This is a genomic window from Hahella sp. HN01 (assembly GCF_018986435.1).
In the GTDB taxonomy this organism is placed as follows: Bacteria; Pseudomonadota; Gammaproteobacteria; order Pseudomonadales; family Oleiphilaceae; genus Hahella.
This window is the reverse complement of sequence record NZ_JAHMIN010000042.1, coordinates 1-51,335: the sequence shown is the minus strand read 5'-3', so window position 1 is coordinate 51,335 and position 51,335 is coordinate 1. Positions and strand designations below refer to the sequence as shown.

Genomic DNA, 51,335 nt, shown 5'->3' with positions numbered 1-51,335 from the left:
GCCGGCACGAAAGAAAGGGGATCTCAAAAAGAAAGTTCGATCCCATATGTGTATGTTGCAAAAGAAGCCTTCGAGGGTGAAAAAATACTTTAACCACCCAAGCATCAAATATGCGGCATAGAATGCCTATATCGATGCCGGATTAATATCGCCGATGGAAGTCCGCTTAAGTCGCGCCGTCGTCACCCACAACGACCTGCTGAGCCAGCCTGTCGATAAGCCAGGCGGCGGCAGGTCCTGGCGGGTTTTCCGTCAAGTAGATGACATCAAACGGATAAGTGACGGAGGCTGCGTCCGGCATATCCAAACGCACTAACCGCCCATTCGCCAGGTCTTCCTTCACCATCGGTTCCGGCATGTTTCCCCAACCAATCCCTTCTTTCAGCAGCATATGCTTCGACCCCAGATCCGCCAGCCTCCAGGTATGGGCGCTGATCACCGCAAATTCCTGATTGCGGGTCAGGGAAGAGCGATCAGACAGGACCAACTGAGTATGCTCTCTGCCCGCGCCAGGGGCATTGCGCCCCGCCGTCGCCAGAGGATGTGAAGGCGCGGCGACGGGAATAAGAGCGACAGATCCCACGCTGATTCTTTCCACCCTGTCCAACACCGGATTGAGAGGTCCACTGACGCCTATGGAAGCTTCGCCATTTAGCACCAGCTGTGTAACGCCGCCCAGAGCTTCTACCCGCAGATTCAGAGATACGGTAGGAAACTGCTCGCGGAACGCCTTCAGCGCATCCACCACTCTGCTGGAGGGCAACATCACGTCCACCGCCAGACGCACCTCCGCCTCCAGGCCTTGCAGTAACCCTTTCACCTTGGCGCGCAAGCTGTTGACGCCGTTATGCACCAGCCGCGCTTCCGACAGGACCAGGCGTCCTGCGTCAGTCAACTGAGGTTTTCGCGTGGCATGACGATCAAATAACTGCACGCCCAGCTGGGATTCCAGATTGGCGATGGAGTAGCTGACCACTGAGGTCGCTCGATGCAGTTTACGCGCAGCGCCAGCGAAACTGCCCACTTCCACCACGGCCAAAAACACTTTCAGTTGATCCAGGGTCGGTGCGCCAGGGTTTGATAACATGCCTAATTTTTCGAATAAAATGACTGAAATTATCCCAGTTTTGCGAAAAGAGTAGTCGCAATATAGTGGTTCCATCAAGCAACGACACTCATTACTGGAGCAAGCCAACATGACTCAACTGACCCACAACGCGAATTCAGCTCATTCCATTAACGGCGCTTTCGATATCGCCTCCGTCTCCGCCCTCGTTGGCAGAGTGCTTATAAGCATCATCTTTGTTCTTTCAGGCATCGCCAAGATCAGCGCGCCGGCGGGAACCATCGCTTATATCGAGTCCGCCGGTTTGCCATTCGCCAGCCTGGGCTTCGCCGCCGCAGTGTTGGTGGAGCTGGCTGGAGGAATAGCCTTGATCGCCGGTTACCGCACCCGCGCTACTGCGCTCATACTGGCGGGTTTCACTGTCGCAGCCGCCCTGGCTTTTCATAATCAGCTTGGCGATCAGAACCAGTTCATTCATTTCTTCAAGAACATCGCCATGGCCGGAGGATTATTGCAAATCGCGGCATTTGGGGCCGGGCGCTTCAGTCTGGATGGAAGAAACCGCTAATCGCTTTCGCTACCGACGGGCCGTCGCAGCAACAGGACGGCCTCAGCGGCTTCAAAGATCCATCCTCAAGACCCCGTGTTATAGACCTCCTGTCGGCGACTTGTTTCATCCGGCGTTAAGGCATTGAGGTTGTGGGAAATGTTCTTTAAGGTGTAATAAGGCTGCGTCAGGGACAGTACCGAGCCTCTCAGCGCCATGCCGAACGTCGTCAGTGACGTTCAAGCGGATGGGCAGGAAGGAGAGAGGCGCGGAGACGCGAACGTAACGCTTCCGCACAAGGAGGGATTCATGGACCGGCTGTCGGGCGTACTGCGCGTCCTCGTTTGCTGCCTCTTACTCATTACATTAACTTCGCCCAGCGTGGCGCAGACTCCCGCCAATGTTTTAGTGGTCGGCCAGATCGCCGAGCCCAAATCTCTGGATCCTCACGCCGTCACGGCTCTCAATGACTTTCGCATACTGATCAATCTCTATGACGGGCTGGTGCGCTTCAAGGATGGAACCTTGGAGGTGGAGCCGGCGTTGGCGGAGTCCTGGACGATCAGCGACGATGGCAAGACTTACACCTTCAGTCTGCGCAAAGGCGTGCAATTTCATGACGGCTCGCCTCTCACCGCAGAGGCGATAAAGTTCAATTTCGAGCGCATGCTTGACGAAAAACATCCTTATCATGACACCGGCCCTTTTCCATTGGCGTTTTTCTTCAGTCCGATAGAGAAGGTGGAAGCGATTGACGACCTCCACGTTCGATTTGAATTAAAAGAACCTTACGCCCCGTTTCTTTCCAACCTAGCCTATCCAACCGGTCTGATAATCTCACCCGAATCAGTGAAAAAGTACGGTAAGGATTATGGTCGTCATCCGGCGGGAACCGGCCCGTTCCACTTTGCCGAGTGGGTCAGCAACGCCAAGGTCGTTATTGTCCGCAACGACAAATACTGGGGCGGCGCACCGCCTCTGGAAGCAGTGGTGTTCCGACCCATCACCGACGCCAACACGCGTATGGCGGAAATGCTCTCAGGCGGCGTAGACCTCATGGTGGAAACCCCGCCGGATAATCTGACCGTATTCGAGAAAGATTCTGGATTCCAGGTTTATCAGCAGGCGGGACCGCACTTATGGTTTCTCATTCTCAACAACAAAAAAGGTCCCTTGGCGGATCGCCGTATGCGTCAGGCGATCAACTACGCGATTGATAAGAAAGCGCTGGTGGAAAACGTGTTGCAAGGCACCGCAGAAGTCGCCAAAGGACCCATCCCGCCCGCTTTCGCCTGGGCGTATAACCCAAATCTGGACGCTTACGCATATGACCCCAACAAGGCGCGCGAACTAATCAAAGCGGCGGGACACGAAGGCGCGCAGCTTACTTTTTACGTGACGGAAGGGGGTTCAGGGATGCTGGAGCCCGTCGCCATGGGCGCGGCGATTCAGGCGGACCTCGCCAAAGTGGGTCTTCATATAAAGATAGAGACTTATGAGTGGAATACCTTTCTCAGCAAAGTGAATCCCGGATTACCGGAAGGCGTCGATATGGCGGAAATGGCCTGGATGACCAACGACCCCGATACCTTGCCTTATCTCGCATTACGCAGCGACGCCTGGCCGGATAAGGGCGGTTTCAACTCCGGTTACTACGCCAACCCCAAAGTGGATGATCTGCTTGAACGAGCGCGTCGCGCTACAGACCAAAACCAGAGAGCCGCACTCTACAAAGAAATGCAGGTCATCGTACAAGAAGACGCCCCCTGGGCTTTTATCGCCAACTGGAAACAAAACGCCGTCAGTCAGTCACGCGTTAAAAACTTCAGGTTACAGCCTTCATTTTTTCTGGATTTAAGAGAGGTGAAAAAGCTATGAGATTTATCAGGATTTTCTAACCGGCAGATCTTTAAAAATTCATATTGGTCACATCTTCAAAGAAAAAATTGCATTTCTGTGATGACGATTCGTCATCGTTACGTTTTAGAGAAATAAACGAAATAAAAACATTAAGTTATAAACTTAATTTTAAATTATTAAAAATTCAGCCAGTTATCTTTTAAGTTATTTTCATAGCGGAAATATTTAACGCCAAGTTAAATCGGCAAAATTTTTCCCTTGAGGAAAATTTCAGTTATTAACTCCATAAAACATGTTCAAAAAACGAGCGAAAAAACACTTTTTGCCATTATAGAAATGAAGAAATAACGACCTGAAACCAAGTTATCTCACCTCAAATCAGGACTTCAAAAGGACCCTTTCAATGAGCAATGGAAAAGAGGCCTCTCCAAACCCCATTTTTGACCAAAATTCCCCTTCAAACTCTCCGAGCACTCACAAGATTTCTTGTAAGGAAAAATGCAGGATGAAACGAGATTTTTTGTCACATTCCGTCTTCCATTTTCCCATCGTCAAAGAACAACTCTAACCCCCCATGTGGAGCTATATCGCCAAACGTCTCCTTTTCGTCATTCCTGTCCTGTTCGGAATGACCGCGATCGTCTTCTTGATCATGGCCATGATTCCGGGAGATCCCGCCACCGCAATTCTCGGCGCCTATGCAACGCCTGAAAATATCGCACGAATTAACCGTCAGTTAGGGTTAAATCATAGCCTATTTGAACAATATTTAATCTGGTTGGGACACATTCTGCAAGGAGATTTAGGCCGATCTTACAGCTTGAATCGCCCCGTTCTGGATGAGGTTTTAGAGCGCTTCAGCGCCACATTGACGCTCGCCGGCGCCTCCTTTCTGCTGTGCTCTCTGTTCGGACTATTGGCGGGAATCGTCTCTGCAGCGCGCCAGTTCAGCTGGACTGACAGAGTGATCACATTGCTGGTTTTGATTGGCATTTCAACGCCGTCATTCTGGCTGGGGCTGCTGCTGATACTGGTTTTCGCCGTCGAGTTGCAATGGCTGCCGGCCAGCGGTATGAACGCGATATACGGCGGTGGCGATATTCAGGACCTGCTCTCCCATCTCGCGTTACCGGCCATTACGCTGGCGGTCATCGCAACCGGCGTTATCGCCCGCCTAACCCGAGGCGCCATGTTGGAGGTACTGCGGCAGGATTACATTCGCACGGCTCGCGCCAAGGGACTGAATGAGCGCCGCGTGATCTATCGCCACGCTTTTAAGGCCGCGCTGGTCGCCATTATCCCTGTATTGGGCATTCAGGCTGGCTTCGTACTTGGCGGCGCAGTCTATATCGAAACCGTATTCCAATGGCCCGGAATAGGTCGCATGTTGGTGCAGGCGATCGCCACCCGGGACATTCTGCTCGCTCAAGGGGGAGTATTGGTGGTCGCCACCTCATACGTCCTTTTTAATCTGGCTGCGGATGTTGCGCAGCATCGACTCGATCCAAGACTGACCTCATGACTCGCTCATCTCGCCCCAGCGCCTGGAAACTATTACGGCATAACCACATTGCCTTTTTCGGGCTCTGCCTGTTTTTGCTAGTAACGGTCATCGCTCTAGTGGCGCCCATACTTCCGTTATCAGCGCCGAACGACACTGCCCCGGCGGAGCGTTTACTGCGTCCATTAAGCGAAGGCCGTTTATTGGGAACGGATCATCTGGGAAGAGATCTCCTCTCTCGTTTGATATGGGGAGCCCGCGTTAGCATCTCTGTGGGTTTATCCGCCACGCTGATCGCTTCCGTCATCGGCTCTGCATTGGGTTTGATCGCGGGTTTCGCAGGCGGACGAACGGATAATGTGTTGATGCGCGGCGTCGATATGCTGATGGCTTTCCCCTATATTTTACTGGCGCTGGCGATCGTCGCAGCATTAGGGCCGGGGTTATCAAACGCTCTCTACGCCATCGCCCTGGTGAATATTCCATTCTTCGCCCGCAATATCCGCGGCGTCACGTTGAGCCTGACAAGACGGGATTTTGTCGACGCCGCCAGGCTTTCCGGCAAAGGTCCTGTGCGCATTCTGCTTACGGAAATACTGCCTAATGTAGCTCCCATCATCGTCATCACCATGTCGACAACCCTGGGCTGGATGATATTGGAAACCGCAGGGCTCAGTTTTCTCGGTTTGGGCGCGCAACCGCCGCAAGCGGATCTGGGCGCCATGCTGGGGGAGGGACGCAAATTGCTGTTTACAGCGCCGCATGTGTCCGTGATTCCCGGGCTAATGATCTTTGCGCTGGTCATGAGCGTCAATTTGATTGGCGATGGCGTCAGAGATGTGCTTGATCCCAAATTAAAGTCAGGCTCTTTGACACGCCCCTCCGCCATGACGGAAGTACAGAGCGCTGATGCTAAAAGCTCACCAGCCCCAGACATCAGTGCGACGCAGGACGCCCTGGCGGTGCGAAATTTACAGACCGAGTTTCTTGTTGGGACGGACATTTACAAGGCGGTAGGCGGCGTCAGCTTCGAGCTGGGTAAGGGGGAATGCCTGGGTTTGGTAGGCGAATCCGGCTCCGGTAAATCCGTTACGGCGATGTCTCTGCTCAGATTGGCGCCTACGCCCCCAGGACGCATCGTAAGCGGCCAGATCTGGCGGAGTGGGGAAGATCTACTCTCTTTTCCACTGCATCGCATACAGGCGCTCAGAGGCGGGGAAATCGCCTACATATTCCAGGACCCTCTCTCCAGTCTTCACCCGCTTTTTAGTGTCGGCGCCCAAGTCGCAGAGGCGATTCAAGCGCACCAACCTTATTCTCATAGGGAGGCGTGGCGCGCCGCTGTGAGCCTGCTGGAACAAGTGCGCCTTCCCAACGCCGCGTCAATAGCGCACAGCTATCCCCATGAGCTTTCTGGAGGCATGCGACAGCGGGTTTGCATCGCCATGGCTCTCGCCAATCATCCACAGATCATCGTGGCGGACGAACCCACTACCGCTCTGGACGTCACGGTACAGGCTCAGGTGTTGAAATTGATGAACCAGCAGCGCAAACAAAATGAGGCGGCGGCGCTTTTGTTCATCACCCACGACTTTGGCGTCGTTTCCGAAATCTGTGACCGTGTGGCGGTCATGTACGCTGGACGCATAGTGGAGGTCGGCGCCGCAGGAGAAGTATTGAACAAGCCCGCCCATCCCTATACTCGCCTGCTCATCAATTGCGTCCCGATTCCTGGTCGAAACCAAGATCGCCTGCCCGCCATTCCCGGCTCTCCTCCCGCGGTTAATAACCTGCCCGCAGGATGCGCGTTCGCGGATAGGTGCCCTTTTGCGGAAGGTGACTGTCGGAACGGCGATATCCGCTTACGACCACTGGGCGAAAATCGTTTCGCCCGCTGTATCAAACCGCTATGGAAAACGGCCCCATGAGCATGAGCGCAACTCTTCTGACCGCCAGTAATCTCACTCGTCACTATGGCGGCGGGCGTGGTTGGCTCGGTCGACGCAAGCCGCTGATACAGGCAGTGCAGGGCGTGGACCTGTGTATTCAACCCGGCGCCACCCTGGGCATTGTAGGTGAGTCCGGTTGCGGCAAATCCACCCTCGCGCGCATGCTGGTAGGCCTTGATCAACCCAGCGCAGGCCATTTGCTGCTAGATGGGAAATCATGGCCTGATCAGAGCCGTAGCGAACGAAAGCGTCTGCATAGCCAGATCCAATATGTCTTCCAGGATTCTCTTAGCGCTCTCAACCCCCGTAAGACGATCAGAGCGATTTTAGAGGCGCCGATGGATCATCTTCTGGGGATGGAGAGAAACGCTCGCTACAGGCGTCTACAGGAGCTTATGGAGGCCGTTGGATTAAGGCCGGAGCTACTGGAGCGTTATCCACATGAATTGTCCGGTGGTCAGGCGCAACGCATCGGTATAGCAAGGGCGTTGGCGGCGCAACCACAGATCTTGGTTCTGGATGAACCGGTTTCCGCGCTGGATGTCTCCATACAGGCTCAGGTGCTGAATCTGCTGCAGGATCTCCAGCAACACTATCGCCTCGCTTACGTATTTATCAGCCATGACCTGGCCGTCGTGGAAGCAGTCAGCGACGTCGTCGCAGTCATGTATTTCGGGCGCATCGTAGAACAGGCGCCCGCCGGTGAACTGTTCAGGTCTCCGAAACACCCTTACACCCGTTTGCTGCTCGATTCTATCCCGCTTCCCGGTAAGAAAGGTTTGCGAGGCGAGAGCGAAACCATAGAGCTCCCCGATCCCGCCGCACCACCCCAGGGATGCCCATTCGCTCCCCGGTGCGTCAACGCGCGAGACAAGTGTCGCCATGAGCAACCCAGACTTCGTCCTATGGAAGGAGAGGAGCGCATAGCCGCGTGTCATTTTCCTTTGGTATTTTGATTACGAAAACGCTGTCGTCTATGGGGATATTTGATAATAAAGGCCCAGGGCTTTGGAGCGACGTCAGTAACGAACAAACGATCTATCAATGGAATATAGTTTTCGACAACCTCTCCGCCGGCCTTTTTCACGAGATCAGTTTCGATGCGAAAATGCTGAACAATCTTGTGGGACGCAACGGCGCTGTTTATGGCGGCCAGTTGTTCTTATCAAACTCTCAGTATGTGGAAGTAAGAGGCAACATTATTGAAGAGCATCCAGATAGAGAAGGCGAAAGCGTCGCATTGAGTTGGAATGACCGAGGGGTAGGAAAGCGATTCGATACACGCCTGGTCGACGAAAGAGGAGTGCTGCTACCTCATATATCGAAGCCCCTTGGGAAACATGCCAGAACCAAATCATCGATAATTTTTTTTAATTATGGCGAGAATTACCATGATCTGTTTAACCATATGGACGGCAAGAAGAACGAAGAGCGGGAGGCCATCATGAACAAGAAACGCTGATTGACCAGAATCAGTACTTTTCCAATAACCCTTCACCCTATGTATGGAAAATAAACCGCCATTCAAGCATTGCCTGCTCATTCCCACGCCTATCATTCACCGGACTACAGGAGCTGGGTTTCGAATCCCTGGGACAATTCCAGCAGACTCCGCGCGAAGCATTTTCCTGGAGCTGTCAGATGATGACCTCTCTTACCAAAGGCGAAGACCCTCACGATAGTTGGTAGCAAAACCCAGTTAATCCTCATATACAAAGCGGCTCGATGAAGCCGCTTTTTATTACCCAGCTTTGTGTCAAATAATGAGTAATTTCGGCATTAGATAAGCAAACTCGCTTCGACATCTATACGTCCAGTCAGAGAACTCTATAATGTCGCTCCCGCGTTGCTTCACCCCTGTTTAACCTTTTCTGAATATAAGGAGTGAAGATGAGAATTAACGTAATTGGGACCAGTGGCAGTGGGAAGTCCACCTTCAGTAAAAGGCTGTCAGAAAAGCTCGACATTCCTTATATAGAAATGGACGCCCTATATTGGGGACCAGACTGGCGAAACCATCCAGAAGAGATCTTCAGCGCCCGGGTTGCGCAGGCGCTGCAGCAGGAAGACTGGATATTGGACGGTAATTACAACAGCAGAACTCAGTTGAAATGGGATAGGGCTCAGATAGTCGTTTGGATAGACTACTCTTTCCCACGCACACTCTTTCAGGCAATCAGAAGAGCACTAACCCGCATCATCACAAAAAGGGAACTTTGGGCGGGTACAGGCAATAAAGAATCTCTACGCAAGCTGTTCAGCAAGGACTCCATCGTCCTCTGGACCATGACTACCTATAAGAAAAACCGCAAAAAGTACCTGTCGATAATGAGAGATCCGCGATACGCTCACATCCGCTTTATTCGGATTCGTTCTCCGAGAGAGATGGAGAGCTGCCTGCTTTCATGGGGCTCTTAACAAACGATGGAGAAAAAAAGGGCTGCGATTGCAGCCCTTTTTATTATTAGAGAGGGGGAGTAGTTACACGTCCAGGTTCATAACAGACAACGCGTTGGTCTGGATGAAATCACGACGAGGCTCAACATCATCGCCCATCAATGTATTAAAGATCTGATCCGCAGCGATCGCGTCCTCGATAGTAACTTTCATCATGCGACGTACGGCAGGGTCCATGGTGGTTTCCCACAGCTGCTCAGGGTTCATTTCGCCCAGTCCTTTATAGCGCTGAATGTTCAAACCACGTTGGGCTTCCTTCATCAACCAGACCAATGAGTCGTCAAAAGTCTCGATAGCCTGTGTCTTTTCACCCCGCTTCACATAAGCGCCGGCCTCAACCAGACCATCCAGTTTCTCCGACATATCGGCAATATTGGCGTAAGAGCTGGAGCCAAAGAAGTCCTGATTGAAGGTGTATTTATAGTCCACACCATGCTGAACCAACTCTACTTGAGGCAGGAACAGGCTTCTTTCCGCATCTTCCACAGCGCTGATAACGTAGTTATTGCCAGTGCTGTTGTCGTAGCCCAGCTTCTCGTTAAGCAATGCGACCCAGCCTTCAACGGCGGCTTTATCTTTGAGTTGCTCCTGCGTCAATCGAGGCACGTAAAGAAGCTGGTTCAGCACGCCTTTGGGGTAGGCTCTGGACATACGATCAATGACGCCTGTCGCCGTACGGTAGTCTGTGACCAGCGTCTCCAGCGCAGTCCCGATTATGGGCGGAGCCTCTGGATTTACAAACAACTGCGTGTTCTCAAGCGCGCTCTGTGTCAGGTACTGCTGGAGCGCTTTCTCATCTTTAACGTACTGTTCCTGCTTGCCTCTTTTCACCTTGTACAAAGGAGGCATCGCAATATAAACGTGGCCGTTCTCGATGATTTCGCGCATTTGTCTGAAGAAGAAGGTCAGCAGCAAGGTACGAATGTGCGAGCCGTCCACATCCGCATCCGTCATGATGATAATGCTGTGATAGCGCAGCTTGTTCACATCAAACTCTTCACGACCAATACCACAGCCCAGGGCTGTAATCAGGGTACCTACTTCAGCGGAAGACAGCATCTTGTCGAAGCGGGCCTTTTCCACGTTCAGGATCTTACCTTTCAACGGCAGAATAGCCTGGGTCTTACGATCACGCCCCTGCTTGGCGGAACCACCCGCCGAGTCACCCTCCACTATGTACAGTTCAGACAGAGCAGGATCTTTCTCTTGGCAGTCAGCCAGTTTACCTGGCAATCCGGCGATATCGAGCGCGCCTTTACGACGGGTCATTTCACGGGCTTTTCTGGCAGCTTCCCTGGCGCGAGCCGCGTCGATCATTTTGTTGACTACGTTCTTCGCATCCTGGGGATTTTCCGCCAGGAAGTCTGCGAAGTGAGTATTCATTTCCTGCTCAACCGCAGTCTTAACTTCAGAGGAAACCAGCTTATCTTTGGTCTGAGAAGAGAACTTGGGATCAGGCACTTTAACAGAAATAATCGCAGTCAAACCTTCACGCGCGTCGTCGCCGGAGGTAGCCACTTTGGTCTTTTTCAGCATGCTCTCTTTTTCAATGTAGCTGTTAAGAGAGCGGGTGAGGGCGGCTCTAAAACCAGCCAAGTGAGTGCCGCCGTCACGCTGAGGAATGTTGTTGGTAAAGCAGAAAATATTTTCCTGGAAGGAGTCATTCCACTGCAGCGACACTTCTACAGTGATGCCGTCTTCTCTTTCTTTCAGGAAGTGGAACACTTTGTTAATCGGGTTCTTGGTCTGGTTGAGATACTCAACGAAGGCCCTTAATCCACCTTCATATTCGAAGGTTTCTGTTTTCGCAGAGCGCTCATCGTGCAACGTGATCTTAACGCCAGAGTTCAAAAAGGCGAGTTCGCGCAGACGCTTGGCCAGAATATCGTAATGGAATTCGATATTGTTAAACGTTTCTGCGGAAGGGAAGAAGTGAACTTCCGTACCTGAACGGTCAGTTTCGCCAACTACAGATAAAGGCGCTTGTGGTACGCCGTGTTTATAAACTTGCTCATGCACTTTGTTGTCGCGGCGAATAGTCAGGCGCAGTTCTTTTGAAAGCGCGTTAACAACTGATACGCCCACACCGTGCAGACCGCCGGATACTTTATAGCTGTTGTCGTCGAATTTACCGCCAGCGTGCAGCATCGTCATGATAACTTCTGCGGCGGAAACGCCCATTTCTTCGTGGATATCGACAGGGATGCCACGACCATCATCGCTTACCGTGATTGATTCATCGGCGTGAATCGTGATCTTCACTTCTTTACAGTGTCCGGCCAAGGCTTCGTCGATAGAGTTATCAACGACCTCGAACACCATGTGGTGAAGACCTGTGCCATCGTCAGTGTCGCCAATGTACATACCTGGACGCTTTCTTACCGCATCCAGGCCTTTTAACACTTTGATGCTTGAGGAATCATAATTTCCCGATGAGGACATATATCTCTCCTAACCGTCACACGCTAATTGTGGACTTTGGTGACAGCACCCTGTTCCACGTGAAACATTTGCGTGTCGTATTCTTGATTAAAATGGCCGAACAAATATTCTGACTGCTGTTTATCCAGGACCGTCACAAACACCTGGGCCCCTTTCTCCAACATTCTCGTTAACAGTGTTACCTGATTTCCGGTATCCAGCTCCGCTCCAACATCATCAATCAGCACGATGGGCCTTTGATTTGTCCGCCGCCGTAATATTTCCAATTGTGATAAGTACAGGTGTGTTATCAAGGTCTTCTGCTGACCTCTTGATAACACTTCCTTCGCGTGAACCCCACCGACCTTTACCTTAATATCCGCCCGGTGTGGGCCTAAAGTTGTGAATCCCTTTTTTACGTCGCTTTCGACTGACGAAGCCAGTTGCTCCATGTGAATGACATCATTCTGATACCAGCCATTGCTAAGCGTAATCGTCAGCTTATCGCCAATATCCCTGGTTTGCTCACTGGACTCTTTCAGAGATTCGATGAGAATTTCCTTCAATTCAGCGAAGTAGGCGTCTCTATAACGGCTTATCTCGTCTGAATACGCTACGTATTGATTGTCCCATGCACTTAACTCAGAACGGCTAATATTACCACTTTTCAGCAATTTATTCCTTTGCAATAGCAATTTGCGCCAGTTCTGCCAGACCACTTTGAATTGGTGTTCCACGTGAAACACTCCCCAGTCGACAAAGCGCCTTCTTTCCCCTGGGCCTCCATTAATAAACCCAAAGGTATCAGGAGTAACAATCAAGATAGGGAGGGCCGCCGCCAGCTCAGACAAGGTTCTGGCGCTCTCGCCGTTGATTCTGACTCTGGTCAGTTTGCCTGTCTTTTGACGGCTGACGCCAATGCGGAATGATTTGCCGGCGTCTTCATTGACGGCTTCGCCAAAACAGACCATTTCATCAGATAGATGTGAAACAGCGTAATCCAGTTCCTTAGTACGAAATGACGCCCCCCGTCCCAGCAGGTAAACGCCTTCCAAAAGACTACTTTTTCCACTTCCGTTATTCCCGTGAAATAACAGTAATCTCGCAGAGGTATCCAACTTCAGGCTGGAAATATTACGCAAGTTGGTGAATGCAATACGACTAAGACCCATTCCAACAATCCAACGTCAGGATACGTGGGTCAATTTAGTCAATAGAGGCTGTAAGCCCATCAGGAACATCTCTACCGATACGGCAATCAACAGCATCCCCATAAGACGCTCTATGGCGATGATGCCTCGCTTGCGGAGTACCTTATATAAAAAGGTGGAGCTCATCAGCGTGACGGCGGTGACAGACCAGGCCAGCAATACCACGATAGACCAATCCATCATTCTTTCCGGTTCCCGGGTGGAAATCAGAATCAAGGTCGCCAAGGCTGAGGGACCCGCCACAAAGGGGATTGCCAACGGCACGATAAAAGGCTCGCCATCAGGGAGATCTTCAAGCCACTCGCGCTTGGCGGGGAAGATCATACGCAATGCAATGATAAATAATACGATAGCGCCAGCGATGCCTACGGACTCTTTGCTTAGGCTGAATATCTTGAGCAAGTACTGTCCACAGAACAAGAACACCAGCAGAATAGCCAAAGCGATCAGCAGTTCTCTGAACAATACTTTCTTTCTTCTCTTGACGTCCACCCGCTCAAGAATACTCAAGAACAAAGGAATATTTCCCAATGGGTCCATGACCACGATTAACAAGGTCAACGCGGATACGATATCCATCAACTTCCCCTTAAACAAAAAAACCTAACACAACAATGTGCTAGGTTCTTTAACTACGCAAGTGAACCGCCGTTATTGAATCAGGCTGAGCCTTTCATCCATAAACATATCCAGCTCTGGGGCCAGCACATGTACATAACGGTCGAAATACAAAAACTGTTTTAGCAGCAACGCAAACTCCCTGGGAAAGTGCAGACCGTGCTGCTCACCGATCTTCACCAGATCCATCAAAATATTGTTAACTTCATCATCGCCAGTCTGCTGATCGTAATATATCGGCGGCATATCTGGCGTCATCGCATCCATTTTTTTGTAAACGTCTGCGATATCCGCCGCGAGGTCATCCACGCTTAATTGAGTCTTGGTGATGCCGATTCTCGACATAGCGTCAGCCATACCGTGGAAATTACCCATCATTATCGCCGTGATGAAATCAGACACCGCCTGCCAGGTTCCAGAGCCAATACGCCCCACGATGCCAAAGTCGATAAAACCGATGCGGCCATCTTCCAATACCATCAGGTTTCCTGCGTGAACATCCGCGTGAAAGAAGTCGCACTGCGTCAAACTGGCGAACCAGGTATTCATTGCGGTGATCAGCGTCTTCTCTGGATCCGGGCAATATTTGCGAATCGTTTCCAGATCTGTCAGAGGCACGCCATAGAAACGCTCCATGGTTAACACCCGCATGGTGCTGGCCTGCTCGTATACAGTGGGTACAACCGCTTGCTCGTTGCCGCTATTCACCAGGAACTCTCTAAACTCTTTGAGATTGGCCGCCTCCTGATAGAAATCACACTCTTCCATCATGGTTCGCTGTATCTCTTCCACAATGCCAGATAGTGATGTCCAGGACAGCTTTGGCGCTAAATACTCGACTACACGCGCTGCTACATACAAAAAATTCAGATCAGTCAGCAGAACATTGCGAACGCCTGGCTTCTGAACCTTGATAACCACATCCTCGCCTGTCACCAAACGCGCCGCGTGAACCTGTGCGATGGATGCGGAAGCCAACGGCTTGGTGTCGATATGCGAATATATCGACTGCAATGGCCGCTTGAATTCTTCCTTCAGGATTCTCTCGATTTGCGAGTAGGGCAGAGGTTTGGTTTTATCCAAACACAGCTGAAACTCTTCAACATAATCTGCAGGGAAAAACGTTGGCGAACTGGCGATAAATTGCCCCAGCTTGATATAAGTGGCGCCCAGTTCTTCAAAAGTCTGTCGCAAAAGCTTCGGCGCAGGCGCGCGATTTCCCTTCAACCAGCCAAAGCCAACCTTGGATATGACTGCCGCCGTTTGACCAATCCTGGCGGCTCCCTTTACTGCGTTAACAATTTTTCCCATAAGCTTTTCCACTCTCGCTGAGATTCAAACTCTGTCTGCATTCAGGGGCGATACATCCTTGCCAAGCGTCATACCCGATCGGGCGACGCGCCGTAACCTTTCGAACTCGAACAGATTCACGGCGCTATCAGTTTAACTGACTATAGCCTCATAGGCATGACGACATACACGGCGTCTCTGGTATCGACGCCTTCCACCAAAGCGCTGCTATTCGCATTGGAAAGCGTTACTTTGACCTGTTCATCGTCCAGTGCATTAAGCACGTCAATCAGGTAACCCACGTTGAAGCCAATTTGCAATGCTTCATGCGGGTATTCGACTTCCAGGCTATCCTCCGCCTCTTCCTGATCTGGATTATTCGCAAATACTTTTAACAGTCCATCTTCAAACTGCAGGCGCACGCCACGGATGCTTTCATGTGACAAGATACTTGCGCGCGACAAAACGCCTTTCAACAGGACCCTGTCCGCGATCATCACCTTATCCCCGGATCTTGGAATAACTCTTTGATAATCAGGGAATTTTCCGTCAATTAACTTAGACGTAAAAGTAAAATGCCCTACGCTGGCCCGCACATGATTATCGCCGAACACCAGGGTACAGGACTCATCTGTATCGCTAAGAAGACGACCTAACTCCAAAATCCCCTTACGCGGTACGATAGGCTGGCGCTTTTCACTAACGCCGGTTTGAAGGGACACATTGGCGAGGGCGAGGCGATGGCCGTCTGTTGCGACAGCGCGCAGACCCTGCTCATCCAACTCCATCAACATGCCATTCAAATAATAACGAACATCCTGCTGGGCCATCGCAAAGGCCGTTGCATCAATCAAGCGCTTAAGTTCTCTTTGCGGCAACATAACTTTAACGCTTTCAGGTTCTTCCTCCACATTGGGGAAGTGTTCCGCAGGCAATGTAGACAATATGAAATGACTGCTGCCATAACGAACGTTCAAACGTCCGTCTTTCAGTTCAATACCGATAGCGGCTCCTTCAGGAAGGGCGCGACAGATATCTGTAAATTTCTTGGCAGGAACGGTGATTCTGGATTCATGCTCAATGTTTACGTCGCTAATTTCCGCAACCAGCTCCACTTCCATATTTGTGCCGGTGATAACCAGCTTTCCGTCTCTGGCGTCAAGCAATACGTTGGCGAGCACAGGCATGGTCTGGCGTTTTTCAACCACCCCAGAAATCATTTGCAATGACGTGACAAGCGCCTCTCTGGTTATAGTGAGCTTCATGTAATATCCCGTTTCTATAAACTCTTAAATCACTGAAAATGTTGCTATTTTAAACTAAATCTTTGGGTCGCCATCAAGCTGACGGCGCATATTTTCGCCTAACTAGCTGGTTAACATGCGCATAAAATTCTGATAATCGTCACGCAGAGTGGGATCGTTTTGCTGAAGTTCTATCATGACCTTACAGGCGTGCAATACCGTGGTGTGATCTCGTCCCCCAAAAGCCTCGCCGATTTCCGGCAGACTATGGTTAGTCAGCTCCTTAGCCAACGCCATTGCCATCTGCCTTGGACGGGTAATTGAGCGGGTGCGACGCTTTGACAAAATATCCGCAACGCGAATTTTGTAATATTCCGCCACCGTTCTCTGGATATTATCGATACTGACCTGCTTCTCGTGCAGCGCCAGCAAATCCTTCAAACATTCGCGAATAAACGCTGGCGTGATTTCCTGCCCAGTGAAGTGGGCATTTGCAATCACCAGCTTTAACGCGCCTTCCAGTTCTCGAACGTTAGAGCGGATTTTTTGCGCAATAAAGAAAGCGGACTCACTGCTTAAATGGACGTTGGCCTGCTCCGCCTTCTTCATCAAAATCGCTACACGGGTTTCCAATTCAGGCGGCTCAACCATCACCGTCAGTCCCCAACCGAAGCGGGATTTCAGGCGCTCTTCCATGTGATCAATCTCTTTTGGATAACGGTCACAAGTCAGAATCATCTGCTGACCGCCTTCCAACAAGGCATTAAAGGTATGGAAAAACTCTTCCTGAGATCTCTCTTTGCGTGCGAAGAACTGAATATCATCAATCAGCAGCGCATCGACGGATCGATAGAGGCGCTTGAACTCGTTGAAAGCATTCAGCTGCAACGCTTTCACCATATCTGCAACGAACCTTTCGGAGTGCAGATAAAGAATCTTCGCATTGGGGTTTTTCTTGAAAATGGCGTTACCTACCGCCTGCATCAAGTGCGTTTTCCCTAAACCTACCCCACCATATAAAAACAGGGGGTTATAGGCGCTACCCGGATTATCCGCCACTTGCATGGCGGCCGCCCGCGCTAATTGGTTCGATTTACCTTCAACAAAGGTTTCGAAGGTAAACGTAGGATTCAGGTAACTCTCGTGTTTGATAGCCCCTTCCACCGTGACGTTTCTTTCTCCGGACGGAGCGACATCGGCGATAACAGGCTTGGAGGGAGCCGTAACCCTTGCAGCGCCAGTTCCCATATCTCTACTTGCCGGCATCCCTTTGTTATTGCCGGCAATGCTGCCAATCTTCAAAGAAATACGCGGAGCCTTTTGAGACGTCAGTTCACTGAGAATTTCATTGATCCTGCCAATGTACTTCTCGTTAACCCAGTCCAGTACAAAACGGTTTGGCGCAAACAAAAGCAGTTCTTCCTCAGAACCTTTCGCCTGCAAAGGGCGTAACCAAGTGTTGAACTGTTGTGCTGGCAACTCGTCCTCTAAATAGCCCAGACATTGATGCCACAGCTCAGACGTCACTTCCAAACCTCCAGAATTTGTACATGCTCGCTCTTTTTTTTGCGCAAATTAAAGACGGCGGCTTTCTATATATGGAAAACCGAATTTTGATGTTTTTCAGAGAAAACAAAACCCTGTGGCCAAAACCCACATCAGGCGGCTAATAAAGACGCTTTTTCTTCGTCGCTCCCCACAATAAGCAACGAAATCAGACTGAACCTAAACAGGTAGGGGAAAATTCTAGCTGGAATGACTTTCCTTTACCACCTCGAAAATAAATCTTATTAGAACCCCTGTGGATTATTTTTACTTTAAATTTCATTTAGTTACTGAGTTACTAACAAGCTTGTTAACATTTTTAGCTGTAAAAAAATTTTTAGAACCTTTGCTCATATCCAAAACCCTTGTGATTCCCTGTGGATAACTTGTTGTGGACCTGGAGACAACTTTAGCCTGTGGAAAACTCTTCGTTTCCTCCCCAGGTTCTCATCAGTTTTTCAAAGGTTAATCCCTAGCTTGCCAAGCTCTTTTACATTCTATAAACAGATGATACATAAAACTTTTCCACACTTATCCACAGGAAAATGGCTGACTAATCATAAGTCTTCATAACCATCCTTTCTTAAAAACCTAAGATTTAATAACAGGTGAGTGAGCGCTTTTTGATTTCAAAAATCCATTCGCGCTGCTTGAACTTTGATCTAAAGCTTTTCCACATAAATTAACAGGCCCTACTCCAAGCAAAAAGTTACTCACACTGATCCACAGACTTTGTTTCAACTCTTGCTAAAAAGGCCGTGTTGAAAATTTCCGCAACTCCCATTTGCTATTTGCCTCCAAATTCCCTACAATTCCGCTCCCTGTTTTCTAGAACGAATTTCAACCAGTTATTTGCTAAAGAGTCGGATATGAAACGCACATTCCAACCTAGCGTCCTTAAGCGTAAACGCACTCACGGTTTCCGTGCCCGCATGGCTACCGCAAACGGCCGTAAAGTTCTGGCCAGCCGTCGCGCTAAAGGTCGTAAGCGTATTTCAGCTTAATTGTCGTCTGTTGTTTAAAAGCAACCTATAGATGGCTGGTTACGAATTCCCCCGATCACTTCGACTTTTGAAGCCGGGGGATTTCCGTAACGTATTTAATGATGCTCGCTTTAAAGCAGGCCATCCTGGTTTGCTGCTCCTTGCTATCCCTAACCAACTACCTCATCCTCGAGTAGGGCTTGTCATCGCCAAAAAAAATATCAAGTTGGCGACGGGAAGAAACAGAGTTAGAAGGCTCATCCGGGAAGTATTTCGTCTTCAGCAAGCAAATATTCCAAACGTCGATATTGTCGTTCTGGCCCGCAAAGCTGTTGCAGACATGAATAATGAAGAAATTTTTCAATGTCTAACCAAATTGTACTCACGAATTGGTCAGCAACATGCCAATGCCCTCGCTAAAGCGGACTCTTCCTCAGCTACCTAAATACTTACTTTTGGGTTTGGTAAAGGCGTACAAATACGCAATCAGTCCAATGTTAGGACAGCACTGCCGTTTTTATCCAAGTTGCTCAAGTTATGGATATGAAGCAATTTCCAAGTATGGATTCCTGCGAGGGAGTTATCTTACCGTCCGTCGTCTGCTAAGATGCCACCCTTGGTCAACAGGGGGTATTGATCCAGTGCCAGAAAGCCTGTCTCACAAACGCTGCCCTCATTCATCATCCGAATAAAAGTTTGAATAGTTTATGGACTTTTTAAGAACCTCTCTCATAGTCGGTTTATTGGTTGTTTCCTACCTATTGGTATTGGAATGGAATGAGGAGATGATCCCCCAGCAGCAACCTGTCTCACAAACCGCTTCTGTTTCAATAGATAGCAGCAATTCAGATTCAAGCGTTGCAAACAGCGCGAGCTCTGGTGAACTGGATACGCCAGAATCGGCTTCAACGCCTGTTGCGACTACCGACGACACTGGATCAGTTTCCGCTTCCTCAATAGGTAAGATCATCACCGTCACAACTGACGTTCTTCGTGTCAGAATTGACTTGAGCGGTGGAAATATTGTTGAAGCGTCACTACTTGAGTATCCCATTTCATTAAAGAATCCGACCCCTTTGGATCTAATGCAAAAAAACAACGGAGTCTACTACGTTGCAGAAAGCGGTCTAATTGGTTCCAATGGATTTGATGCATCAAAAAATGGCGCTAGCCCAGTTTATACGACGGACAAAGACGCTTATTTCCTGCAAGACGGACAAAACAAGTTAGGTATAGATCTAAAAACAGAACGTAATGGCGTTACTGTGATCAAACACTATGAGTTTGAAAAATCCAGTTATTCCATTAACGTCGCTTTTCAGATCAATAACCAGTCTGATGCGCCTTGGAAAGCTAACTTTTCAGCCAAATTACGTCGTGATAAGTCTGCAGACCCTTCCTCTTCTGGCGGATTCGGAGCTTCTTCATATTTAGGCGCTGTTGTCTCAACGCCAGAGAAACCTTATGAGAAGGTTACCTTCAAGGATATGGACGAGAGCGGCGCCGAAGGCGCTAAAGTAGACTCTCCCAATGGATGGATTGCGTTTATCCAGCATTATTTTGTTAGCGCATGGGTGCCTCTAACTAACGATACCCACACCTATCAGACTCGAGTGAATAACGGCTTATACCTGATGGGGTTCGTTGATCCTGCATTTACTGTCGAGCCAGGGCAAACACACACCGTTGCCGCCAAGCTGTATGCTGGACCCAAGATCATGGAAACACTTAAAGAAGTGGCTCCAAATCTGGATTTGACTGTCGATTTTGGCTGGTTATGGCTGATCGCCAAGCCACTGTATCTGGTGCTGGAGTTTATCCACGATTTTGTCGGTAACTGGGGTATTTCCATTATCCTGTTGACCGTACTGATTAAAGCTTTGTTCTTCCACTTGTCCGCCACCAGCTATCGTTCCATGGCGAACATGCGCAGAGTAACTCCCGAGATGCAGCGAATTCGGGAACAGCATGGCGATGATCGTCAGCGTATGTCTCAGGCGATGATGGAACTGTACAAGAAGGAAAAAATAAATCCTTTGGGCGGATGCTTACCCATGATTGTACAGATGCCCGTGTTTATATCTCTGTATTGGGTATTGTTGGAAAGCGTTCAGTTACGTCAGGCGCCGTTCTTCTTCTGGATTCAGGATTTGTCCATTAAAGACCCTTATTTCGTATTGCCTCTGTTGATGGGCGCTGCGATGTTCCTGCAGACATCTTTGAACCCAACGCCTCCAGATCCTATTCAAGCGCGTGTGATGAAGATGATGCCGATTATCTTTACGGTCTTTTTCCTCTGGTTCCCCGCAGGTCTGGTACTGTACTGGTTGGTCAACAATATTCTTTCTATCGCTCAACAGTGGTACATCACCAAGAAGATCGAAAACGAGGCGCTGGCTGCGAAAAAATAGCCTTCTGGATAGGTTTGTCAGTCAGTGGTAGCCTGAGCTACTTTTAAACAAAAGCCCGTTTTAACAACGGGCTTTTTTATGGTGAAGCGGGAATTTTCATGTACGCTGAGAATGACACGATAGTCGCAATCGCAACCCCCCCAGGGAAGGGCGGCGTTGGCGTTGTCAGAGTTTCTGGCCCTAAAGCAAAAGCGCTGGCGAGTCTGGTCCTTGGTTATGACCCTAAGCCCAGACACGCGCATTACAGTCCTTTTTTTACTGAAGAAGGGGAAATTCTCGATAGCGGTATTGCTCTACTTTTTACAGCCCCCAATAGCTTTACTGGTGAAGATGTCATTGAATTCCAAGGCCACGGCGGCCCAGTTGTTCTTGATTTGCTGGTGAAGCGTTTGGTTGCAGCTGGAGCCAGGCTGGCGCGTCCTGGTGAGTTCTCTGAAAGAGCATTCATGAACGATAAGCTTGATCTGGTGCAGGCGGAAGCTATTGCAGATTTGATCGAGGCAACATCAGAACAAGCCGCCCATAGTGCAATAAGGTCTCTGCAAGGCCAGTTTTCCAAAGAAATTGAAAAGCTGATCGAGAGTCTTATTCAACTACGTATCTATGTTGAAGCGGCGATTGATTTTCCCGAGGAAGAAATAGACTTTCTCTCTGACGGCAAGGTATTGAACGATCTGGATACTCTCCTGAGTCAGACGCAATCTGTCTTCGCCAGCGCCAAGCAAGGCGCTTTGATGCGTGAAGGGATGACTGTCGTGATTGCTGGTCGCCCCAATGCCGGTAAGTCCAGTTTGCTGAATGCGCTGGCGGGAAGAGAAAGCGCCATTGTGACAGAAATTGAGGGCACTACTCGGGACGTACTTAGAGAGCACATCCATATCGATGGCATGCCTCTGCATATTGTAGATACGGCAGGATTGCGAGATAGCGATGACGTCGTAGAAAAAATCGGCATCGAACGCGCCTGGAAAGAAATTGATCAGGCTGATCGTATTCTGTTTCTGGTGGATGCAACGCAGACCAAAGAAATGTCTCCCGAGCGGATTTGGCCAGAATTCTATGCACGTATAGAACACCACGACCATATCACAGTAGTTCGCAATAAAATCGATTTGAGCGAAGAGCAACAAGGCATTGACCTGTCGCTGTCCCACCCTGTCATTCGCCTGTCGGCCAAAGCCGGGCTTGGTATTGACCAGCTGCGCGAACATTTAAAAGCCTGCGTAGGTTTTGAAAGTCATGCGGAAGGAGGATTTATGGCGAGACGTCGTCATTTGGAAGCCCTTACCCATGCAGAAAAACACATTCAGCTCGCCAAGAGCCAGCTGCTGAGTGCGAACGCCGGGGAGTTAGTGGCGGAGGATCTGAGGGTTGCGCAGAATGCGTTATCGGAAATTACCGGAGCCTTTACTTCCGATGATTTACTGGGGCGTATCTTCTCGTCGTTTTGTATCGGGAAGTGAAGTTATAGACTTGAAAGAAAAAGAAGTCAAAAGACACCAAAAGAAAACAAACTAAAACATTGATTTTGAACACAAAAAAAATAAATCTAACGATGTTTTTTAGTTTTCTTTTTACTTCTCCTGTGTTCTTTTGGTCATATATTGCCCTGTGTGTTCCCCAGCCATATAATCGTGGGGAACACGGGGGAAAACCATCAATGAAAGTATCTATCGAAAAGCGACAGCCAGACCGCGAAGGAAAACGCTCTTTGCGCTTGGTATATTACTACGGTTCCAACGTTGAAGACGGGCAACGTAAACTGAAACGTTCACACGAGCCACTAGACATCTTCATCTATGACAAACCGCGCTCTCCAGCAGAGCGAGAGCACAATAAAGAAGCTTTAAGGATCGCTGAAGCTGTGCGATCTAAGAGACTTCTTGAGAGCGAGACATCAAAGCATAAGCTGGAGGATCGAACTAAACTCTCTGCCAGTTTCTTCGATTATTACGATTCAGTTACCGATAGCAAAGCTTCTGGCAGTAAATCCAATTATTCAATTTGGATCTCAGCCGGACATCATCTGAGACGCTACCATGGGCGAGCAGAACTCACATTCGAAGATATTGATAGAGCCTTTCTTGAGGGTTTTAAAACTTATCTTTTGAAAAGTGCAACGACGAAATCTGATCAACTGCTGTCAAGAAATACAGTAAGCAGTTACTTCAATAAAATAAGGGCGGCCCTGAATCAGGCATACCAAGAGGGGATTATCAGAGATAACCCTGTTCGGACGGTGAAAAGCGTTAAACCAGAAACAAACCAAAGGGTTTATCTGACTCTGGAAGAGATAAAAGCTATGGCAAAAGCTGAATGTCGCTATGACGTGCTTAAACGAGCCTTTCTGTTTAGCTGCACAACAGGACTGCGCTGGTCTGACATACAGAAGCTAGTTTGGTCAGAAGTGGAAGAATTTGAGCAAGGCCATTTTCGAATCATTTTTAAGCAGAAAAAAATCCAGAATAGAGGAACGGCACTTCAATACCTCGACTTACCAGATTCAGCGGTAAGGTTGATGGGAGAGCGCAAGGATAACGATGAACGCGTGTTTAAAGCATTGCGATACAGCAGCTATACCAACGTAGCGCTACTTCATTGGGCAATGCTTGCTGGAATAACCAAGCATGTAACTTTCCATGCCGGTCGCCACTCGTTTGCAGTTAACCAGCTTGCGCGGGGCTTAGATATTTATTCATTATCACGCTTGCTGGGCCACAGTGAACTGAAAACAACTGAGATTTATGCTGATATCTTAGATCAAAGAAGAAGGGACGCAATGCGGAGCTTTCCTGATATTTTTGCCGACAGTCTTTAAAACAGAACAATAGACATAGGGCCAAAAAAATTAATTTCTTTGGCCCCTGATTATTCTCGAACTCACTTCCTTTGAAATTTCTGTGTTTGTCTTGACCCGGTTGGACTGTAGCCAATCGATCACTTCTTCCCGCTTAAAATAAATCCGACAACCATTTGGTTTGTAAAACGGAATAACATTTTGACTGGTTAACTTGTATAAATGACCTTTTGACAACCCTGTCAGCTCAGCACAGTCATCAATGTTCAGCATTACCTTTTCCAAATTAACTTTGTCTGCTCCTGACGAGCTAGCGAGCATGTTTTTTATCTCAGCCAGTTCTTTCAAAACACTATTAAGCAACTCTGTCTCTTGCATAGTCATATCTACTGAAACCCATAAATAATCGACTGGTTTAGTCTACCAACACAGGTTTCAGATCCTCGGCTCTGGATCTGCCCTTTTAGGGCGCGAACAAAGTTATTAACACCTGAACATGGTTCAACTATAGGTATCTTTATAGGATTTTTTTAAAGGCAATACCTATAGGTTTAGGGGGGGGAAATTATGCGTGGCAAGGGGGGGTGATTATGCGCAGATCGTCAGTAGTCAGGGGGGGTAATTATGCGTGGCAAGGGGGGGCGATTATGCGTGGATAAAATCCAAAACCAACAGGGTTTTCCACAAATGGGCAAAGCAATAACGTAAAAAAACCGGCACATTGGCCGGTTATTAAGTCAATTACGGTATGGAATCGGTGGGGGGCTGGACATCATCAGAATTCCGCCTGTCACTTTCTTAACTTTTGCATCCGGATAAACAGTAAGAACTCTCTTTAGAGCAGGAAGGAATACCTTTTTAAAGTTCCTGTCAGCGTCGTCTCCGGTGTATTCTTGACCAAACTGCTCGCGCAAATTACGCCAGTACAATACGACAGGCCTACCGCTAATTCGATGTAAACGATCCGAAAGCATGGCATAAATATCCATCGCAAGAGCACTGCTATTAAGCTGATTTAGAGCCCTTAAATCAAGCGGTACAGCATGTTCGCTTAGCGTAGTAAAATACTCGTGTGAAAATGTAATAACACCAGGCCATAAAGCACCTTGATTGTCGCTGTTACCAATCCAAGCCTCAAATTTTTGGATGGGCTTACCATCGTAAGTGAACGCTTTATCAGCGGTACTAAAACCAAGGGTAATACTACAAGCAGATAACGCCAAAAGCTGTTTACGGAAGTTTGTATAGCTCCCATTTTTTCCTCCTGATGACTCCTTGCCCAGTTGTTTGAGGAAAGCACTGGCGCTATTGCCGACATCAATCTCGGGTGATTTTGAACGCAACGCTTGAGTATTCAGATATGCCATTACAAGCCTTGGCATGGGACCATACGGAACAGGCTGTTGGAGAAACTGCTTACCATCCCAAATTTTACCCGCTCGGATGTATAGACCAGCAGCACCACAACGCCTCTCAAACTCAGATCCATTTACTCTTGAACGAGGCAAACCGACTTGGCACATGATTGAGTGCATAAAAGTGAAATCATTGGGCGAGGGTGGATCTGATTTAATCCTTACTGAGGCATCTATTAATTCAGACTCAGCCCGACTCAAGCCTTGTGATTTATCACTATTTTCTACTTCAATATCCGCCTGATACTGAGCAAGTAGTTGGCTAAATGGCTTCATTACTTACCCTGCGGGAATCAAGCCATGCCTCCAACTGATCTAACCTGTATCTTAGTGTTTTATCGCCACTGATTTTATATGGTTTGGGAAATGAAGGGTCGTTTGTGCGGATTCGTTGAAGCGTTGGCACAGAGATTTTAAGTAGGGCAGTCACCTCATACACAGAGATCATCTGCAGGTGACTGTAATCTTTTTCATTTAAAGTTTGCTGCATAAATTTCTCCAGCATCATCATTGATTTACTGGAGAAATTTTGAGGGTGAACCCCCGTAAACATGGCCTCTGGAAGTGCCCTATTTGGGCACCTAGGCGATTTATTCCGACACAAAAACTTTCACATGTGAAAGTTTCTCATTGATAAACATCAACCACCATTGCCATCCAAGTCAGGAAAGATTTCACGCGCTTTGTCGTTTCTAATTTTGTCCACATTAATCCCTTCCAGCCGCTCCATAATACGTTCTGAGGCGTCTTGTCGAGTACCATCAATATTAAAATCACTTCCAGCTCCCGTTAAAGCATCCAAGTTTAACGATGCGGGATCAGGAAGTTTTCCATTTTGCTGAAGTATACCCAACCACTCGTCTAGGTTAACCTTACTCCAATCAATATCCGCTATTCGATCCAATGGAATTCCGCCGCATTGAGGTGTGCGCGCATCACCAAAGTTCAGGCCAAGTTGTGGCCGCACTTGCTCTTGGATGATTCGAGAGAGTGGCGAGTTGAAACAGCAATAGGACTCTCGCTCCTCGACACATGCTCCCAGTACTTTGGACTTGCAGTAAGATCCAACGTATGTGCAGCTATTTAGTGCTCTTTTAGCATTCATGGTGAACTCCCTTTCCTCGCACTTCCAAATCATTTGGATCATGACCATCGACACTACATAGACTGTGTAAACAGTCATAACGGTGCTTAGCATGGCGGCACCTTGTTGGCCGAGGATTTGTTCAGTCATTGATTCAGGAGCCCCAGCAGGTACGCCAGCGGCTCCCGTCGCAGAAGCATTTCCTAGAGCTTCAGAAGTCAGCTTGGTAATTTGCTCCTTTAATGCGCCAATAGTCTCCTGGGCAAACTGTTGAACAGGCTGGAGAAAACTATCAACCGCTCCACTAATATTTTCTATATAACTTGCAAAAGGCTGTGTTATTTCGGTCCAGCCAGACATTACGGGGTCTCTTAATACTTGGTATGCTCCTTTCACGGCACTGCCATCAGAGAGTCCCATAACGGCACCGTCTAGCTTAGGCACGGCCATAATCAAATTGAGATAATCAGCAAACGAAATATTCGTCGGCTTTTCACAACAATCTGAGACACCACCCACAGCAATCTTGCATTCCCCAGCCTCACCGGCAAAAGCTGAACACATCACATTTTCTTCACCAGTGGGGTTATCATCATAATTTTGACCAGTACAACTCATATCCTGAGTCATGAACTGAGCTGCATTCAACAATGCAGATGCACGAGCGAAATCAGTGCTTTGTGACTTTGTTATATCGAGACAATCATCTCCCATACACCTAATGGGTCCACCACATTGATACGTCGTTTCTTTCTCTAAAGTAGGTATTGATATGTCCGTTCCGCAGTCGTAGGTATCTTTAAACACATAACACTTACCCGAGGAACCCTCTGCTCCATCAATACATTCAGAACTAATAAATCCACACTGAGGATTATCCTCATACATCTGGCAACTGTTGAGATTTCCACCAGTATTTACAGGGCAGTGTGTTTCACCTTGAGGATCTGTCCAGCAGTCCATTTGCCCCTTATAAAAGTCATAGTCGGCTTTAACTCGAACCTTTTTGCACAGCTTTGGAATGCCAGGGAAAGGTGACGGTTTCAGTTGGGATTCGCAAACTTTGACCCCGTTGATGACTGTGCAGCCCGTAGCATCAGTCGGGTCATCTATACATGTTATCTCGCCTTCGGCAAAACCATCTACAACCCCTTTTGCTGAATCCATGCAGCTCTGTGGAGCCCACTCATCCTTGGTAATGGCTTTCGATGGGTCATAGCGGAGTTTTATGCGGCCAAAACCCTCACCTTCACCAGTTACTGAAACACGGATCTTGAATGTAACAACATCACCATCTTTCACGTTCTTAAAATAGGGAGTGACATCAACATTAGGGTTTCGCTCCCAACTCGTGGAGAGCTCACATCTACCGGCTGTTTCTGGAGGGAAGTTGCCATCTGGGCCAGACCACACTTTAGTTTCTTGGCCGGACTTACCGACCCACACTTGCATGTAATCATCCCACTTAACATATTCAAGTGTTGCGGAAACGATAGCATCCGGGTTACTAACCTGGACTCTTGTGTACTCTTCATAGATTTTACAGTTACCAGCCCAGTAATCGTCCCCAACCTTACCAATCCAGAGCTCCGTGCATCCGTCACCACAGGACTTTAGGTTGTATGGGCCATCATAGTGCTTCACCACAGAGGCATCGTAGTCATGGACAACCTCACAGTCCGCGCTTTGATCTACAACACGCTGACACCGTTCATACTCTGGAATGTGGGCGTTGATAGTATTCTGATTAATGGTTGTTTCGGCAGAACAATCCCCAAAGCCACCTGCGATGAGGTCCATATCCTCATAGGTCTTTTTGCTTAGATTCAATACCGGGTCATTACTGAAATCAGGGCGTGAGCGATTGGCCGCATCCATGAGAACTTGATATGCAGAACCTGATATTGAGGGATTGGAGCTGTTGGCGTCTTGGAATAAATTGGCTTTTGCCTCATTACCAAACTGATCCATAGCATCAGCATCACTAAATATCTGTTCTAGCTCCTCTGGAGATGCTGCATCAGGGAAATACTCTGCGGTATTTTGACCAGGTTGAACTCCAGGAAACAGTTCATTTATGTTTATGGATGTTGATTGACCATTACCGACTGGTAGAGAAATTTTACCATCTTGAACCTGAGCAGAGTTTTGCTTAACTCCGTTCGCAATAGATAAACCAAATTGTTTGGCATCACGACCAACAGCTCCGATGTTAGGTTCCTGATTACCCGCATAAGAATGTATCGGAAGAACTGAGATGGTTAAACATAGGAGCGAGGCAACAAACCTCGTCATGATGGGCGGCATAGTGGACATAGCATTTCTCCAGCTTTTTAGTTTGGATAATGCTATGTCGCTCTCTCATAAAAATTAGCATCGCTATTTGCCCTTTTGCGGCATACGCGGATGTATTCAGGCAGCTTTTGAGACCCGGCAGAATGGGCATTCAACACATGTTCGCTGATTAATTGACGTAAAAAAAGTGCATTGGCATTGCTCGCAATGCTCTATCATTGCTTCTCCATTGCGCATTTCAGAGGCAAGACACCAGGCATCTGTAATGTCGAAGGGCTCCCATTTTCCTCCTTTCATACCTGGTACTTCTTTACGGATAGCGTGATACATCCTAAACGCTTTATTCAGAGCGCTAATATCTACAGAACGCTTAACTTTTTCCCCTCCAAGATTTGAATAGAGCTGCATTAAAAGCGATGCTTGAATTTTAGATGTCTGACTGTGGATCAGCGTCGCTCCACCACGGAATGTCCTGGATTTCTTATCCTTCACATCATATCCGCAATATTCAAGCTCAGCGTACAGCCTGCGAACTTGCTTATAAGTCAAACCAGTCTCTAGGATAATTATCTTTGTGATATAACCCGCCAATGCCATGTGCCTTGCTTTTACCCAGCGAGATAACGAACCAGATGTAAAACATTCACTCATGATTATCTCCACACCAAAGATTGCTGAATCTTTTTTAATAAAATCGGCGTTGTATCGGCAAGAGCTGCTGATAAGAATTGATCGAGTACGCCAATATCAAATCTCAATGAAAATCTAATAACGACCCTATGCGATAACGACCTTAACTGGCTGTTTGAGGAGGCGGCGACTGAGGAAGCAAGACCAGAAGATACACCAAAAATTTGCATCGCCATGTCCAAGTTTCTACTAGCTAACTTATTAAGCAATAGCCAGTACGCTGCGTCAAAGTCGTCCACAACATTTTTAAGGCATGTGACAGAATCGTAGCTACCGGCAAGAGTATCGATCACTTCCATTTGATCTGTTTCAAGTTTAAAGCTCAGAAGAACTCCACTCGCTAATTGTGAAAGATAACTGTCAGGAGTTGACGCCAATTTATTAACAAGATCTTCTGGAAGAGAAAAATGATTGCTAACCTGGGATGGCGCATTGGCTGATAAAAGCTTCAGTAGTGTCCACAGAGTCAAATCGAACTCATAAATATCTTGGTCTGGCTTCTCTTCACTCAATTGAACGGCAAACCTGTCAAAGCTACCAATAACATCACGTTCTAACGGCTCTAAGGCATACATCAGTAGTCCTCCTTACCTTTTTTTCTGCGGCCCAGATTGATTGAAACTAACGCGCTCCCTGCAATCAACGCTAGTAAGGTAAATCCATATTGGTCATCTCTCCACGACGAGATAACCAAGTGAGCAAGAAAGCTTAGAATAAACAATGTTCCGATTGCCTTAACGACTGTGTTTAATCGCTTTTCAGTTTCACGATCTAAATGCTTCATATCTTTCTCCATAACACACCTGATTTATTCACTGATTAACTTTGTCATCAATCATAAATACCATGACTTTTTGATAATGCAACGCCAAATACTGTGTTTTTTTACAGTATCATTTTATGGTGCTATGAAGATTTGCATTTCTGAACGATAATCTATAATCGGTTACATATTAATCAGGAGGCGTAAATGAAAAAGGCGCTATTCTCTTTGTTTTTCATCGTAAGTTTGTTCTATTCGTACAAACTTCTTGGCCTATGGTCGCTCATATTTTTTGTAGTCGGAGTTTCTCTGCTGGCATCTTTAAAGATTGGTAGAAGAGCCTATCTAATCAGTAATTCCGGGAGTAAAACGAACACATTATCTGGGCGAGATCTGTTTGCAGACGTCACATACAACCCTGCCACAGGATCTCCAATGGTAAGTGACGTAGATGTATCCGGAAGCTTCTATGGATTGAATAAAAACAAAGGCTCCTGAGAGCCTTTGTTTTTATTAATTATAGACTTAACGTTAACTGCCTATCTTTATATCTTAATAACGGATACCGTTGAGGCGACGAAAAAAAACCTATCAAAATGTGTTTATTAAGTTCCGGATGCTCTCTGATTACATTGTTCAACACCGAACCATCGACGATAAATTTTTTATTTCCACAGGAGATTGGCTTTTCGTTTAGCCATCTCCCTTCCCCCAGTAATATCATCACTTTAAGCTCTTTAATTGCGCGTCTATATTCAGCTCGTCTGCTCATTAACGGCCTCCTTTGGCTACGGACAAATACCTTGATACAGGCGCTAAATATCCGCCCGCTTGGTCTTTACCTGCCCCCGCAGAACTTTCAATAATCGCAGCCATTTTATCTGCCAATACGTTATCACCAACCTCTTCTCTGAGATTTTCTCTTAGTTCTCCAGAGCGCGATGAATCGCCGCCCATCAACGATGCAGCAAACAATTCTGCTCCTGCCTGACTATTCAAACCATAATCATATCTTGCAGTATCCATTGCTATCTGCCTGAATTCGTCACCATATTGCTGAACAAACTCAGCCGCCTTTCCAGCTCCAGCCTCGCTTGCACTTGCTAATGCAGAAGCAAAAAACATCCCTCTTTCTCTAACAGACATTCCCTGTGCTGCCTCTGAAAGATCTGACTTACCGGTTAACCATTCTTTACCGGCTTCAAATCCACTGATCCCCACACCAATGATGTCCCTACCCAGATTTGCAGCACCTACAGCCAGGAAGCCTCCAAGACCATACTCTTGCTTGACGTAATCGTCCCCTTTCTTTGTGTCCTCAATAAACTGATCTCGTTGTTCCGGAGTCATCTGGGCTAACTTAGACATCGATTGCCCAAAACTCTCTGCGAACCCTTCTTTGGCGGCTCCTGCGCCACCCACAACTTGCTGTACAAAACGACCTGCGCCCTCAGCACCTGCAAACAAAGCACTGGATGTTGACGGGGCCAAATCGGATGCCATGATCTGTGCTCTTAACGCAGGCAAGCGGTCATTAAGATATTCATTTCTGCTTGTCCCATAACTCTGCTCAAGTTGTTGGATACCCTTTTCATGAGCGTCACGAACAGAATTTTCAGATCCAATACTGCCTGATTCAGCTAAAAGCTTTTGTTCATTGCTCATTCTTTCCGGTGCCGAAAGTGCGCTCGAATTTTCAACCGGCGAGACATAGCGCGGAGCATCCTTTACCAACATTGCACTTTGACCTGGTTGATTAAAGTCAATACCACTGTTGCCACCAGTGGCCTTTGCTATTGCACTGGCTGCAATTGCTTGTTCAGATGGAGAGTTGGAATTGAGCATAGCAAACAACTGCCCTCCAACTATTGCCCTCTGGGAATCAATACCTAAATCTTGGTAATGCTGGGCTTTTCTTTGCGCAAAATCTCTTGTCTCTGGCGATGACTGTCTAACACCATCTGACAATGACTTACCGGCTGACCAGTTGTTCAGAACTTTGTCAGCTAACGCGCTAATATTATTGTTGCTAGTAGTCCCGATAGTTTGCTGAGCCTGAGATAACTCTTGGTAGGTTTGTTGCGAAGACAAAAGATCAGAACTGGATTGCATGAGCTGCTTTCTCTGCTCTTCACCTAAGCTCTGGGTAAAACGTTGACCTTTATCAGTAGACACTTGCCGTGCCAAATCACTCGTTAATGCTGAACTGTCATCTTTTGTAAAACCGAGTCCGCGAGATAAAGAGTCAATATCAGAACTAAGTTGCTGTCTACTATCCTGACTCTGCGATTGCGCAGATACATCTAAACTACCGTTCATAGATACCGGATTAGCGGCATTTACAGCGGCACCAACCGGTCCTGTAAAAGCAGCAGCAAGTTTTCCGGCATCCACTCCAGCGCTAGCACGCATAGCAATAGCTCCTGCCACAGCATCCGTGTGAGAAGCATTTATCCCACGATCAGTAACGTAGTTCTGCGCCGCGGACAAAATACTTTTAGCCTGAGTTGAATCAGACGCTCTCAACGTTTGTCCTAATGATTGTAGTTGTGAATAAGTCTGTTCTGAACCATGTCCAGAAAACACACTATTACTTAATTGGCTAGCGAAGCCTTTCTGAGCCTGTGCAGTAGCAGCAGAACTACTGCTAAGGGCATTACTTACGGTACTTCCTAAGTTAATACTATCAACTAATGACTCACCTCCAGAGGTCATTGTTCCAGCAATTCTGGATTGATTAAATTGTGGTTGTTGACTCAAAACAGAACCACGGTCCACTAAGTCTGGAGACATTAGTTTTTCATTGACTGTATCACTCGCCCCCACTCGTTGCGCGATACTATTGAAGGCATATACCGAGCCAGTTACTAACATCAACGATAAGACTGGCGTTGCTGCGGCCATCATTCCACCTATCCCTATCCAACGCTCAATTTCGGCCCCAGCATATGCAACACCTTCAAATGAGGATAAGTTCCCTGTGGTATATTTTGCGAGCGCCTGCTGCCCCATTATGTAAATGAATAGATTGATTACCGACATAATTGGCAACCAAAGTTGTACCCATATAAGCATTTGAAGATACTTACCAACCAATAGCAAACCTTTAGAACCAAGCACCATCACAAATGCGGCTATGGGCGTAATCGCATAGGCAAACCCCTCTACCAAGGTCATAAGAGGTTGAATCGATTTTACAAACAAAGACTGTTCGGCTGCATATTGCGTATTTCGCTGAGACTCAGCTTGAGTGAGCATGATTTGTGCGTACGGATCATTCATATCACTGTAGTACTGAGCAAAGCCACGCTGTACGATAGGTTGCAGAAAATTGGCTTTTATAAAATCACCTGCGGCCACATTCGTAACCTGCAGGCGATACAAAGCGTCAGATGTAGCATTCAAAGCATCAGTGGTAGACAGCAAATAGCCAAGAGCTTGTTGCGAAAGGCCAGAATTGAACGCAGTTTCAAAGGATTGGCTCAACTGAATCCAGCCATCTGTACAACTGGGATCTGTCGGGCCAGATGGAGACAGGAACAATCGGGTCCCATATATTTGTGAATCAAATCTGAGAGCTGTACGCCAATTCTCTGTGTTGATTTGATCCTCATTTGACTCACCTAATGAAAATTTAATTGCTGTGCATTCCGATATGTAGTTAGTCAGGCTTTTCTTCATATCAACAGCACCGCCTCCTAGGGAATCATTCCAGGCAGTCCATAGTGCTGACTCCATTTCGTGATTTCTGAGCTTTGATAATAACTCTAAAGAATCCATGAACTTTGATTCAGTCACACTCGCGACAGGGCTATATGCAACCTCAAAGAGTTTTGTGAGACCAAATCCAACGCTTGAGATTATAGAACCAGCGGCGGCTGGACCAACAGGTACGTTATCCACTACTCGCACTTGTCCGTTGTACGCGTCCTCAATAGTTACCGTAACGCCGGCTCCAAAGGAAATTGCATACACGAGCCAACAAGCAAAAACTTGATGTAAATCCCAGGATTTAGCTCCCTGGAATAACGACTGAAATGAGATGATAAGAGCGCCAATTAAAAGGCCAATACTTACCATGCGTTCAAAATCACCGGTGCCTGTAGCCATCGCCACAGCAATCATTATTTGCTCTAGAAATGCGGCATCACCGACGGAATAAATACTAAAATCCATTAGTTACTCCTTTTTCCCTGATGCTTGTGCCGCAAGTAAAAGCCGCTGCTTCTTTGTGACATCAAGTAAGCTGTTGTAATACCCCATCAGATCACTTAGCTTCCCGTGTCTCACAATTAATTGGTCATACTCTTGTCTGACAACAGCCCGAGAAGCATCAAGTACATCAACAGCTTTTTGTTGATAGGCATTATCACTGTTAGCTAACGCAATAGTTGTTGCCCGGTATATCTCCTCAATAAACCTGTAGGTTATATCTAGCGCTATGATGGTCTGTGCTTGCTGAGCAAACTGCTCTGCTGTATCACTGGAAACAGCAGCAAGATTTCGGAAAAGTGAGCCAAAGCTACTGGGGAGATTTGATACAAAAGCTATCTCGGCAGAACTTAAAGCCCCAACATTGTTTGCATATTTATAAATCAATCCAGGTGAAGAATCAGAACCAAGAAGTAAATCTGACATTTGATTGCCAATCCCCCTGAGCTGAACACTCTTCAGCTCAGAACCAGCAGAAATACAGTTAACCGTATCACTGTCACATGAATAAACTTTAACAGAGCCACCTGAAATGAGATCTCCAAGGGTAATTCGATTCCCTGGTAAGGTGACGATGGGATTAGTACTGTTGTTTTCTCCAGCAAGATTTGGATCATTAATTAAATCACCAATGACAACGGCACCAGTTATAGACATCATGGCTTCAAGCAGGCTGTTATCCCCGTACTGGAACCATGAACTTACACTATTCTTTTTGAGTTGCTTCCAGACAATATTACCTATCATCTCTTGGTAGGCCTGTGGCGAGTTGTCTTTCAGCGTCTTGATTGCCGTTTGTCCATCCGTTTCCTGCGTTGCAGAAAACATGTCTTCAAATAAACCTTTGGTCGATGCTTTTGTACGAGTATCGTTCTTTAGTTTCGTGTCAAAAGCACTTAGTGAATCGTTAACAATACCCTGAGCTAACTGACAAGAATTGCCTAAATGCTGGTTCAAAGCCTGAACTTTCTTCTGAAAGTTTTCTATCCATTTTGCACCATCAGGAAAAACATTATCCAGAGCTAGTTGAAAAGCATAGCCCTTTGCATTTGCTGCCACAGCTCGCATCAGTTGAACAATCTGATCTGCATTCACAAACGATAAAGAACCACCGAATAGATCAACGCCACCACACCCAGCTTTCCAGGATGGAGGGACAAAGCTAACTAGGTTTTCATCAAAAATACGCGCTTTGGTGGTCACACGCCCACCCGCAATAACTCCACGGCGTTGTGTCTCATGAATACCCGGTCTGGTTGTATTACTCATTTCGTTGAATAGTCTATCCATCTCGGACTGAAGCCCTTCAGCCGAGGCATGAGTGGCGACGACAGAGAAGATGATTAAACAAGAGGCAGATAGTGTTCTAATGTAAGGGGGAGAGACTCTCATACTGTTGCTCCAATAGGTTTCGTGTCACCCGAAAGCCTACCGAGCAAATGAGTACAAACCGAACTCCCAAACTGTCCAATTTGGGCAGTCCAAATAAAACTTTCACATGTGAAAGTTAATCATTGAATAATGTCGGTAACTTTGTCACGTCCGTACAAACTTATGATTTTTAAAAAGTTTTACTTAACCCTTGTTGCATTTTCACAAACCAATGGCACTCTATTTCTAAAAGAGGAGCTTTAAATGAAAATGAATATGTCAACTTCCGTAAGTTCAGCTACAGCCTTGTTCGCCGCCATTATGCTCGCAGGCTGTGCTACAACCCCAAAATCCTATAATCCAGAGATGTCCAGAGCGCTAAACTTGGCAAGAGCTGGGGGTATTTATGACCAAGATCTGAAAGACTCAGAAGATGGGCGGAACTCATACAAACAGTCTCTATTGATGAAAGCGCTAAATGTCACAAGCCTGGCCTCATCGCTTGATGCTCCATTAAGAGGATTGAACGGTCAGCAAACTCTCATGTTTAACACTGCAAGCATTCTTACATCACCGGATAACCCATCCGCTAGGCCAAGTTTGATGGCATGGATGCCTGCATCAATGGCTAAATCCTCAGAAGATGCTTATAGCAACTACATAAACCTAATTGATAATGCCGTTGCGGTAGCCGCGAAATCTATGAACCTGGATTTGACTAAAATAGTGGAAAGTACAGCGCCTAAGATTGATGGAAATCCCTTAATTATGTGGGCAGTAACGGCTCCACAATTTGGCTGTGATGGCTCAAACTGCGTAATTGCATACAACGTTACAATGCCTAATCCTTGGAAAACACCAGCCTTTGTGGGCAGTGGTAATATTGATAGCTTTAATCTGGCCGCTAATAACACGACCAAATATTCTCGATTGATTTTCTCCCAGGTCAGCGACGTGAAATCATTTCCAATGGACGATTTTTACAAAAGTACGAGCCGAGCGCTGCCGGAGTGGGCAGTTATGTATTTCCCGCCCAATAGTGTGTTCCAGGATGGCAAAGCTTTACCATATCCAGTTATCTATGAAAAAGGTCAGCAATTGCTATTTAGGAAGGCACAATGAGTCTGTGGCATGAAGAACTGGAACTGGCTTTGCTAAATCTGGAGGATTCAAAAGCCGGTTGTGATGTGATGACTTACGTGATCAGCCACATTCTAGCCAAATCAGACATTCCACATCAGTGCAGAGTAGGGTTTGTTGAAACAGTGCATAGCAAGACTCAAATCAATCCGCATTGCTGGATAGAGCTAAAGAATGGATGGGGTATAGATCTGACTTTACGCCGGTGGTTGGGTGACGAGGACCGATGGCCGCATGGAGTATTTAGGCTTTCAGACTATCCACAGGTTCAATTCTGGGGAACGCCCCTGTTTGCCCCGAAGCTAGACGATGAGGAAATTAACGCTATGTCCGATCATCTAATTAAGAGAGTAAAAATACCAGTCATAATTAATGATCAGAGCGGTTTTGACGATGTTTGTTGTACAGATACAAACTCCCGAACGTCACAATGGTAAAAAAAGCGAGCAAACTGAGCATTGCAATAGTAAAGGCATCCACGGAGCTGAACCTCTCTTTTAAAACGTTATATACTCAAAGTCTAACCAAACTAGCGAGATTTACCAGTGTCAAGAACACTAGAGCAACTCCTGGAGCAGGAGAAACCCGAAGTTGTGGCCGAGGCCAAACGCAAGGCATCAGAGATGCTCCGCCTCTTGGATGAGCAAGCAACGGCCAAGCTGGATAATGAAACCGATTCAGTAGATTCCTATCCCTAGAAGTAGCAAAGGACCAGACAAGCTGGCCCTTTGATTATTCCGGTCGAACTAAAGAAACTATTACAACATGCGCTGCATCGTAATCTCTAGCACCCGTTTAACTTATGGCCTCAGGGGCACAAAGCCGTTTAATTATCTACACCTTTAAAAATAAAGGTGCCCTCATGTTCAAGCTGCTTCAGCTCAGTAGAAAATGCCTCCTCAAGGTTCAGTTCTGCCTGAGCGGTACGTTTCTTACCGTTAAAATAAGCCCAGAATGAGTTGATAAAAAACTCCTTCTGCAATTTAGAAATCAGAGACTTAACGCCGTCCTGATAAATAATTGTCGGCTTTTGGGTCATCCTGTCGTTCCACTCAACATCAACTTTGATTAGCACTTCATCTATCAAGGATTTAACTTCATCAATCGCGCTCCATGCGTCCTTTTCATCAGCAGCACGATGCGCTGCGATAGGAAGAAGAAGGCCTTGAATGGTCTCTTCAGTTGACCAAGCTCCATCTGATAAAAAGTACTCTCTATTTTCAAAGTTAAGGTGTAAGTGATATGTCATGTTTAAATACTCCTTTGAAAGGTTTTTCAATATTACCAATCTAAGTGGCTCTGCAAAGACGCTGGATCTGCCCATTTTGGACAATCCCAGCGTTCTGGTAGAGTTTTTACCGAGGCGCATATCCCGATTCAGCAAGACTCTTCTGCAATGCAGATAAAGCCTCTCTCATCAGATACGCATCGTCGTCATCCACCGCATTGATCCGAACTTCGTTCCAGCCGATGCGCTTGACAAGTTGAGCCAAAGCCCAGGCATGGCGATCAGATAACTCAGTGGTGATTGTGGTTGTCTCTTCCATTTTTCCTCCATAAATAGCAGGAGGGGAAGCCCCCAGGGCTTCCCCTGAGGGTTTTGCGATTAATGGACCAAGAACGGTTCATCGCTATCACTTTCAGCAATCGTCAAATCGATAGTGAACGTAATTTCGACGCGGTCCACGGTCAGGTTGAACTCACGAGCATGTTCAACCAGATTGTTTCGAAACACGGTTTCCGCCTCGTCATGAGATAAGGCCTCCACCGTTTCAGCCACCAACTCGCCTTCTTGCCCGGTGTAATTGACCTCGCGGTAATACACGCGGCCACATACGTCGAATTGATGGATTTCTTTTTGAGTTTGTCCCAGCATTTTCATTCTCCAAGAGTTTAAACGCCGGGACTTAGCCCAACCGGGCAAAGTACCCGGCAGGGTGATTTAAGATAAAAAGGGCTATCGTTCTGAAAGGTCATTCACACCTTGGCCGACAAGAACTTCTTGTTGGAAGCAATTGCAGCTCGCTCAGCAACCAGTTCCCCTTCAAGCGGCGCGCATTCAATAGCATCGAAAACGCCGGATTGATTGCTACCGGAGGTAGCTCTCAACCATTCTCCGTTCAATGAACTGCTGACAGTAGCCAGCGGACTGACGACCCCTACGGGCCGCGTTTTTCTCAAGGACCGATATACCGCCATCGACGCCGCGTTTAATAGCTTGGCAACGATGGAAGCTCCGAAAGCAATGACGCCAACGGTAACAATCATGATCAAAACGAAAGTGGAAAAGTACATAAACACCTCCAATTAATTTGGAATTGAAGGGGCTACACCGCGTAACCGGTGAACCCCGGTTACGGGATAGGAAAGGAATTATTGGACGGTATTGAACCAATCTGCGATTGGTTCAAATTTGTCACCCCATTCCATGATTTTCACGAAGTCTTCTGAGTTATCAGCTCTCGCCAATCCGCAGTAAGTTTTCGTATGACGACCATCAAGACACCGCAATACGGTGATATGAAGTGGTTCGCCAGATTCAGTTCTAGCGGCTGTTACCCCACGCCGTTGATGAACATGCGCATCATTTAGTGGCAGAATCAGACCGTTAACTTCGATTTTTGACATACAACACCTCAAATTTCTTTGAGGGTTCTCCCTTAACCGGAGAACCCTCGGTTAAGGGAAGGATTTAAGTTTGCTGTTTGTTTTTGGCGACCAGCTATCGCGCTCACTCAGCCTGAGGCTGAAGTTGTGAACACTGTAACAGCCAAGGCGTCGGGGGATACTCGCTGGAACTGCCCTTTTTGGGCGCATAGGTCAATAATTGAGATGAAGGAACTTTGTTGAAGGGAGAAGTTGATGCGGCATCTGGCGAATATAGGGCTTCTGATTCTGCTTATCCTAGGTCTGGCTGTCGCTGCCTATAAGCTTGGTATGGCACTCGTGTTGTTGGTGATCTTGGGTATCTTTCGCCTGGCTCGGCTTCGGAAGAACGCCTTAGCGGGCAGTAATGAGAGCAGTTCTCGATTTCACAGTTGCATTTTTTGATGCCATGGTAAACTGGCGGTAAAGAGCAAGGGGGTTGGTATGAAACATGTGGCCAATGTTCTTCTGCTGGGAGTGGTACTTCTCGGGATAGCTATGATGACTGATACGCCTTGGGGGCTTGGTGTTGCGTTAGCTCCCTTTGTCGTTTGGGGCGGAAGATTCCTGTTACTGGTTCATCGGAGTATCTGGGCATCAATAGTGTTCTGGGCGGGTGTGGCCTATTTCAGTTGGCAAGCCGCTCTTGTTGTCCTGCTTAGTTTTCTCGCGGTGCAAATGGTTAAAGTTGTACGCCAAGAGGGTGTACGAGGACGGAAACATCGTCGGAAAAAAGATGATCTCCACCTTTATCTCGACTCTCGTTCGACAGGTGGTTTAGGTATTGGACCGATGGGGGATGGAGGATTCCAGGACTCCTATGACTATGACCAGAGGCGTCACATCGGCACGAGTGACGATTAACCCGGCGCTCAACCATCCTTTGGCCGGGGAGGATCGCCAGCGCGACCAAGCAATTCCCACAGGAGTCGGAACGCATAGAAGTGATCACGCAATGTCGTCGCACTCAGCCTCTGGTGCCTGGCGTAGTATCTGTGGATATGGGCTCTTCCGACCTGGGATGGGGATTTAACGCCTTTCTCATTGGCCGCAATGTCCTCCAGGATCGCTATCAGGCGTTTCACCATCGCCCGCCTTGCGGTCTTTCCGCCGTGGCGGACATATACATGTGATCTTTCTCTAACCCATTTTTCCATTGGTTCCTCCTGATGTTGCTTACCCCAAATAGGAGTTTGTTACGTCGATGCGCCCGTGGCCCAGCTCTCGCGCAACCTCCGACCGGATCTCCTGGTCCAGCATCCTGGCGTGGGCCACGGATACTCCAAGTTCCTTGGCAAGGTATTCATGGTGGGCGCGGCCATGCTTTATTCCGGCTTTTACCGGGCATTCCGCGCCCAGCAGGTCCCGGTATCGAGTTTGAGCGTAGTGGTGCCGTTCGCCGTGGAAGTTCACCGGATGGCGGCCAATCTCCCGATAGGCTTCTTGCCGGAACTCGCGATAATTCTGCTCGGTAGGGATCATGCTGCGACCATCCTGCATGGCGGCGGCCCGCTGGAGCGCACTAACTTGGGCATCGTTGGTGATGGGAACGGTGCGCGCCCGCCCCCCCTTGGTGCCATCCTTTATGCTCACGGAGCCGATTTTCTCGGCCTCTCTTAGTGCCCTGGCAGCATCCAGCTTGGCCGATTCCTCGAACCGCAGACCAAAATTACGCTGTAGTTCCAGCAAAGCCCCAAGGCGCTCGGAGGCTGCCCCCATAGCGGCATTATGGGCCGCTTCCGAAACACTCCGGTCACCAGTGGCGATACCTGAGCGCTTTGGAAGTCCACCCTCGGAGACGGGGTCTACACGTACCTGTCGGTCGCCTCTCGCAATCTCCATCACCCGATTCACTGCGCTCAGGTAGTTCTGCGCCGTGGATGGCGCGATTTCTCCCCGCTCATAGCGATCATTAAGGTGCGCCGCATAAGCGACCAAATGAGCCTTTTCTATATCCCGCATGTCCTTAATGCCCTGTTCGGACTTAATCCAAGCGCTAAAAACGCTCCATCGGTCGTGGATCGTGGCTATGGACTGGAAACTCTTCATACCTTCCTTCAGTGCATTCAGGCCTGCCTTGCCCATATCGCGACTTCGGAGACCAAAATTCCGGGAGCCCGGATTAGTCCGCTCTGAGCGCATCGTGTGCTCCTTATGATCTTGTTAATCAACGTGTTGCTGGCCCGTCCGTACTCGGTGGTAAGTGAAACGCAGTTTTTTATTAGCTCTGCATGCTAAGGCCAACGCTGGGGATCTCGCCCAGGCACAGGGCAGATAAACCGATGCCCACGGTCATTTCATACGAGCGGTACTGCTATGGAGCGAACTACTCATTCCACTGGCTGGTCTGTTCCGACGGAACAAACTGCCAGCAGATCCGGCTGGTACTGTCGTGTCATTCTCTGGAAAGGAAGCGCGAAGCGCGCCAACCGCCGAAGGCGGTATTGTTCGCGCACATTCGTGCGCGGGGCGAAAGCCTTGAGCCGTTGAGGCACAAGGCTTCCGTCGGGGGCTATACCCCCGTCTCTGTTTACGCCTACGGCGACAGAGACGGGGTGGAGCATCGAGCAAGTTGGGTATTCCAACACTCGTCCTGATGTTGAGGGTGGTCCTCTTTGGTTTGGCTGCTCGGAATCGAGTACCAAGGACACGACATTGCTTTGAGCAAAATCGCGGTATGGAAGCCTGTTAACTTGTGCAATACACAAGCACAGGCCGCAGCATAACGCTGCAAGCATAATGATGATAAACATCTGATTTTCCTCCGGGAAGATTGTTATAGACGGAGGAATGCCCATAGGGGGCAGTCCCCCTGAGGGTTAAGAAATGAAGGCAATCGCCTTAGTTTTGCAGAATGCTGTTTGAAGGCCAGCTACCAAAAACACTTTATATATTAATCAAACAGATAGAGGCGTCAAGTACATCATAAAGTTGCTTTTGGGTTGCTTTTCAGTGCTTGTCTTTAGGGTGAGGTTTGTTCGTTGGGCTCGAATTTAACTCAACGGTCGCTTTTAGGTGGCTTTTCGGTAATGCTTAGAGCGATGACCAAATATTTAGCATCAATAGATTGCTTTTCGATGGGGTTTTAGTAGGTATATCAGATGTCAGTAAACTTTGAATTAGATGAATTGGAAAGTAGAGCAAAAATAATTGTTGAAGATTTCAGCGGTATTTTTTCTCCATACGACGCCTTTTATATACATTCGATAATTTATTCAGCTAGCCGATGTTTGGAAGCTTTTGAACACTACGAATTTGCAAAGGAAAAACAGGCTGATTCAGATTACTCAATTAGTTTGGTGCAAGAGGCAATAGGGCATGCGGCGGCTTTATCTCGATACTTCTGGCCGGTTTGGTATCCGGGCAAGCTAAACAAAACCCATCCCTATCAAGCAGCTCTGAGAAAAAAACGAGGCGAAAAGTTAATATCTGCTTTTGGTATGGAAGAAGACTCACCTATTCATAACAGGGATCTGCGGAACGCCTGGGAACATTTTGATGAAAACTTAGACGACTACCTTCTGAAAAATGATGCTGGACATTTTTTTCCTGACTCAGCAATTGGCAATCATACTCTTGCTGACGAACCGGCCTATCACTTGTTTAAACTTCTGGACCCAGAAGCAGAATGCCTTGTCCTAATGGGGAAAAAGTACTTTTTTGGTCCAATAAAATCTGAGGTCGCAAGAATTTATGATAGGGCCAATTACCTACAGCAAAATGGATATAACTTGAGACCGTTATAGACCCCTGAGCTATAGAGCAATCATAAAGCTGGCTTACCAAACCAGCTTTATGATTATTATGTCCTATAAAAGCTCTGACAAGATTATAGAACTGCCATCTCTTAGCTCAATTAAATTATCTGGTTCAGAACAAAACCACGCATAAGTTCCCCACGCGAGTTCTGACATTGCTTTTTTGAATGGAGCGGCTGAACGATCTTGAAATGCAGTTACAAAAGCAAGATTCTGGGCAGAGAAGCCAGCTTCAATAGCTATTTCAGTTAGCTTCTGTTTACGCATAGAGTTAATTGGACCATCTGAAGCAACAATTTCAATAAAAACAAATAACATGTCACTACCGTCAGTCTTGGTCCCAAGATCAACTAAAATAACGTCAGGTAACGTTTTTGAAGGGTCAATTTTGAGCTTTAACCTACTCGCAAGATCAATACCAACCTTTTCCCCTGACTGAGACAACCATAATACGGCTGGCGTCTTTAAAAACTTCCGAGCGAATTGTTCGATCACCGCCTTACCTATTACGCCTGACGGACCAGACTCAAGCATTACTAACCCAGAATTAGGTAATGTCGCGGTTATCTGATCTGATGCTGCGGCAGTGGCATGCGCACCAAGTAATCGAATTCGACTTAAAGCGGCAGCATTAAGGTGAGAGTTCTGCCAGCTACGAATTAAAGCCTCTAAATCATCCCCAATTAAATCTACATTGAACAGAGCTGCAAATGCTTTTGACATTGCGTATTTAGGAAGAGGAGTTGTCACAGGCAAACCAGTGCGTTCAATAACGGCACCAAGGGCTATAAACCCATATCGAATAGTTTCGTCTCTGACAGGTTCTCGGGAATTTGGAGCATACCAGGTCGTAACAGGTCTATCTTTCTTACTAGATAGCGCCTGTTTAACCCAAGACTGACGCTCCTCGTCCGTCAAGAGAGCAGCCTGAACATCAGACATGTCGGTTACTTGGCTTGGCCTAATCCAACGATCAGCACCCTCGACAGCTCCTGCGTAGAACATAACATAGAGAGTTCTTGCAGCCATTTCTCGGATGACATAATTACGATTTTCTGTCCCTTCAGGGAATATTAGAGGTAAGCGTTCAGCAATCACCTCCAGACTTGGTACATGTGGCCAGCTCAAGTTTGCTCTCTCCATACAATCCTGCTATACACTTCTCGATGGAGAGTCTATCAGAACCTGCTGCAATGATCTTCTCCAGCTTTTTCATGTCGTCCAAGCTCGGTAAAGGCACAGCCATAAGCTCATAAGCAGAAACAGCTACACTACCGCTTATGCAACGGTATATACGGTCAAAGACCTGAGAATTAAGTAATCCGTTAATAGTTTCTACGCTCAACTCCCGTATAAGTGTATCTGCGTAAACGATATTTAAATGATTTTCTACAACGACACCACCATATCGATCAATAAAGTCTTGTGGTATGACAGCACCGAGAACTCTTCGATTTTGTTCTTTAGATGTGGTTCGCTGTACCAAAACACATGAATCAGTAGTTACAAGATGTCGCTGGTTTTTTTCAATTTGAATATAAGGGACATGGTTTCTCTTCACCGAAGAGAATTTAAAGCCATTTGAAGTTACCGATTCAGCCCAAACAAGAGGTAGTGCCCCTTTTGTTTTTTCAGTACGTAACTGGCTTTTATGTCTATTCCAAACAAGTTTCCCAGTCGAAACAACGTAGCCCAGATCAGGGAGACGGGTCTTCATCTTCTTGAGTCGATTTAACAATGCAGCGTCTTCAGCTACTCTAGGGATTAGCCACGGACCATCGCCTTTAATAATTGATACCTTTCCAATAGGCTCTACTCTTGCTTCGTTAAGCCCCTCGGGTACTAACAATGAAACCTTTGCCGGTGTTTTTCTTGCTGACTTTTTGAATGTTGCAAGAAGAGTTTCTTGTAAAACATCGTCAAAAACACCCTCTCTATTTGATATAAAATCAAAAGCTCGTGGCGCAGATTCATCAATTAACAGCTCACGTAATGCCTTGAAATATTGCCCCCCCAAAAATGATGTAGGTGTTAAGTAAGCTATTACCCCTTCAGGCTTGGCGAGTCTTAAAGCGAGGTCGGTGAAAAGACCATATAAATTGGCATGACCAAACAGTGAGCGGCTAAACTTCTCTCTAACTTCTGTATCAAGAGAAACTTTACCGTATGGAGGATTGCCTATTACCAGATCAAAATCTACAGGTGACTGGTACGTTAGAGCATCACAAATACTGATAACGCTTTTTGCAAGACGCCTTCTGGCAATAATGCAATGTTCTATTAATACACACTCTAATAAGACATGCGTCATCCAGGCAGCAAATGGATCTATCTCAACCCCTTTGAGCCTCTTGCCTATCTGCGCAAGCTTCCATTCACTTGAAGCATGTTTGGAACGTTGGAGCATTCGCATAGCGACTGGCGCAAGGAAAGCACCTCCGCCGCATGCAGGATCAATTACCGACGCGGTACTGAAATCAACGCCTGCTTCTTCAGCCAAATCAAGAAGCCTAGATACCAAAGGTGGCGGAGTGTAATAAGCTCCTAAATCAGATCGATAAGCAGTAGGCAACATGGCTGTGTATATTGATCCGATAAGATAGCCCGCATCAATATCAGGGAATTGTGCGATCACTTTACCGGTGTTTTTGGCAACATCCTCTGCATCGAGAGTAATTTCGGCCAATTCTGAATCAGTTGGGATTGAAAAAATTTTAAGCTTGCTATTGTGCCTAGCGTTAATTTCGTCCCAATAAGATTTTATTAAAGCTGCGCAATAAGACCTGGCGATTTTAAGTCGATACTGGTCATCTATGACAGAGTTAGCATAACCACGAGCCATACCTTTGCAGGCCTCATAACGAACAAGAGGCTCCGCTGACTCACTTAAAAGATCCTGAAAGTGGAAAGCGTTCATATACTTGCCCCCTCACGGTCAGGTTTTATGACCCCGACACTGTTATAAATTGTTGTTCTAGATACACCAAATCGTTTAGCCACATCGGAAACGGGTATGCTTGGATCTTTTAGTAATACCTTAATCTCTCGAATATCCTTTGGTGCGAGCTTCGGCTTTCTGCCACCTTTACGTCCCCGAGCCCTAGCAGCATCAAGTCCAGCTCTAGTCCGCTCACTAATTAAATTACGCTCAAACTCAGCTAAAGCTGCAAATACATGAAAAATCAACTTTCCAGAAGCACTATTGGTTTCAATCTGCTCTTGTAAGCTCAGGAATCCAACTCCCCGTTCACCAATCAAATTAGTCACGACTTTAACCAAATCACCCAGGCTGCGACCGAGTCTATCGAGCCTCCAAACAACTAACGTATCACCTGGCCTAAGAGCCTTTAGACAGTTATCTAGTTCTGGCCGGGCAGTACTTTTACCGCTGGCTTTGTCCTCATAAATGATTTCACAACCGGCAGCAACCAACGCATCCCGCTGGAGATGCAGGTTCTGGTCATCAGTTGATACTCTGGCATAGCCGATTCTTTGATTCATGTACGTTTTATTTACATAGTTTTTTATACGAGTATTTTAACAGATTATTGATTAAAAAACCAATCCATAGTGTCGTTTTCAGAAGACGGCTGCACTGAACGTCAGAAGCCGACTGCACTATAGCAGCGGAGGGGTTGGATCCATCAGGCAACGACGGGCTGCTGCCGGCCATCAGCGGACGCAGGGAGGACTTTCCGCAACCGGCCGTTCGATGCGGCACCGATGGCCTTCGCGCAGGGGTAGTGAATCCGCCAGGATTGACTTGCGCTGCCCTACCTCTCACTAGTGAGGGGCGGCAGCGCATCAAGCGGTGAGCGCACTCCGGCACCGCCAACTTTCAGCACATGCGTGTAAATCATCGTCGTAGAGACGTCGGAATGGCCGAGCAGATCCTGCACGGTTCGAATGTCGTAACCGCTGCGGAGCAAGGCCGTCGCGAACGAGTGGCGGAGGGTGTGCGGTGTGGCGGGCTTCGTGATGCCTGCTTGTTCTACGGCACGTTTGAAGGCGCGCTGAAAGGTCTGGTCATACATGTGATGGCGACGCACGACACCGCTCCGTGGATCGGTCGAATGCGTGTGCTGCGCAAAAACCCAGAACCACGGCCAGGAATGCCCGGCGCGCGGATACTTCCGCTCAAGGGCGTCGGGAAGCGCAACGCCGCTGCGGCCCTCGGCCTGGTCCTTCAGCCACCATGCCCGTGCACGCGACAGCTGCTCGCGCAGGCTGGGTGCCAAGCTCTCGGGTAACATCAAGGGGCACTGTTGCAAAGTTAGCGATGAGGCAGCCTTTTGTCTTATTCAAAGGCCTTACATTTCAAAAACTCTGCTTACCAGGCGCATTTCGCCCAGGGGATCACCATAATAAAATGCTGAGGCCTGGCCTTTGCGTAGTGCACGCATCACCTCAATACCTTTGATGGTGGCGTAAGCCGTCTTCATGGATTTAAATCCCAGCGTGGCGCCGATTATCCGTTTCAGTTTGCCATGATCGCATTCAATCACGTTGTTCCGGTACTTAATCTGTCGGTGTTCAACGTCAGACGGGCACCGGCCTTCGCGTTTGAGCAGAGCAAGCGCGCGACCATAGGCGGGCGCTTTATCCGTGTTGATGAATCGCGGGATCTGCCACTTCTTCACGTTGTTGAGGATTTTACCCAGAAACCGGTATGCAGCTTTGCTGTTACGACGGGAGGAGAGATAAAAATCGACAGTGCGGCCCCGGCTGTCGACGGCCCGGTACAGATACGCCCAGCGGCCATTGACCTTCACGTAGGTTTCATCCATGTGCCACGGGCAAAGATCGGAAGGGTTACGCCAGTACCAGCGCAGCCGTTTTTCCATTTCAGGCGCATAACGCTGAACCCAGCGGTAAATCGTGGAGTGATCGACATTCACTCCGCGTTCAGCCAGCATCTCCTGCAGCTCACGGTAACTGATGCCGTATTTGCAGTACCAGCGTACGGCCCACAGAATGATGTCACGCTGAAAATGCCGGCCTTTGAATGGGTTCATGTGCAGCTCCATCAGCAAAAGGGGATGATAAGTTTATCACCACCGACTATTTGCAACAGTGCCTGATGCACTACCTACACAGTTAATTACAGCTTCGACCGATTGCCCGATAGCTCCCCTCTGTATTCCGTTGTCATCGATCATGGACAGTAACTTACGTATGTCACCTTCATCAAACGAATTAAACAAGTCAGCGGCATAACATCTAATCTCTGACTTTATATCTTCGCCACTGTATGAAATATCGCCATGCCAAGGGATATGGGCTAGAAGATAAATGAGTAATCTAGGAATTTTGGCAATACTTCTTATTTTGAAAGCTCTAACCAACTCATCCCAGGTTTGGTATGTATTAGGAAATCGCCTAAATAACGTTGTTAAACCAAGCCAAGCCTCGTCATCATTACTGCTTCTAACAAGTCTTAAACTGTCTTCCAGAGAAATATTTGGCCCTCTCCCAGTAACCAAGGGCTTAAAGTAAGAAATGAACTTCTCTTCATCAAAGTGATTGGCACGACTCAAATCGAAACTAATGGAGCTAGCGTGAACGTTACTCTTCAGAAATTTCTTAATATCTGTCCAATAAGCCGTGTCGAGAGATGGTATGTAAACAACAGCAAAAAGGGGGACCTTATAATTTGTCCAGTAATCCCTATGAGTTCCTATCCTAAATGAACAGGAGTTTTTAGAACTATCATAGTAAGAGTCACCAGACTTGATCTGCAAAGCAAAAAGGTGGTTTTCTGGCTGACCATTTGAGTTTATCAACTCGCAAATCGCATCTATCCCAAGATCATTTTCCTGCTCAATCTTTTGAAACAAGCAGCCAACTCCCTCGATAACTCCTCTTACGTAGTTAATACCTTTCTTAGAAGTTACTAACGATTTTGCATAGGTTGGCATATTGGTTCCTCAATACCTTGAACACTGACGCAGAACGCATTTTTTAATATAATATGTTCTGGCAGTACAAAGTAACCGTACTTAGGTGAATAACCGAAATTACCCCAAATGCACGCCAATTTAATTATAATTAATTGATAATTAATGTTTTTTCACTTTCTGTATCGGCAAGTAGTAAGCCTATTCTAAAAAAGACTCAGTCATCTTCTTCCGTTACTTTATGTGAAGCGCTTAGCTGGGCTATGCCTATTAGTTCGCTCAATTACCTCATTTCTTTTCATAAGTAGTGTAATAGCTGGTCAGTCAAATAACTTAACTCTTCTGGCGACAGAAAAATGAATGAATTTAGTCTGTGGGTGGTTGAGTCGACGCACACTAGCCCGAACGATTTTTACCTAAGAGTAGATGGGTCTGACATCTACACTGCATACTGGATAGTATGTTCGTCCTCGAAAAATAGAGCACAGCAATTGGCTTTACAGATTTCAGAGGAATTGCTGCTGGGAAATACAGAGACTATCGCAATATACCCATACAGACCGGGCGACTGGGTTAAAGACGATAATGTGACGGCGAGAATGGAGAAAATATCAACAAAGTTTAGCGAGCAAGAAGATATCCAGTTAGCCGCCTGGATTACTTCGGAAGGAGGGCTATGGTAGACAGATGTTGATAGCGCAAAATAGATCTCCCTATGCTCGCTAATGTTTTAAATACTGTGTGCTTGGCTCTTTGTTACGGGAAGTAGATTCTATGAAGCCAATTTGGTTGACCTACGCAGCCTTGGCCGCCGCTATTTTGTTGGAAGTGATTGGCACCACTTTTCTGCAAAAGTCGGAACAGTTCAGTAAATTGACGCCAACGATACTCATGGCGTTGTGCTATTTGGGCGCCTTTTACTTTCTGTCTTATAGCCTCAAAACAATTCCTGTCGGCCTGGCGTATGCTATCTGGAGCGGTCTTGGCATTGTACTGATTTCGGCCATTGGCTATTTCCTGTTTCGACAAACGTTGGATCTTCCTGCGATGATCGGCTTAGGCTTTATCATCATTGGAGTCATTATCGTCAACGTATTTTCTAATTCCATTAACCACTGACCGGCTGCAACGCTCTACGTCCCTATCTACTAAACTGACTATTCAGGTTCACACGTTTCTTTTCCTTTTCACTGATCGAAGCGAGTGAGTTAAAGCAGATAGGAAGGTGTCTGAGTGCTTAAAGATGGGCTGATAGGCTTTGTTATTGTTGTTTTTTTGCTCTGCCGGGCGGGTGACGCTGTTGCGCAGGAAAAAATAACAGTCGCTATCGGCGAGTGGGCCCCTTTCATGAGCGAGTCTTATCCTGACTACGGTGTCGTTCCTCATATTATTTCGGAGATCTATCAAAAAGCGGGAGTGAAAGTGGTTTATGGTTTTTTCCCTTGGAAGCGTTCCTACACGTTGGTGCAAAGAGGGGAGTGGCATGCCTCGGCAATCTGGGGAAAGACGCCGGAAAGAGAGGCCGATTGTTATTTTTCCGATGCGGTCTATACGGGAGAAATTGTTCTCTTTTATCTCAAAAATAGACCTGTTGTATGGCGCGGGGCAAAAGAGGACATTCAAGGTCTCACTATTGGCCTCCCTCTCGGCAGCGCCAAGGCCAAACCACTGGAGGAAGCGGAAAAGGAAGGCCTGGTCAGTTACGATGTGGGAGTTGATCATATCCTCGTATTCAGAAAACTGCTCGCTGGGCGTTTTGACGCCTTAGATGAAAATAAAGCTGTGGGGTTGTTCAATCTGCAGTCACAATTCACCGCTCAAGAAAGAGAAAAAATAGGCTACACAGCCCCCGTGGAAAGCTGGCCGTACCACATGATTTTTTCCCGTAAATCCAACGCCAGTCCTCGTTTTATGGAAATATTCAATGCTGGATTGAGTGAGCTGAAGCAAAGCGGGCGACTTGATGAAATATGGGAAGCCTTTTATCGCGGAGAATTTACTGCTCCCTAAATCAATGTAGTGGTCTAATAGTCCCGGACACATTAATAAGAGACAATACCCGTCAACGATTAAGGTGTCAGCATGAGTCAGAAAAAGTCGTATAAACAGTATACAAAAGAGTTTAAAGAAGAGGCCGTTTCCTTGGTCCGCGACCAAGGTTATT

Annotated in this window: 48 protein-coding genes and 1 pseudogene; 20 read left to right on the top strand and 29 right to left on the bottom strand. The window is 47.4% G+C overall.

Annotation, left to right across the window (positions count from 1 at the left end; translation table 11 throughout):
- Positions 1–166 precede the first annotated feature (166 nt).
- Positions 167–1,087, bottom strand: a complete 921-nt coding sequence (locus KP814_RS27890) for a LysR family transcriptional regulator (RefSeq protein ID WP_216739834.1) — start codon at positions 1,085–1,087, stop codon at positions 167–169.
- 109 nt (positions 1,088–1,196) lie between these two features.
- Here KP814_RS27890 and KP814_RS27885 point away from each other — a divergent pair, with 109 nt between their 5' ends.
- From KP814_RS27885 to KP814_RS27855, 7 genes are all read left to right on the top strand, one after another.
- Positions 1,197–1,634 (top strand): DoxX family protein, encoded by a 438-nt coding sequence (locus KP814_RS27885; protein WP_216739833.1) that lies wholly within the window; start codon positions 1,197–1,199, stop codon positions 1,632–1,634.
- 288 nt (positions 1,635–1,922) lie between these two features.
- A complete protein-coding gene (locus tag KP814_RS27880) occupies positions 1,923–3,491 on the top strand; it encodes an ABC transporter substrate-binding protein (RefSeq protein WP_216739832.1) in 1,569 nt (522 codons plus the stop codon).
- Positions 3,492–4,047: 556 nt separating this feature from the next.
- Positions 4,048–4,995: an ABC transporter permease gene (locus tag KP814_RS27875; RefSeq protein ID WP_216739831.1), complete on the top strand. Its 948-nt coding sequence runs from the start codon at positions 4,048–4,050 to the stop codon at positions 4,993–4,995.
- Positions 4,992–6,902, top strand: a complete 1,911-nt coding sequence (locus KP814_RS27870; RefSeq protein ID WP_216739830.1) for a dipeptide/oligopeptide/nickel ABC transporter permease/ATP-binding protein — start codon at positions 4,992–4,994, stop codon at positions 6,900–6,902. The genes KP814_RS27875 and KP814_RS27870 overlap by 4 nt, the downstream gene beginning before the upstream one ends.
- Positions 6,903–6,904: 2 nt before the next feature.
- Positions 6,905–7,879 (top strand): ABC transporter ATP-binding protein, encoded by a 975-nt coding sequence (locus tag KP814_RS27865; RefSeq protein ID WP_216739829.1) that lies wholly within the window; start codon positions 6,905–6,907, stop codon positions 7,877–7,879.
- A complete protein-coding gene (locus KP814_RS27860) occupies positions 7,855–8,385 on the top strand; it encodes a hypothetical protein (protein WP_216739828.1) in 531 nt (176 codons plus the stop codon). The genes KP814_RS27865 and KP814_RS27860 overlap by 25 nt, the downstream gene beginning before the upstream one ends.
- Positions 8,386–8,813: 428 nt before the next feature.
- Positions 8,814–9,341, top strand: coding sequence for an adenylate kinase (locus KP814_RS27855; protein ID WP_216739827.1), 528 nt, complete (start codon positions 8,814–8,816; stop codon positions 9,339–9,341).
- 63 nt (positions 9,342–9,404) lie between these two features.
- Here KP814_RS27855 and gyrB read toward each other — a convergent pair whose 3' ends face one another.
- From gyrB to dnaA, 6 genes are all read right to left on the bottom strand, one after another.
- Positions 9,405–11,822, bottom strand: coding sequence for a DNA topoisomerase (ATP-hydrolyzing) subunit B (gene gyrB / locus KP814_RS27850; protein WP_216739826.1), 2,418 nt, complete (start codon positions 11,820–11,822; stop codon positions 9,405–9,407).
- A gap of 23 nt (positions 11,823–11,845) precedes the next feature.
- Entirely contained in the window at positions 11,846–12,973 is a 1,128-nt protein-coding gene (gene recF, locus KP814_RS27845; RefSeq protein ID WP_216739825.1) for a DNA replication/repair protein RecF, read from the bottom strand.
- A gap of 15 nt (positions 12,974–12,988) precedes the next feature.
- Entirely contained in the window at positions 12,989–13,591 is a 603-nt protein-coding gene (locus KP814_RS27840; protein ID WP_305858283.1) for a MarC family protein, read from the bottom strand.
- A 72-nt stretch (positions 13,592–13,663) separates the two neighbouring features.
- Positions 13,664–14,941, bottom strand: coding sequence for an AarF/ABC1/UbiB kinase family protein (locus KP814_RS27835; RefSeq protein ID WP_216739823.1), 1,278 nt, complete (start codon positions 14,939–14,941; stop codon positions 13,664–13,666).
- A 140-nt stretch (positions 14,942–15,081) separates the two neighbouring features.
- On the bottom strand, positions 15,082–16,185 hold the full coding sequence (gene dnaN / locus KP814_RS27830; RefSeq protein WP_216739822.1) for a DNA polymerase III subunit beta: 1,104 nt from the start codon (positions 16,183–16,185) through the stop codon (positions 15,082–15,084).
- Positions 16,186–16,287: 102 nt separating this feature from the next.
- Complete coding sequence (gene dnaA, locus KP814_RS27825) at positions 16,288–17,691, bottom strand: chromosomal replication initiator protein DnaA (RefSeq protein ID WP_216739821.1); 1,404 nt, start codon at positions 17,689–17,691, stop codon at positions 16,288–16,290.
- An 887-nt stretch (positions 17,692–18,578) separates the two neighbouring features.
- Here dnaA and rpmH point away from each other — a divergent pair.
- From rpmH to KP814_RS27795, 6 genes are all read left to right on the top strand, one after another.
- Positions 18,579–18,713 (top strand): 50S ribosomal protein L34, encoded by a 135-nt coding sequence (rpmH, locus tag KP814_RS27820; protein WP_083769858.1) that lies wholly within the window; start codon positions 18,579–18,581, stop codon positions 18,711–18,713.
- A 31-nt stretch (positions 18,714–18,744) separates the two neighbouring features.
- Positions 18,745–19,137, top strand: a complete 393-nt coding sequence (rnpA, locus tag KP814_RS27815) for a ribonuclease P protein component (protein ID WP_216739820.1) — start codon at positions 18,745–18,747, stop codon at positions 19,135–19,137.
- On the top strand, positions 19,094–19,384 hold the full coding sequence (yidD, locus tag KP814_RS27810; protein ID WP_216739819.1) for a membrane protein insertion efficiency factor YidD: 291 nt from the start codon (positions 19,094–19,096) through the stop codon (positions 19,382–19,384). Before rnpA ends, yidD begins: the two co-directional genes overlap by 44 nt.
- Positions 19,385–19,399: 15 nt before the next feature.
- Positions 19,400–21,103 (top strand): membrane protein insertase YidC, encoded by a 1,704-nt coding sequence (gene yidC / locus KP814_RS27805; protein WP_216739818.1) that lies wholly within the window; start codon positions 19,400–19,402, stop codon positions 21,101–21,103.
- Positions 21,104–21,201: 98 nt separating this feature from the next.
- On the top strand, positions 21,202–22,566 hold the full coding sequence (gene mnmE / locus KP814_RS27800; RefSeq protein ID WP_216739817.1) for a tRNA uridine-5-carboxymethylaminomethyl(34) synthesis GTPase MnmE: 1,365 nt from the start codon (positions 21,202–21,204) through the stop codon (positions 22,564–22,566).
- A gap of 197 nt (positions 22,567–22,763) precedes the next feature.
- Entirely contained in the window at positions 22,764–23,921 is a 1,158-nt protein-coding gene (locus KP814_RS27795; protein ID WP_048348990.1) for a site-specific integrase, read from the top strand.
- Between the two features lie 30 nt (positions 23,922–23,951).
- On the opposite strand, the gene KP814_RS27790 is transcribed toward KP814_RS27795, so the two are convergent.
- The 10 genes from KP814_RS27790 to KP814_RS27745 all read right to left on the bottom strand — a co-directional run bounded on the left by KP814_RS27790 (position 23,952) and on the right by KP814_RS27745 (position 35,751).
- Entirely contained in the window at positions 23,952–24,278 is a 327-nt protein-coding gene (locus tag KP814_RS27790; RefSeq protein WP_001747905.1) for a helix-turn-helix domain-containing protein, read from the bottom strand.
- A 359-nt stretch (positions 24,279–24,637) separates the two neighbouring features.
- A complete protein-coding gene (locus KP814_RS27785; protein ID WP_000802150.1) occupies positions 24,638–25,591 on the bottom strand; it encodes a replication protein RepA in 954 nt (317 codons plus the stop codon).
- Positions 25,578–25,805, bottom strand: coding sequence for an AlpA family transcriptional regulator (locus KP814_RS27780; protein ID WP_001187968.1), 228 nt, complete (start codon positions 25,803–25,805; stop codon positions 25,578–25,580). The genes KP814_RS27785 and KP814_RS27780 overlap by 14 nt, the downstream gene beginning before the upstream one ends.
- Before the next feature lie 150 nt (positions 25,806–25,955).
- Positions 25,956–28,715, bottom strand: coding sequence for a conjugal transfer mating pair stabilization protein TraN (gene traN, locus KP814_RS27775; protein ID WP_001747908.1), 2,760 nt, complete (start codon positions 28,713–28,715; stop codon positions 25,956–25,958).
- A 96-nt stretch (positions 28,716–28,811) separates the two neighbouring features.
- Positions 28,812–29,345 (bottom strand): FlhC family transcriptional regulator, encoded by a 534-nt coding sequence (locus KP814_RS27770; protein WP_024140163.1) that lies wholly within the window; start codon positions 29,343–29,345, stop codon positions 28,812–28,814.
- A gap of 2 nt (positions 29,346–29,347) precedes the next feature.
- Positions 29,348–29,959: a hypothetical protein gene (locus KP814_RS27765; protein ID WP_119465278.1), complete on the bottom strand. Its 612-nt coding sequence runs from the start codon at positions 29,957–29,959 to the stop codon at positions 29,348–29,350.
- Positions 29,959–30,168: a hypothetical protein gene (locus KP814_RS27760; protein WP_000681268.1), complete on the bottom strand. Its 210-nt coding sequence runs from the start codon at positions 30,166–30,168 to the stop codon at positions 29,959–29,961. Before KP814_RS27760 ends, KP814_RS27765 begins: the two co-directional genes overlap by 1 nt.
- Before the next feature lie 496 nt (positions 30,169–30,664).
- On the bottom strand, positions 30,665–30,919 hold the full coding sequence (locus KP814_RS27755) for a hypothetical protein (protein WP_000091004.1): 255 nt from the start codon (positions 30,917–30,919) through the stop codon (positions 30,665–30,667).
- A complete protein-coding gene (locus KP814_RS27750; protein WP_001747912.1) occupies positions 30,919–34,323 on the bottom strand; it encodes a conjugal transfer protein TraG N-terminal domain-containing protein in 3,405 nt (1,134 codons plus the stop codon). Before KP814_RS27750 ends, KP814_RS27755 begins: the two co-directional genes overlap by 1 nt.
- A 3-nt stretch (positions 34,324–34,326) precedes the next feature.
- On the bottom strand, positions 34,327–35,751 hold the full coding sequence (locus tag KP814_RS27745) for a conjugal transfer protein TraH (protein WP_010836074.1): 1,425 nt from the start codon (positions 35,749–35,751) through the stop codon (positions 34,327–34,329).
- A 243-nt stretch (positions 35,752–35,994) separates the two neighbouring features.
- Here KP814_RS27745 and KP814_RS27740 point away from each other — a divergent pair, with 243 nt between their 5' ends.
- Both KP814_RS27740 and KP814_RS27735 read left to right on the top strand, forming a co-directional pair.
- Positions 35,995–36,852: a hypothetical protein gene (locus KP814_RS27740; RefSeq protein WP_054104059.1), complete on the top strand. Its 858-nt coding sequence runs from the start codon at positions 35,995–35,997 to the stop codon at positions 36,850–36,852.
- A complete protein-coding gene (locus KP814_RS27735; protein ID WP_233348931.1) occupies positions 36,849–37,307 on the top strand; it encodes a hypothetical protein in 459 nt (152 codons plus the stop codon). The genes KP814_RS27740 and KP814_RS27735 overlap by 4 nt, the downstream gene beginning before the upstream one ends.
- 389 nt (positions 37,308–37,696) lie before the next feature.
- Here KP814_RS27735 and KP814_RS27730 read toward each other — a convergent pair whose 3' ends face one another.
- The 5 genes from KP814_RS27730 to KP814_RS27710 all read right to left on the bottom strand — a co-directional run bounded on the left by KP814_RS27730 (position 37,697) and on the right by KP814_RS27710 (position 39,498).
- Positions 37,697–38,119 (bottom strand): hypothetical protein, encoded by a 423-nt coding sequence (locus tag KP814_RS27730; RefSeq protein WP_069140151.1) that lies wholly within the window; start codon positions 38,117–38,119, stop codon positions 37,697–37,699.
- A gap of 106 nt (positions 38,120–38,225) precedes the next feature.
- The gene (locus tag KP814_RS27725) at positions 38,226–38,417 is read right to left on the bottom strand and encodes a hypothetical protein (RefSeq protein WP_069140150.1); all 192 of its coding nucleotides are present in this window, start codon (positions 38,415–38,417) and stop codon (positions 38,226–38,228) included.
- A 59-nt stretch (positions 38,418–38,476) separates the two neighbouring features.
- The gene (locus KP814_RS27720) at positions 38,477–38,746 is read right to left on the bottom strand and encodes a hypothetical protein (protein WP_069140165.1); all 270 of its coding nucleotides are present in this window, start codon (positions 38,744–38,746) and stop codon (positions 38,477–38,479) included.
- A gap of 101 nt (positions 38,747–38,847) precedes the next feature.
- Entirely contained in the window at positions 38,848–39,165 is a 318-nt protein-coding gene (locus KP814_RS27715) for a hypothetical protein (RefSeq protein ID WP_069140149.1), read from the bottom strand.
- Between the two features lie 78 nt (positions 39,166–39,243).
- Positions 39,244–39,498: a hypothetical protein gene (locus tag KP814_RS27710; RefSeq protein WP_074448774.1), complete on the bottom strand. Its 255-nt coding sequence runs from the start codon at positions 39,496–39,498 to the stop codon at positions 39,244–39,246.
- A 462-nt stretch (positions 39,499–39,960) separates the two neighbouring features.
- Between KP814_RS27710 and KP814_RS27705 the strand changes: the two genes are divergently transcribed.
- On the top strand, positions 39,961–40,380 hold the full coding sequence (locus KP814_RS27705; protein ID WP_080248198.1) for a permease: 420 nt from the start codon (positions 39,961–39,963) through the stop codon (positions 40,378–40,380).
- Between the two features lie 80 nt (positions 40,381–40,460).
- Positions 40,461–40,649 (top strand): hypothetical protein, encoded by a 189-nt coding sequence (locus KP814_RS27700; protein WP_216739816.1) that lies wholly within the window; start codon positions 40,461–40,463, stop codon positions 40,647–40,649.
- Positions 40,650–40,692: 43 nt separating this feature from the next.
- Here the strand turns inward: KP814_RS27700 and KP814_RS27695 are convergent, their stop codons facing one another.
- The gene (locus KP814_RS27695) at positions 40,693–41,601 is read right to left on the bottom strand and encodes an integrase domain-containing protein (RefSeq protein WP_233348930.1); all 909 of its coding nucleotides are present in this window, start codon (positions 41,599–41,601) and stop codon (positions 40,693–40,695) included.
- A gap of 1,016 nt (positions 41,602–42,617) precedes the next feature.
- Between KP814_RS27695 and KP814_RS27690 the strand changes: the two genes are divergently transcribed.
- Positions 42,618–43,262, top strand: coding sequence for a hypothetical protein (locus KP814_RS27690; RefSeq protein ID WP_001747918.1), 645 nt, complete (start codon positions 42,618–42,620; stop codon positions 43,260–43,262).
- A 63-nt stretch (positions 43,263–43,325) separates the two neighbouring features.
- Here KP814_RS27690 and KP814_RS27685 read toward each other — a convergent pair whose 3' ends face one another.
- The 6 genes and pseudogenes from KP814_RS27685 to KP814_RS27660 all read right to left on the bottom strand — a co-directional run bounded on the left by KP814_RS27685 (position 43,326) and on the right by KP814_RS27660 (position 49,192).
- The gene (locus KP814_RS27685; protein ID WP_002015199.1) at positions 43,326–44,402 is read right to left on the bottom strand and encodes a BsuBI/PstI family type II restriction endonuclease; all 1,077 of its coding nucleotides are present in this window, start codon (positions 44,400–44,402) and stop codon (positions 43,326–43,328) included.
- Positions 44,362–46,191, bottom strand: a complete 1,830-nt coding sequence (locus tag KP814_RS27680; protein WP_001747920.1) for a class I SAM-dependent DNA methyltransferase — start codon at positions 46,189–46,191, stop codon at positions 44,362–44,364. Before KP814_RS27680 ends, KP814_RS27685 begins: the two co-directional genes overlap by 41 nt.
- Positions 46,188–46,775, bottom strand: coding sequence for a recombinase family protein (locus KP814_RS27675; RefSeq protein ID WP_080248196.1), 588 nt, complete (start codon positions 46,773–46,775; stop codon positions 46,188–46,190). Before KP814_RS27675 ends, KP814_RS27680 begins: the two co-directional genes overlap by 4 nt.
- Before the next feature lie 272 nt (positions 46,776–47,047).
- Positions 47,048–47,530 (bottom strand): annotated as a pseudogene (gene intI1, locus KP814_RS27670) (class 1 integron integrase IntI1); the annotation flags it as partial.
- A gap of 54 nt (positions 47,531–47,584) precedes the next feature.
- Entirely contained in the window at positions 47,585–48,289 is a 705-nt protein-coding gene (locus KP814_RS27665) for an IS6-like element IS26 family transposase (protein ID WP_001067855.1), read from the bottom strand.
- 36 nt (positions 48,290–48,325) lie between these two features.
- A complete protein-coding gene (locus KP814_RS27660; RefSeq protein ID WP_253938685.1) occupies positions 48,326–49,192 on the bottom strand; it encodes a DUF4365 domain-containing protein in 867 nt (288 codons plus the stop codon).
- Positions 49,193–49,945: 753 nt separating this feature from the next.
- Between KP814_RS27660 and KP814_RS27655 the strand changes: the two genes are divergently transcribed.
- Positions 49,946–50,290: a multidrug efflux SMR transporter gene (locus KP814_RS27655; RefSeq protein ID WP_216739815.1), complete on the top strand. Its 345-nt coding sequence runs from the start codon at positions 49,946–49,948 to the stop codon at positions 50,288–50,290.
- A 114-nt stretch (positions 50,291–50,404) separates the two neighbouring features.
- On the top strand, positions 50,405–51,181 hold the full coding sequence (locus tag KP814_RS27650; protein WP_371824098.1) for a substrate-binding periplasmic protein: 777 nt from the start codon (positions 50,405–50,407) through the stop codon (positions 51,179–51,181).
- Positions 51,182–51,335: the final 154 nt, after the last annotated feature.

Bases quoted from the DNA above. Each gene is read 5' to 3' on its own strand.
- KP814_RS27770 (WP_024140163.1), bottom strand. From the start codon at position 29,345: ATGAGTGAATGTTTTACATCTGGTTCGTTATCTCGCTGGGTAAAAGCA.
- gyrB (WP_216739826.1), bottom strand. From the start codon at position 11,822: ATGTCCTCATCGGGAAATTATGATTCCTCAAGCATCAAAGTGTTAAAA.
- KP814_RS27705 (WP_080248198.1), top strand. From the start codon at position 39,961: ATGAAACATGTGGCCAATGTTCTTCTGCTGGGAGTGGTACTTCTCGGG.
- mnmE (WP_216739817.1), top strand. From the start codon at position 21,202: ATGTACGCTGAGAATGACACGATAGTCGCAATCGCAACCCCCCCAGGG.
- yidD (WP_216739819.1), top strand. From the start codon at position 19,094: ATGCCAATGCCCTCGCTAAAGCGGACTCTTCCTCAGCTACCTAAATAC.
- KP814_RS27795 (WP_048348990.1), top strand. From the start codon at position 22,764: ATGAAAGTATCTATCGAAAAGCGACAGCCAGACCGCGAAGGAAAACGC.
- KP814_RS27865 (WP_216739829.1), top strand. From the start codon at position 6,905: ATGAGCGCAACTCTTCTGACCGCCAGTAATCTCACTCGTCACTATGGC.
- KP814_RS27675 (WP_080248196.1), bottom strand. From the start codon at position 46,775: ATGAATCAAAGAATCGGCTATGCCAGAGTATCAACTGATGACCAGAAC.
- KP814_RS27725 (WP_069140150.1), bottom strand. From the start codon at position 38,417: ATGGAAGAGACAACCACAATCACCACTGAGTTATCTGATCGCCATGCC.
- KP814_RS27870 (WP_216739830.1), top strand. From the start codon at position 4,992: ATGACTCGCTCATCTCGCCCCAGCGCCTGGAAACTATTACGGCATAAC.
- KP814_RS27710 (WP_074448774.1), bottom strand. From the start codon at position 39,498: ATGTCAAAAATCGAAGTTAACGGTCTGATTCTGCCACTAAATGATGCG.
- KP814_RS27835 (WP_216739823.1), bottom strand. From the start codon at position 14,941: ATGGGAAAAATTGTTAACGCAGTAAAGGGAGCCGCCAGGATTGGTCAA.
- KP814_RS27740 (WP_054104059.1), top strand. From the start codon at position 35,995: ATGAAAATGAATATGTCAACTTCCGTAAGTTCAGCTACAGCCTTGTTC.
- KP814_RS27735 (WP_233348931.1), top strand. From the start codon at position 36,849: ATGAGTCTGTGGCATGAAGAACTGGAACTGGCTTTGCTAAATCTGGAG.
- KP814_RS27730 (WP_069140151.1), bottom strand. From the start codon at position 38,119: ATGACATATCACTTACACCTTAACTTTGAAAATAGAGAGTACTTTTTA.
- KP814_RS27890 (WP_216739834.1), bottom strand. From the start codon at position 1,087: ATGTTATCAAACCCTGGCGCACCGACCCTGGATCAACTGAAAGTGTTT.
- KP814_RS27875 (WP_216739831.1), top strand. From the start codon at position 4,048: ATGTGGAGCTATATCGCCAAACGTCTCCTTTTCGTCATTCCTGTCCTG.
- dnaN (WP_216739822.1), bottom strand. From the start codon at position 16,185: ATGAAGCTCACTATAACCAGAGAGGCGCTTGTCACGTCATTGCAAATG.
- KP814_RS27765 (WP_119465278.1), bottom strand. From the start codon at position 29,959: ATGTATGCCTTAGAGCCGTTAGAACGTGATGTTATTGGTAGCTTTGAC.
- KP814_RS27665 (WP_001067855.1), bottom strand. From the start codon at position 48,289: ATGAACCCATTCAAAGGCCGGCATTTTCAGCGTGACATCATTCTGTGG.
- traN (WP_001747908.1), bottom strand. From the start codon at position 28,715: ATGTCCACTATGCCGCCCATCATGACGAGGTTTGTTGCCTCGCTCCTA.
- KP814_RS27785 (WP_000802150.1), bottom strand. From the start codon at position 25,591: ATGAAGCCATTTAGCCAACTACTTGCTCAGTATCAGGCGGATATTGAA.
- KP814_RS27715 (WP_069140149.1), bottom strand. From the start codon at position 39,165: ATGTACTTTTCCACTTTCGTTTTGATCATGATTGTTACCGTTGGCGTC.
- KP814_RS27720 (WP_069140165.1), bottom strand. From the start codon at position 38,746: ATGCTGGGACAAACTCAAAAAGAAATCCATCAATTCGACGTATGTGGC.
- KP814_RS27780 (WP_001187968.1), bottom strand. From the start codon at position 25,805: ATGCAGCAAACTTTAAATGAAAAAGATTACAGTCACCTGCAGATGATC.
- KP814_RS27690 (WP_001747918.1), top strand. From the start codon at position 42,618: ATGTCAGTAAACTTTGAATTAGATGAATTGGAAAGTAGAGCAAAAATA.
- KP814_RS27695 (WP_233348930.1), bottom strand. From the start codon at position 41,601: ATGGGCAAGGCAGGCCTGAATGCACTGAAGGAAGGTATGAAGAGTTTC.
- yidC (WP_216739818.1), top strand. From the start codon at position 19,400: ATGGACTTTTTAAGAACCTCTCTCATAGTCGGTTTATTGGTTGTTTCC.
- KP814_RS27885 (WP_216739833.1), top strand. From the start codon at position 1,197: ATGACTCAACTGACCCACAACGCGAATTCAGCTCATTCCATTAACGGC.
- recF (WP_216739825.1), bottom strand. From the start codon at position 12,973: ATGGGTCTTAGTCGTATTGCATTCACCAACTTGCGTAATATTTCCAGC.
- rpmH (WP_083769858.1), top strand. From the start codon at position 18,579: ATGAAACGCACATTCCAACCTAGCGTCCTTAAGCGTAAACGCACTCAC.
- rnpA (WP_216739820.1), top strand. From the start codon at position 18,745: ATGGCTGGTTACGAATTCCCCCGATCACTTCGACTTTTGAAGCCGGGG.
- KP814_RS27855 (WP_216739827.1), top strand. From the start codon at position 8,814: ATGAGAATTAACGTAATTGGGACCAGTGGCAGTGGGAAGTCCACCTTC.
- KP814_RS27750 (WP_001747912.1), bottom strand. From the start codon at position 34,323: ATGGATTTTAGTATTTATTCCGTCGGTGATGCCGCATTTCTAGAGCAA.
- KP814_RS27755 (WP_000091004.1), bottom strand. From the start codon at position 30,919: ATGAGCAGACGAGCTGAATATAGACGCGCAATTAAAGAGCTTAAAGTG.
- KP814_RS27760 (WP_000681268.1), bottom strand. From the start codon at position 30,168: ATGAAGCATTTAGATCGTGAAACTGAAAAGCGATTAAACACAGTCGTT.
- KP814_RS27790 (WP_001747905.1), bottom strand. From the start codon at position 24,278: ATGCAAGAGACAGAGTTGCTTAATAGTGTTTTGAAAGAACTGGCTGAG.
- KP814_RS27840 (WP_305858283.1), bottom strand. From the start codon at position 13,591: ATGGATATCGTATCCGCGTTGACCTTGTTAATCGTGGTCATGGACCCA.
- KP814_RS27745 (WP_010836074.1), bottom strand. From the start codon at position 35,751: ATGAGAGTCTCTCCCCCTTACATTAGAACACTATCTGCCTCTTGTTTA.
- KP814_RS27660 (WP_253938685.1), bottom strand. From the start codon at position 49,192: ATGCCAACCTATGCAAAATCGTTAGTAACTTCTAAGAAAGGTATTAAC.
- KP814_RS27655 (WP_216739815.1), top strand. From the start codon at position 49,946: ATGAAGCCAATTTGGTTGACCTACGCAGCCTTGGCCGCCGCTATTTTG.
- KP814_RS27880 (WP_216739832.1), top strand. From the start codon at position 1,923: ATGGACCGGCTGTCGGGCGTACTGCGCGTCCTCGTTTGCTGCCTCTTA.
- KP814_RS27680 (WP_001747920.1), bottom strand. From the start codon at position 46,191: ATGAACGCTTTCCACTTTCAGGATCTTTTAAGTGAGTCAGCGGAGCCT.